Origin of the sequence: Stutzerimonas nosocomialis (assembly GCF_005876855.1) — a bacterium.
Lineage (GTDB): Bacteria > Pseudomonadota > Gammaproteobacteria > Pseudomonadales > Pseudomonadaceae > Stutzerimonas > Stutzerimonas nosocomialis.
Genome location: NZ_QLAE01000022.1, coordinates 1 through 56,769 on the forward strand (window position 1 = coordinate 1; position 56,769 = coordinate 56,769).

Sequence of the window (56,769 nt, forward strand, 5' to 3'; positions counted from 1 at the left end):
GGGCTGCGCCAGTTGCGTAGGGTGGATGACGCTCTTTTCATCCACCTGGCCGTCGAAACGGTGGATCGGTGAAGCGTGATCCACCCTACAGAGCTTTGTGGCGCCCCGTTCGCAGTCGAGACCGCTCCTACGGGTTGCGCCAGTTGCGTAGGGTGGATGACGCTCTTTTCATCCACCTGGCCGTCGGAACGGTGGATCGGTGGATCGTGATCCACCCTACGGAGCTGCGCCTTTTCGTGGTCGAGTCCGCTCCCACGGGACTCTCGCCCACGTTATCGCAAGGCCTCGGTGAGCCGGGCATCGGCCTGGCGCAGCAGGTGTTGCAGGGCGAGCAGTCGCGTCCGGTCCGGGTCGGTTTGCAGCCGCGCCAGCAGCGTCTCGAGCTGGGTCAGCGGCTCTGGCAGGTTGAAGTGCTCCGGCAGCAGCGTCTCGCCGCGGCTGACCAGCAAGGCGAAATGGATGACGTTTTCCAGCTCCCGGGTATTGCCCGGCCAGCTGTGGCGCTCCAGCACGCGTTGCGCGGCGTCGCCGATCAGCGGCAGCGCGAGGCCCAGGCGCTGGGCGTGGATGCCAAGGAAGTATTCGGCCAGCGGCAGGATATCGCCGGGACGCTCGCGCAGTGGCGGCAGGTCGACCTGGGCTGCGCGCAGGTAGCGGTAGAGGCTTTCGTCGAACTTGCCGGCCTCGACCGCCAGCGCCAGGTCGATGCTGGTCGCGGCGATCAGCCGTACGTCGACGGGCATCGCGCGGCTGGCGCCGACCCGCCGCGTCTCGCCGGATTCCAGCGCGGCGAGCAGCGATGCCTGCAGGCCGAGCGGCAGGTCGCCGATCTCGTCCAGGTACAGGGTGCCGCCATTGGCCGAGCCGAACCAGCCGGCGCGGCTGGCGGCACTGGCGCGATGGGTCCCCATCGAATAGCCGAACAGCTCGGCTTCGCCCCGGGTCGCGCTGATCGCGCCGCAACTGACCGGCACGAATAACCCGCCGCGCTCGCTGCGGCCGTGAAGGTGGCGGGCGAGCAGTTCCTTGCCGGTTCCGGTCTCGCCGACGATCAGCACCGGCAACGGCGTGGCCGCCAGTTGCTCGACGCGCTCGCGCAGGCGCCGCGAGCGCGGGTCGATGAATACCAGCGCCTTGGCGCGGATGCTCAGCGGGCTGCGTTCGGCATCGGGAAAGGTCAGCAGACGCGGATCGGGAAAACGGCTTTCGGTCATCCGGGCCTCCTTGGCACTGTCGCCGCCGCGCCCTCAGGCCCGCTTGCGGGACTGCTGCTCGATGAGCGTCTGCAGGCGATAGAGAAAGGCGAACCCCTGGTCCCAGCGGTGATGCCCGGACTTGACGTTGATGTGCCCGGCGCCGGAGAGAATCGTCACCTCGCTGCCCCAGTCCTGGCCGATCGCATCGGCACGTGCGGGGCTCGCGGCGGAGTCGTTGTCCGAGCCCACCAGCACGCTGGGAAACGGCAGGGCCGCGCGGGGCAAGGGGGCGAAGTTGCGCAGCGCATCGGGGCAGTTGGTCCGCTCGACGTCGGCCGGAGCGACCAGCAGCGCACCCCGCACCCGGCGCAGCACCTCGGGCGAGGCGCTGGCCGCCCAGTGCGCCACGGTCACGCAGCCCAGGCTGTGGGCGATCAGCACGACCGGCCCCGGCGCGGTCGCGATACTGCGACCCAGCTCGTTAACCCAGTCTTCGCGCCCGGGCAGCAGCCAGTCCTGCTGCTCCACGCGGCGGCTGTTGGGCAGGGTGCGCTGCCAATGGCTCTGCCAGTGATCGTCCGACGATCCCTGCCAACCGGGCACGATGAGGTAATGAATGACGTCGCTGGCCATGGCACGGCTCCCTGAAGCGTTCAGTGACCTCGCAGGCTACCTACCGTAAATCGATCCACAAAAGAATAAGAATTCATTTGCTTATGCATTAACAGACATAAGCCTGGGCATTAGCGCTTGCACGATGCTTATCTCCAAATCGCATATAAATGTTCTCAAACATTATTTTAAAGAATATTTCAGATGCTCTTATGATTCGCCAACCCCGGTTCTCGCCGGCGCGCCAAGCCGTGGCCGGTGCCTTGAGGATGCAAGGAGACAACAATGACAACCCCGCTTCGTACGCCCGAAGCCCAGGACGATGCAGGTGTCCTGCAGGAGATCCGCAGCGCTCTGCATGACCTGAAGTTCGGCTCGGTGGAGATCACCCTGCACAACGGCCAGGTGGTGCAGATCGAGCGAAAGGAAAAATTCCGTCTGCAGCCGAACGGCAAGCAGGCCTGACCCAACCCCCACCCCGACCGGACCACCGGAGGGCGTGACATGAACCTACCCCAGGAACGAGCAAGCATGTACACGCCAACCCAGACCGCCCCTGTGCCGCACCGCTGTCGCTGCCGAATGCGCAGCTGACGCCCCCGCCCCGCACACCCGCTACCCCAATACGCAACGCGTCCGCACGGATGCGCCCAAGGAGCTGTCATGTCCATCGGAAAGTCCCTCCTGGCCGTTCTGGCCAGCACCCTCATCGCCGGCCAGGCGCTTGCCGCCAGCGAACTGCTCAACGTGTCCTACGACCCGACCCGTGAGCTCTACGTCGAGTACAACGCCGCCTTCAACAAGCACTGGCAGGCCCAGGGCAACAAGCCGCTGCGCATCCAGCAGTCCCACGGCGGCTCGGGCAAGCAGGCCCGCTCGGTGATCGACGGGCTGCGCGCCGACGTGGTGACGCTGGCGCTGTCCGGCGACATCGATGCGCTGAACCTGAACCAACAGCTGATCGACCCCAACTGGCAGGCCCGCCTGCCGGACAACAGCACGCCCTACACCTCGACCATCGTGCTCCTGGTGCGCAAGGGCAACCCGAAGAACATCCGCGACTGGGACGACCTGATCAAGGATGGCGTCGAGGTCGTCACCCCCAACCCCAAGACCTCCGGCGGCGCCCGCTGGAACTTCCTCGCCGCCTGGGCCTATGCGCGTGAGAAGTTCGGCGGCGAAGACAAGGCGCTGGAGTTCGTGACCGAGCTGTATCGCCATGCCCCGGTGCTCGATACCGGCGCGCGCGGCTCGACCATCAGCTTCGTCCAGCGCCAGCTCGGCGACGTGCTCCTGGCCTGGGAAAACGAGGCCTACCTGTCGCTGGCCGAAGAAGGCGGCGACCAGCTGGAGATCGTGACGCCCTCGCTGTCGATCCTCGCCGAGCCGCCGGTCGCCGTGGTCGATGCCAACGTCGACCGCAAGGGCACCCGCGCGGTGGCCGAGGCCTACCTGCAGTACCTGTACAGCGAAGAAGGCCAGCGCATCGCCGCGAAGAACTTCTACCGGCCACGCAATGCCACCGTAGCCGCCGAATTCAAGGATCAGTTCCAGGACCTGAAGCTGGTCACCATCGATCAGGACTTCGGCGGCTGGAAGGAAGCCCAGCCGAAGTTCTTCGACGATGGCGGCGTGTTCGACGGCATCTTCAAGACGATCAACCGGTAACGGGCCGACGCACGCCTGAGCGGCGAAGGCTGACACCGGCGACGGTGGCCGGGCGCGGACCTCGACGAGAGGCGCGCCGCCACCCCGAAGTCGCCGGCCAGCCGAAGCCGCGAAGCGTGCCTCGAGACGAACGATGCAGGCGCCGCCGAACCGGTGGCTCCTTTTTGCGCGGCACGGCCGACGCTGACCCGATACACATGGAAGACTCATGTCACGACGCACATCCCCGGTCATACCCGGCTTCGGGCTGACCCTGGGCTACACCCTGACGTACCTGGCGCTGGTCGTACTGATTCCGCTGGGTGCCATGTTCATCTACTCCCTGCAGCTGAGCGCGGAGCAATGGTGGGGCCTGCTCACCAGCCGCCAGGTGCTCTTCTCCCTCAAGCTGTCCTTCGGCACCGCGCTGCTGGCCGCGCTGATCAACGGCATCCTCGGCATCGTCATCGCCTGGGTCCTGGTGCGCTACACCTTCCCCGGCCGGCGCATCATCGACGCCATGGTCGACATGCCCTTCGCCCTGCCCACGGCGGTGGCGGGCATCGCGCTCACCGCGCTGTACGCGCCCAACGGCCTGATCGGCTCGCTGTTCCCGTTCCGGATCGCCTACACCCCGCTGGGCATCACCCTGGCGCTAGTGTTCGTCACCCTGCCCTTCGTGGTGCGCACCCTGCAACCGGTGCTGGCCGACATTCCCAAGGAGGTCGAGGAAGCCGCCGCCTGCCTGGGCGCCCGCCCGCTGCAGGTGTTCCGCTACGTGCTGCTGCCGAGCCTGCTGCCCGCCTGGCTGACCGGCTTCGCCCTGGCGTTCGCCCGCGGCGTCGGCGAATACGGCTCGGTGGTGTTCATCGCCGGCAACATCCCGCTGAAGACCGAGATCCTGCCGCTGTTGATCGTCTCCAAGCTGGATCAGTACGACTATCCCGGCGCGACCGGGATCGGCGTCCTGATGCTGGTGGTGTCCTTCATCTTGCTGCTGCTGATCAACCTGCTGCAGCGCCGCATCCAACCGCGCCTCTGAGGAGCCCGTCATGAGCCTTGCAACCCTCGGCGCCGCCAGCGCGCGCGCCTCGGCCCGCCGCTCCCCCGGCGCGATCGTCCTGATCGCGATCGCCTGGGCGGTGTTCGCCGTCATCCTGCTGCTGCCGCTGTACATGGTGCTCAGCCAGGGGCTGAGCCGCGGCCTGGAGTACTTCTGGGACGCCATCCGCGAGCCGGACGCGATCTCGGCACTGAAGCTGACCCTGCTGGCCACGGCGATCTCGGTCCCGCTCAACATGGTCTTCGGCCTGGCCGCCGCCTGGTCGGTGACCAAGTTCGAGTTCCGCGGCAAGAGCCTGCTGGTGACCCTGATCGACATGCCGTTCTCGGTCTCGCCGGTGGTCGCCGGCCTGATCTACGTGCTGCTGTTCGGCAGCCAGAGCTTCCTCGCGCCCTTCCTCGACCGCCACGACCTGCAGATCGTCTACGCGGTGCCCGGGATCGTCCTGGCCACCATGTTCGTCACCGTGCCCTTCGTCGCCCGCGAGCTGATTCCGCTGATGGAAGAACAGGGCAGCACCGAAGAAGAGGCCGCGCGCCTGCTCGGCGCCAGCGGCTGGCAGATGTTCTGGCACGTGACGCTGCCCAACGTGAAGTGGGCGCTGGTCTATGGCGTGGTGCTGTGCACGGCGCGGGCGATGGGCGAGTTCGGCGCGGTCTCGGTGGTCTCCGGGCATATCCGCGGATACACCAACACCCTGCCGCTGCACATCGAGATTCTCTACAACGAATACAACATCGTCGCCGCCTTCAGCGTGGCCATCCTGCTGCTGGTGATGGCCCTGGTGGTGCTGCTGCTTCGCCAGTGGAGCGAGGCGCGCCTGAGCCGCCAGCTGCAAGCCGACCGGGAAGACTGACCGCCGCGGCCCGCCTGCGCGCGGCCCGGCCAACCGAATCAGAAGGGGCATCCGCCATGAGTATCGAAGTCAAAGGCGTCAACAAGCAATTCGGCCCGTTCAAGGCCCTCGACGACATCAGCCTGCACATCCAGAGCGGCGAACTGGTCGCCCTGCTCGGCCCGTCCGGCTGCGGCAAGACCACCCTGTTGCGCATCATCGCCGGCCTCGAGACGCCGGACAGCGGCAGCATCGGCTTCCATGGGGAGGACGTCTCCAACCATGACGTGCGCGACCGCAACGTCGGGTTCGTGTTCCAGCACTACGCGCTGTTCCGCCACATGACCGTGTTCGACAACGTCGCCTTCGGCCTGCGGATGAAGCACAAGTCGGTGCGCCCGAACGAGGCGACGATCAAGCAGAAGGTCCACGACCTGCTCAACCTGGTGCAGCTCGACTGGCTGGGCAACCGCTACCCCGAGCAGCTCTCCGGCGGCCAGCGCCAGCGCATCGCCCTGGCCCGCGCCCTGGCCGTGGAGCCCAAGGTGCTGCTGCTCGACGAACCCTTCGGCGCACTGGATGCCAAGGTGCGCAAGGAGCTGCGCCGCTGGCTGGCACGCCTGCATGAGGAGGTCCACCTGACGTCGGTGTTCGTGACCCACGATCAGGAAGAAGCGATGGAAGTGGCCGACCGCATCGTGGTCATGAACAAGGGCGTGATCGAGCAGATCGGCTCGCCGGCCGAGGTGTACAGCAAGCCGGCCAGCGATTTCGTCTATCACTTCCTGGGCGATGCCAACCAGCTGCAGATCGGCGACCGCCAGGTCCTGTTCCGCCCCCACGAGATCGCCCTCTCGCGCCAGGCCGAAGCCGATTACCGCGCGGCCCAGGTCCATGCGATCCGCCCGCTGGGCGCGGTCACCCGCATCACCCTGAAGGTCGATGACCAGGACATCGAAGCCCAGGTCGCCCAGGACCACGCCAGCCTCATCGGCCTGACCCGCGGCGAAACCCTCTACTTCCGCCCTCAGCCGGGCCTGTGACCGGACGAGCCGCCTGCGCCCGGCCTGGAGGCGTGTAACGCCCTTTCGAGGTCAAGACTGCGAAGGGTGGTGCCGGATGCTTCATGGCCGAGCATTGATCGGTAGCCTGTGGGGGTGACTTCCAGGGGGGTTCTTCTAGCCAAAGCAGCAGGTCTGGCTGTTGAGGCGTAGTAAGAGCTCGCGGTCAAGACCAGGCGTCCCCGACCTCTCCCACGAGCGCTCTGGGGAGCGGTCTTGACCGCGAGCTTTTTTGCGCCAGAAGCCAGCCCACTCCCTGAAGAGCCCCTTCGCGGAAGACACCATCGCAAGCCATCACTAGGCCTTCAAACAGCCGCTGCCCCCAATTGACGCCCTGTCACGCCCGCTGCGCGGCTCTTGCGCGCGATGCGGCGTGGAGCAGTGCGTCGAGCGCCAGGAACAGCAGCAGGCTCGCCCCCAGCACCGGCAACGCCAGGCCCAGCACCAGCGCGCCGGCAGCGACGCCCATCTGAGCCGGCAGCGACAGCCGGCGCAGGGTTCGCCAGGGGCCGGCGGTCGCCGCGGAGCGGACCGGGCGGCGCTGCCACCACATCAGGTAACCCCAGATCACCATCGCCACCAGCCCGCCGGCGAAGAGCACCAGCAGTAGCTGGTTGGGCAGGCCGAACAGCGCGCCCATGTGGGCGTCGATGCCCCAGCGGGTGAGCTTGGCGGCCAGCGGATAGTCGGCAAAACGCGCCTGGTCGATCACCGCGAGCGTCCGGGGGTCGATGGCCACGGCGTCCACCCGGGTCGGCCAGCTGCGGTCGATCTCGGTAACGGTCCAGGCCTTGCCCGGGTCGGCGCTCGGCACGATCTCCACCTTGCCCGCCTCGATCCCGGCGGCACGGGCGGCGGCGAGCACCGCATCGAAATGGGCCGGATCGAGCGACGTCGCTGGTGGTGTATCCGCAGCACCGGGGTGATGGTGCGCATGTTCGTCGTGGGGTACCGGTGTCACCTCGGTGGCCGGGGCCAGCGCGGTGTTCACCGACGGGGTCGACCAGCCATAGTGCGCACGCAGCACGCCGATATTGCCGCCGGCCCACTTCGACCAGGTCAGCCCCGTGGCCGAGAAGAACAGCAGGCCGATCAGCAGGCTCAGGCCGATGCGCCCATGCCAGCGACGCATCGGACTGTTCAGCCGACCGCGCCGGACCAGCCAGACCGCCAGGCCACCCAGGGCCGCCACCCACAGCCAGGACGCCGCCAGCTCGCTGTAGAGGCGTCCCGCCTCGCCCAGGTGAAGTTCCCGGTGCAGCAGGTCGAGCCAGGTGCGCAGCGGCAGCACGCCGCTGGTGCCGTACACCGGCAGGTCGCCGCGTACCTCGGCGGTCGCCGGATCGATGAAGATCGCCCGGTGTCCGACGCCTTCGAACCTGAACATCACCCGGGTGGTGGTGCCGGGCATGGGTGCCGGGCGCACGGCGCCGAGCCGGGCGTCGGGGCCGACCACTTCACGCGCCGCGTCGATCTGGCGCGCCAGCGGCAAGGCCGGACCGCTGCTGTCGACATAGAGCTCCGTCGCGTACAGGCGGTCTTCCAGTTGGGGCGTCAGCGCGTAGAGGATGCCGCTGAGCGCGGCCACCAACAGGAAGGGCCCGACGAACAGGCCGATGTAGAAATGCAGGCGCAGCAGCAACGCCCCCAGGGGCGATGTGGCTTGCGCAGCCCGGCCGGCGGAGGTCGCCGATGCGCCCCGGGCGGCCGGCGTGGAGGTCATGCGTGGTTCGGTCATGGTCAGAACTCCATCGTCACGCCGGCATAGAGCGAGCGACGCTCGCCCGGCGCGTGCAACGACTGCGCGCCGTCATGCCAGACGTATTCGTAATAGCGGTCGGCGAGGTTCTTGAGCTGCAGATCGAGCTCGACCCGTTCGCTCACCCGATAGGTCGCGCCCAGGTTGACCAGGGTGAAGCCGCCATAGCGACCCTGGTCGTTCTCGCGCTCGAGGTAGTAGTCGCTCTGCCCGTTCAGCCAGCCACTGAGCTGCAGGCGCGGCGTGGCGTCCCAGCTCGCCCCGGCCGAGTAGAGATGCGCCGGGACGTGGTCGATCTGTTTGCCGCGGCTCGTCGGCAGGCTGGGATCGGGTTTCTCGATCCGCGAGTACTGGCGCGAATAGGCGAGCCAGAGGCTGGTATCGCCGCGCGGGTGCAGGTTGAGCTGGGCGTCGTAGCCCCAGCGACGGGTCTTGCCGAGGTTTTCCGAATCGCCGCTGGGGTCGTTCAGCCGACGCCGGATTTCATCGGAGGCGACCTGCTCCCAGTACGCGATGCGCCCGTCCAGCCAGTCGCTGGGCTGGAACTTGATGCCGGTCTCCCAGCCGTCGTTGATCGACGGCGACAGGTCGGCGGTGCGCGGCGGAACCTTGTAGGCCGAGGCGCCGGTGCCGACCTGGAACGTGCGCCCCCAGTTGGCGTAGAGGCTGGCCTCACGCCAGGGCGCATAGACCAGGCTGATCTTCGGCTGGCGGATCAGCCCGTAGTCGTTGACGTCGTAATCGTTGCCCGTGAGGCCGTCGCGCAGCTCGCCCTCGATGTGATCGACCCGGTAGGCCGGGATGATCTTCAGCGCCGGCAGCGGCTCGATCACCGCCTGGGCATAGGCGCCGTAGATGTCGAAGTCGAACCGCTGGTCGCGGGTCTGGCTCTGCTTGACCTGGGAGACGGTGAGGTAGCGCTTGCTGCTGTTGTGCTGGCGCTCGACGTCCAGCCCGCCTTCGAGCGTCAGCCAGTCCAGGCCCGGGCGGTAGGTCAGCGAGGTCAACGCGCCGAGGCCGGTCTCGTCGGTGGTGCGCTGCTGCTGCGACTGCGCCAGGGAGAAGCGCACCCAGCGGTCGTCGTCATAGCGGTTGAGGTAGGCCTTGGCCGACAGGTCCAGCGCGTCCGACAGCGCCGCGTCCAGGTGCAGGGAGACCTGGCTCATGCTGCGCTCGCCTTCGTCGCTGGCCGACAGCCCGTAGGAGCGACGCGGATGCCGGCGGGCATCCTCGCGCGAAAGGTAGCCGGGCTCCTCGGCCTGGGCCTCGTAGTGACGGGCGATCAGGCCGATACGGTAGTCGCCCTGGTCGGGCGTGAAGAACCACTTGCCCGAGAGCACGTAGCGGTCGCTGTCGGCATGGTCGCGGTAGCCGTCGCTCTGCTGGTAGCCGACGAAGTAGTTCTGCGACCAGTTGCTGCCCTCGATGCCCTTGGCCACTTGGCCTTCGCGCAGGCCGTAGCTGCCGTAGCGCACACGGGCGCGGCCGTAGTCGCCGCCGCTGCGGGTCACCAGATTGGCGTTGCCGGCGATGTTGTGCAGGCCGTAGCGCGCGTCGTTGGTCCCGCGCACCACCTCGATGCGTTCGAGCTCCAGCGGGAAGACCATGTCCAGGTAGGGCATGTTGCCGTCGTTGCTGTTGCTCGGAATGCCGTCGATCAGCAGCTTGACGGCGTTGATCTCGCCCTCGCCGTTGAAGCCGCGCATCGACAGCTTGCCCGACGTGGTGCCCTGGCCGAAGGGGGTGAGCATCACGCCGGGCGCGCGGTTGAACAGCTCCCAGCTGTAGGTGACCGGTTGCTTTTCGAGGATGTCGGCGCCCAGCACGTCCACCGAGCTGAGCACGCGGGTGCTGGGCAGCGGCCCGGAGGCGGTCGCGCTGACGGTGACGGTCCCGAGGGTCAGGGTCGAGTCGGCGGCTTCGCGCGTCTCGGCGCGGGCCTGCCAGCAGAGCAGGGTCATGGACGCCAGCACGTAGGGCATGGCGCAGAGGGGCGCGCGTGCGGCGCGCCCGGGAAGGGTCGTATCGGGCATGGCTATCCCTTGAGGTCGGCATCGAGGTGCGCCCCGATGCCTGGCGCATGCCGGCGCAGCCCCGGCAAGGGCGGCGGGCGAAACGGCATCGGGACGACGTGAAGACGCCGGCTCGCAAGGAGCCGGCGCGGTGCGGACTACACGGCAGGGGACGCGCGGGGATTGAGGCTCGGCCACAGGTAGCGTGGCGAAAGCGCCGCCGGCGGCGGCTGGGGCAAGCTGGCCAGGCGGGCGACGATGCGTTGCTGGAAGTGCAGCGGCGCGGCGGGCAGCGCGGCGAGCGATGCCGACATCGCGCCACAGCAGCACTGCTGCATCATCAGGTGGTGGCTGGAGCCCGGATCATGGGACGCCGGGCCGGCGTCGTGGTGCCCCGCGTGATCCTCGTGGGCATGATCGCCGTGGGCAGGGTGCGCGTCGTGATGCGCCAGGGCCTGCTGCGCCATCAGGCAGTGCCCGCCCCAGCCCATCATCTGCCTGGCATGCGCGGACATGCCGCCGGAGGCCGCCATGGTCAGCATATGGGAGAGCACTGCGAAGCAGGCTATCCAGGCATAGGCGCGACGTCGTTGGCGCATGGGCGGGTATCCGGTGGAGGAGCCCGAAGTATACGAAGGCGCGGCGGCCTCAGGCCACCCTCCCGTCAGGCCGCGCTCGGGTCCCCTTCCTGCACCGCGCGCAGCCGCGCCACGTCGCGCGCCGGCGGCACGCCGAACATCCGACCGTATTCCCGGGTGAACTGGGACGGGCTTTCGTAGCCCACCTCGTAGGCCGCGCTGGCCGCATCCATGGCCCGGCCGATCATCAGCCGCCGCGCTTCCTGCAGGCGCAACTGCTTCTGGTACTGCAGCGGACTCATGGCGGTGATCGACTTGAAGTGGTGGTGCAGCGTCGAGGCGCTCATGCGCGCTTCGGCCGCCACCGCGTCGATGCTGAACGGCTTGTTGTAGTGCCGCTTGATCCAGCCGATGGCGCGGTTGATCTGCTCCAGGCGGGCCTCGCAGCGCGCCATGCTCCTGACCGCCCCGCCCTGCTCGCCCGTCAGTAGCCGGTAGTAGATCTCGCGCTGGGCCAGGGGCGCGAGGTACGGGATGTCGGCGGGCTTGTCGAGCAGCTGCATCAGGCGCAGCGAGGCCGAGACCAGTTCCTCGCTGGTGGCGCTGACCGAGAGCCCGCGCACCGGCTCACTCATCAAGGCATCGCGGCTTTCCAGCTCCAGCACCATCTCGGTGAGCAGCGTGGTGTCCAGATTCAGCCGCATGCTCAGGTAGGGCCGCTCGGGCGTCGCGTCGATCACCTGCCCGCTGATGGGCAGGTCGACCGAGGCGGCGAGAAAACTGGCCGAGTCGTTTTCGTAGATCAGCTCGCCGAGCATCACCCGCTTGCGGCCCTGTGCGATCAGGCAAACCGCGGGCTCCTGCATGCCGAACATGGTTTCGGACGGCTGCGAGCAGCGGGCCAGCCAGAGGCCGGGGATGGCGGTGGGGTGGGAACCGTCTTCGGGTGCGTGACGGGCGATCAGTTCGGCCAGCTTGCAGTTGTCGGTCACGGTGGAGTCCTCCTTCGCACGCCGCCAAGTATGGCGTCGGATCGGTGAACGTACAGCGTCACGCGCACGCTGTCGGAGGATCAGGCAAGCATCGCGGAGATTTGTACAGGCCGGCGGACACTCAGTCGGTGGCCAGCACCTTGGCCAGCGCGGCGGACAGCGTCTCGGGTGTGAAGGGCTTGCTGATCACCGGCCAGTCGACCCACTCGCGCGGAATGCCGTGGACACCGTAGCCGGTGGAGAAGATGAACGGAATGCCGCGCTCGGCCAGGCGCTCGGCCACCGGGAAGACGGTCGCGCCGCCGAGATTGACGTCGAGGATCGCCACGTCGGCCTCCACGCTGCCGGCCAGTCCTACCCCTTCGAGCACCGAGGAGGCATGGGCGACGACACGGTAGCCGAGGTCGTCGAGCACTTCCTCGAGGAGCATGGCGATCAGCGCTTCGTCCTCCACCACCAGGACCTTATTGGTATCAGACATGCTGCACTCCTCCGGTAAGCGGCAGCTCCAGCGTACAGGCGAATCCCTGCGCGTCGTAGCTGGCCGCAAAACTGCCACCTAGTTCTTTGACCACACTGGCCTGGATCAGCCGGGTGCCGAAGCCGGGCTTGCCAGGCACGGCGACCGCCGGCCCGTTGTATTCGCGCCACTGCAGGCTGAGCCTGGGCAACGGCGCCTGCTTCGCCGGCAACACCTGCCAGTGGAGCCGAACCTGCCCGTTCTCGCCACTGAGCGAGCCATAGGTGGCCGCATTCACCGTCAGTTCATGGAAGGCCATGGCCAGCGACAGCGCCTCGCGAGGCGCCAGCTCGACGGCGGGGCCGTCCAGTTCGATGCGTTCGCACTGGTCGTGCAGGTAGGCCTGCAGCACCTTGTCCAGCAGCGAGCGCAGCCCCGCGCCCTGCCAGCGTGACTGGGTCAGCAGGTCATGCCCCTGGCTGAGGGCGATCAGCCGGCGTTCGAACGACTCGTGGAACGTCGCCAGGCTGCCCGACCGGCGCAACGTCAGGGCGGCGATCGACTGCACCGAGACCAGGGTGTTCTTGACCCGATGGTTGAGCTCGTCGATCAGCAGCGCCTGGCGCTGCTGGGCCTGCCGATGGGACGAGATGTCCACCAGCGTGCTGATCGCGCCGGTCACCCTTCCCTGCTCGTCGAGCAGCGGCATCGGGTGCGCGGCAAAGGGCACCCGGCTCCCGTCCGGGCGCTCGAGCACCGCTTCCTCGCCGAGTTGTAGCGCTCCGGTCCTGAGCGTGACGGCCATGGGGCAGTCTTCCAGCCGCAGCGGCGCGCCGTCCATGGAAAACAGCTTCGCCGAACCGCACCAGCGGGTCTGTCCGAGCACCGGCTCGGCGCCCCAGAGGCGCACCGCCGCCGCGTTGTAGAAGGTGATCAGGCCTTCGGGGTCGGTGGTGTAGACCGCCATGGGCAAGGCTTCGAGCAGCGCATGCCAATGGCGCTCGCTGGCCAGGAGGCGTTCGCGGTCGCGGGTCTGCTCGCTGATGTCGCGGGTGACCGCCAGGTGCCCGGTGCTGCCATCGGGCAGGCGCAGCGGCACGGCATGGGTTTCCATGTGCCGGCGTATGCCGTCCAGGGCAATCAGGTCGAATTCCCAGACGCAGCGCTCGCCGGCGCAGACCTGCAGGTGATTGGCCTGCCACTGGGAGCGATCTTCCTCGGCGATCAGCTTCAGCACCGGTACGCCGGTGACCGAAGCCGCATCGCCCACCCCGATCATCCCGAGTCCCGCCGGGTTCATCTGCAGCAGGCTGCCGTCGGCGGCCACCACCTTCACGCATTCGGGCGTCGCATCGACGATGGCCTGCAGGTACTGCTGGCTGAGCGCATGCTCGATCTCGGCGCGCTTCTGCCGGCTGATGTCCTGGAAGCTGCAGGTCGCGCCGACCACCTCGTCGTCCACCACCACCGGCTCGGCGTTCATCAGCAGCCAGCGCCGCGGCGCGTCCGGCAGGGCCTGGCAGAGTTCGAGATCACGGATGGGCCGGGCGCGCTGCAGGACATCGACCAGCGAGTCGGCGAGCGGCGGCGTTTGCGCCTCGTCGCCCGCCCCCAGACCGAGCTTATCGAACGCCCGGAAGATGCTCTGACCGACGACCGACGACCGGCGCCCCGGCGAAGGCCTCCCGTGCACGCAGGTTGGCGTGCAGCAGGCTACCGTCGCGATCGCACAGCCACAGCGGGACCGGTAGCAGGTCGAGCTGTTCGGGTGCGAGACCGCCCAGCGACGCGCGCTGCGAGCCTGCTGCCAGTTCGGTCACGCGATCGTCCGTTACAGGTTTCATCGGAATGCCGTCACGAGGGATGGCATCAGTGTAATGAAAAACCGGAACGGCTTGTGCGTTTACGACGCTCCGGTCGTCTGCGCGCGCCCTTTACCGACGGCGCGCGCAAGGTCTGGCACAGGGCCATCACGGCGACGCTGCGACATTCAGTCCCAGCGCGGCGCGAAGCCCGGATTGGCGAGCCGCTCGCCACGGTCCAGGGTGGCGATCCTGGCCATCTCCTCGTCGCTCAGGCGCAGGTTCTGCGCCTCGAGGTTCGCCTGCAGGTTGGCGCGTTTGGTCGAGGACGGAATGACCGCGAAGCCCTGCTGCAGCAGCCAGGCCAGGGCCACCTGCGCAGGGCTCGCCCGGTGCGCCTCGCCGATCGCCCGCAACACCTCGTCCTGCATCACCTTGCCCACCGCCAGCGGCATGTAGGCGGTCAGGTGCAGGCCCTGCTCGCGGGCGAAATCCACCACCTTGCGGTTCTGCAGGAAGGGATGGATCTCCACCTGATTGGTGGCGATGTTCCCGACACCCACCGCCTCGATCGCCTGGCGCATGTGCGCGACGGTGAAGTTGGAAATGCCGATCTGGCGGGTCAGGCCCTGTCCGCGCGCCTCGAGCAGCGCACCGAGGTACTCGGCCACCGGCAGCTCGTCGCCAGGCGAGGGCCAGTGGATCAGCGTCAGGTCGACCTGCTCCAGGCGCAGCCGGGCAAGGCTGTCCTTCAGGCTGGGGACGAGCTTGTCGCCGGCCAGGTTGCTGGTCCAGATCTTGGTGGTGACGAACAGCTCGTCGCGGGTGACGCCGCTTTCGGCGATCGCCTGGCCGACCTCGCGTTCGTTCTCGTAGGCCTGGGCGGTGTCGATGTGGCGATAGCCGAGCTCGAGGCCCGTCTTCACCGAATCGATGACTTGCTGCCCTTTGAGGCGAAAGGTGCCGAGGCCGAAGGCTGGAATGCGCATGCAATGCTCCTTGATCGTGAGGGGGCGGCGCGTGGCGCCGCTGGAACGACAGGCAACAGTCTGGCCCAGGGGTTCGGCTGGAAAAACCGGCCTCGGCACCCAAGACTTTTGCGTAAGATTCAACAATGAAGACCACACTCGACGAATTGCTGGCCTTCTCCACCGTGGTGGAGACCGGCTCGATCACCGCCGCCGCCGAACAGCTGGGGCAGACCACCTCGGGTGTCAGCCGCGCCCTGAGCCGGCTGGAAGCCAAGCTCGAGGTCACGCTGTTGCTGCGCACCACCCGCCGCCTGGAACTGACCGAGGAAGGCGAGGCCTTTCTCGCCCAGGCCCGGCGCATCCTCGACGCGGTCGAGCAGGCCGAAGAGCAGATGGCCCTGCGCCGTCAGCGCCCGGCCGGGCGCCTGCGGGTCAATGCCGCCTCGCCGTTCATGCTCCACGTGGTGGTACCGCTGGTGGCCGGCTTTCGCGAGCGTTATCCACAGATCGAACTGGAGCTGCACAGCAGCGACCAGATCATCGACCTGATCGAACAGCGCACCGACCTGGCCATTCGCATCGGCCCGCTGCGCGACTCCACGCTGCATGCCCGCCCGCTGGGCAGCAGCCGCCTGCGCGTGCTGGCGAGCCCGGCCTACCTGGCGCGGCGCGGCACGCCCGGCAGCCCCGAGGCGCTGGCCGAACACAGCCTGCTCGGCTTCACCCAGCCGGAAAGCCTCAACCAGTGGCCGCTGCGCCATGCGCTGGGCGACGGCCTGACCATCGCCCCGACGCACAAGGCCTCCAGCGGCGAAACGCTGCGCCAGCTGGCCCTGGCCGGCGAGGGGCTGGTGTGCCTGTCGGACTTCATGACCCAGGGCGACCGCGACCGCGGCGACCTGGTCCAGGTGCTCGGCGAGGACACCTTCGAATCGCGCCAGCCGATCCACGCGGTGTACTACCGCAACACCGCGCTGACCTCGCGGATCACCTGCTTTCTCGACTACCTCTCGGCGGAGCTGGCCGGCCAGCGTTGGGCGCAACGCAGCGTTTAGAAGCCCTCGAGCACGATCTTGCCCTTGGCCTTGCCGCTTTCGAGCAGGGCGTGGGCGCGCCGCAGGTTCGCGGCGTTGATGGTGCCGAAATGCTCGCCCAGGGTGGTCTTGAGCACACCCCGGTCGACCAGCTCGCTGACGCGGTTGAGCAACTGGTGCTGCTCGATCATGTCCGGCGTCTCGAACAGCGAGCGGGTGAACATCAGTTCCCAGTGCAGCGACAGGCTCTTGCGCTTGAGCTTCATCACGTCCAGCGGCTGCTCCGGATCGTCGATCAGCGCCAGGCGTCCCTGGGGCATCAGGGCCTCGACCAGCTGATCGAAGTGCCGGTCGGTCTGGGTCAGGCTGGCGACATGGCTGACCGACTCGATACCGGCGGCCTGCAGCGCCTGGTGCAGCGGCTGGCGGTGGTCGACCACCTCATGGGCGCCCAGCTCGCGGGCCCAGGCCTGGGTTTCGGGGCGCGAGGCGCTGCCGATCACCCTGACCTGGGTGAGCTGGCGCGCCAGCTGGGTGAGGATCGAACCGACGCCACCGGCCGCGCCGACGATCAGCAGGCGCTGGTCCTGGCCCTCGCCTTCGCGGACCTGCAGCCGCTCGAACAGCAGCTCCCAGGCGGTGATGGAGGTCAGGGGCAGCGCCGCCGCCTCGGCGAATCCGAGGCTCGTGGGCTTGCGTCCGACGATGCGCTCGTCGACCAGATGCAGCTCGCTGTTGGCGCCGGCACGGGCGATGGAGCCGGCATAGAACACCTCGTCGCCCGCCTTGAACAGGCTCACCTGCTCGCCCACCGAGCGAACCACGCCGGCCACGTCCCAGCCCAGCACCTTGGCCTCGCCGTTCTGCGGCGCGGCGTTGCGGCGCACCTTGGTGTCGACCGGGTTGACCGAGATCGCCCGGACCTCGACCAGCAGGTCGCGGGGGCCTGGCGTCGGCGCCGGCAGTTCGACGTCCTGCAGGGCGTCGGGGTTGTCGATGGGCAGGCTGTTGAAGTAGGCGACGGCTTTCATCGGGCATCTCTCCGGTTGGCAAGGGATGCGACCATCCTGGTGCATTTGACTTGATGGAAAAACCGCGCAATAAGCGACGCTCTTTCAATGGAATATTGAAAATCCTCCATGCTGCATTTCGACGACCTGAACCTGTTCGTACGCACCGCCGATGCCGGCAGCCTGTCGGCGGCGGCGCGTGAGCTGGACGTCTCGCCGGCGGTGGCCAGCGCCGCGCTCAAGCGGATCGAAGCCGCGCTCGAGGCTCGCCTGTTCGCCCGCTCGACCCGCAGCCTGCGCCTGACGCCCGAAGGCGAGGCGTTCCTCGCCCATGCCCGCGCGGCCACCACCAGCCTGCTCGAAGGCCACCGGCTGCTCGCCGGCGGCAAGGCGACCATCGGCGGCATGCTGCAACTGTCCGCGCCCTCGGATTTCGGCCGGAACGTGCTGATGCCCTGGCTGGACGAATTCCAGGCCCAGCACCCGCAACTGCAGGTGCGCCTGCTGCTGGGCGACCGGGTCAGCGACCTGTTCCGCCAGCCGGTGGACATCGCCCTGCGCTACGGCACGCCCGAGGACTCCAGCCTGGTCGCCCTGCCCCTGGCCGAATGGAACCGCCGCGTGCTTTGCGCGGCGCCGGCCTACCTGGCCCGCTTCGGCGCGCCGCAGCGCGTCGAGCAGCTCGGCGAACACAACTGCCTGCTGTACATGCTCGGCGGCCGCCCCCATGACCAGTGGCGCTTTTACGAAGGCCGCCGGGAAGTGCGGGTGAAGGTCGGCGGCGACCGCACCAGCGACGACGCCGATGCGGTGCGGCGCTGGGCGGTGGACGCCAAGGGGCTCGCCTACAAATCCTGGCTGGACGTGGCCGGCGACGTGCGCGCCGGCCGCCTGAAGGTGCTGTTCGCCGACCGGCTGGGCGAGCCGACGCCGCTCAACCTGATCTGCGCGCACCGCGCCCAGTTGAGCAAGCCGGTGCACCTGCTGCGTGAATTCGTCCAGGCGCGCTGTGCCGAACTCCGGCGGGACGCGCCCTGGATGACTCAGGCCGGTGCGGCGCAGCGATAGCGGTCGGCGGCCTGGCGGTGGGACAGGTTCGGCCCCAGCGCCGCGCGCGCCGCGAGAAAGGCGTCCCAGTCGGCGGCATCGGGCAATGACGGCAAGGTAACCGGCTCGCCCTGGTCGAGGCCGGCCAGCGCCGCGTCCACCATCTCGTCCGCCTCCATGATCATCGACTCGGGCAGGCTGCCCGGCGCCACCCCGCTGCGCGCCCAGATTTCGGTGCGGGTCATGCCCGGCAGCACCGCCTGGACCCGCACGCCACGCTTGCCCAGCTCGGCCTGCATGGATTGGCTGAGGCTGAGCACGTAGGCCTTGGTGGCGGCGTAGACGGCGCTGAAACGCTCGGGCAGGAGCGAGACCACCGACCCGAGGTTGATCACCGTGCCCCGCCCGCGCGCACCGAAGTTGGCCGCGGCGGCAGCGGCCAGGTGGGTCACCGCGACGAGGTTGAGCGCGATCATCCGATCGGCGAGGGCCAGGTCGGCCTCGGCGAGCGCGCCGGTCATCGACATGCCGGCGTTGTTGACCAGCACCTCGATCGAGCCGTCGCCGCGCAGGCGTTCTTCGAGGCGCCGCAGCGCAGCGGGATCGGTCAGGTCGGCCGGCAAGACCTCGACCTCCACGCCATGGCGCGCGGTCAACCGCTCGGCCAGCGCCTGCAGCCGCGCCACGTCGCGCGCGACCAGCAGCAGGGGATGCCCGCGCCCAGCCAGCCGATCGGCATAGACCGCGCCGATGCCCGTCGACGCGCCGGTGATCAGCGCAGTGCCCTTGATCGATGCATTCATTTCCCGTCTCTCCTCCAGGCAGCCCTGGCTCGTGTGTGAGGGTGACTCAGGCCTGCATGGCCCGTTCGTGGATATCCTGAGCTCGCCCCTGGAGCGGTTCGGGAACGGCCCAGAGAGGATCGCGTCATTGCGAAGCTCCTCTGCCGCTATCGGCCGGCTGGGGCGCCGGCAGGCCGCCGGCGCGCAGGAAGTGGAACAGCCCCAGGCCGGCCAGGGCGAACCCCAGGCTGACCCGCAGCATCGGCTCGGCGCCGCCATCGGCCAGGGCGCTGAGCAGCAGCCCGCTGCAGGTGGCGCCGAGCATCTGGGCGAAGCCCATGAAGCCCGCGGCAAGTCCTGCGCGGTGCGCGTTGGGTATCACCGCGCCGGCGATGGAGGCTGGCAGCACCATGCCGCCCCCCAGGGTCACCAGCAGCTGCGGCAGCGACAGGCCCGCCACGGAAAGCCCGAACAGCTGGTGGACGAGCAGACTGAGCAGCGCGCCGCTGGCGACCAGCAGGAGGCCGCGCGCCACCAGCCGCCGAGGCCCGAGCCGGGCGATGGTGCGCTGGGTGTAGTAGGCGCCGGCCACCAGCCCCACGACGATGCTGCCGAAGGTCAGCCCATACTGGGCCGGGCTCAGCTGCAGGCGTCCGACATAGACGGCCGAGGAACCGGCGATGACCGCGAACATCGCCCCGTAGGTCCCGGCGATGGCGAACACCAGCGACGGGAAGCCCGGGCTGCGCAGCAGGTCGGCGTAATCCCGCGCGAGGCTACCCAGATGCCCGGCGCGCGGATCGGGCTGCAGGTTGCTCTCGCGCATCAGCCACACCACGGCCGCCAGCGCGCCGAGCCCCAGCAGCAGCGAGGCCACGATCGGCGCCCGCCAGCCGCCGTAGGCGTGCAGCAGGCCGCCGAGCATCAGCGCGAACATCACCGCGCTGAGCATGCCGATCACCGATTTGGCCAGCGCCGGGCCGGCCTCGGCTTTCCAGACGTCGCGCACCGTGGTCCGCGCCAGCACCATGCAGGCGCAGGCCCCCAGCCCCTGCAGAACCCGGGCACCGATGAACTCGCCCAGGCTGCCCGCCAGCAGCATCGCGCCAGTGCCGAGCAGGTAGGTCAGCAACCCGCCGATCAGCACCGGGCGACGACCGATGCGATCCGACAGCGGCCCGAGCAGCAGCTGCCCGAGACCGAAGGCCGCGACGAACGCCGAAAGCGCGTGGACGCCGGCGCCGGGGCGGGCTCCCAACGCCGCCTCCACCGCGCCGAGGCTGGGCACGATCAGTTGCGTGGAGGCTTCGCCAAGGGCGGTCAACAGCATCACCAGCGCCAGCAGCTGGCGGGATGGAAGGGGAATGGCGGGCATGACGTCGGTCTCGTGCAGGCGGGCTTGCCTTTTGTATGACGACCATAATATCGTCTTTACATGTTGTCCATCATTTAAAAACAACACACCTGGAGAAACCCCGATGACCACCCTCACCCGCGCTGAAAAACTCGCCGCCTGGCAGCAGGAAGAACAGGACGTTCGCGCCCGCCTCGCCCCCGTCGGCACGCTGCCGCTCGCCGAGGTGGCGGGCATGGACCCGAAGGACTTCTTCGGCGGCATCGGCCGTGGCGAATTGCCCCGCCCGCCTATCGGCGAGCTGCTCGGTTTCGTGCCGATCCACTGGGACGATGGCCTGTTCGTCTTCCAGGGCTGGCCCAACGCGACCCACTACAACCCGCTGGGCAGCGTGCACGGCGGTTACGCGGCGACCCTGCTCGACTCCTGCATGGGCTGCGCGATCCACACCCGCCTCAAGCCCGGCCAGGGTTACACCACCACGGACCTGCGCATCAGCTACATCCGCGCCCTGCGCGACGAAGTCGGCCCGGTGCGCGCCGAGGGCCGCATCGTCCACGTGGGCCGCTCGACGGCGTTGGCCGAGGGACGGCTGTACGACATCGACGACAAGCTGTATGCGACCGGCTCGACCACCTGCCTGATCCTGCAGCTGGATCGCTAAAGACGACGGCGCGTGGGAGGCCCGGCAAAACGCGTTAGGATGACGACCAGCATATGAGACGCGAGGTACCCATGCGCTATTCCGAAGATCACAAGGCCCAGACCCGTCAGCGCATCATCGAAGAGGCCGCGCGGCGGTTTCGTCGCGACGGCGTCGAGGCCACCGGCCTGCAACCGCTGATGAAGGCCCTCGGCCTGACCCACGGCGGTTTCTACGCGCATTTCAAATCCAAGGACGAACTGGTCGAGACCGCGCTGCAGTACTCGGCCGAGCAGATACGCGAGCGCGCCGAACGGGCACTCTCAGGCGAGAAGCCGCTGCGGACCTTCATCGATCGTTACCTGTCGCCCGCCCACCGCGACAACGCCGCCGAAGGCTGCCCGCTGCCGACCCTCTGCGCCGAGCTCGGCCAGCGCGGCCAGCCGAGCCCGCTCACCGACGCCTCGCTGCGCGACCGGCTGGGCGGGATCGAAGCCTGCCTGCCGGGCGAGGACGCCGCGGACAGGAGCGTGACGCTGCTCTGCACGCTGGTCGGCGCCCTGCTGCTCTCGCGCAGCGTCAGCGACCCCGAGCTTTCGGCGCAGCTGCTTGGCAGCGCTCGCGCGCAGTTGAAGAAGCAGTACGTCGAGCAGGACGCCTCCTGACCCTTCGCCAGGGGTCTGTCCACTTCGGCAATCCAATCGGCTAGCATCGAGCGCCATTGTCACCCGATGGATGATCCCGATGCAGCTCGAAGACCTGCGCCTGTTCGTCACCACCCTCGACCAGCAGAGCTTCACCGCGGCGGCGGAGCGCCTGGGCCTGTCCAAGCAGTACGTCAGCCGCCGCATCCAGGCACTGGAGGCCGAGCTCGGCGTGCGCCTGCTCAACCGCACCACCCGCCGGCTGCGCCCGACCGAACTGGGCACCACGCTCTACGAGCGCGCCACGCGCATCCTCGACGAAGTCAGCGAAACCCGCGAACTGCTCGCCAGCCAGAGCGCGACGGCGCGCGGCACCCTGCGCATCAGCGCGCCGATGACCTTCGGCACCCTGCACCTGAGTCCGATCCTGCCGTTGTTCCTTGAGGAACACCCCCTGCTCAAGGTCGAGCTGGAGCTCAACGACCGGCCGGTGGACCTGATTCGCGAGGGCTTCGACATGGCCATCCGCGGCGGCATGCTGGAAGACTCGACGCTGATCGCCAGGCGTCTGGTCGAGATCCGCATGGTCGCCTGCGCCAGCCCCGTCTACCTGGAACGACATCCCGCCCCGCGAGCACCCGAAGACCTTCATCAGCATCGCTGCCTGCTGTACGGCCATGGCCGGGGCGTCGAGTGGCGCTTCCAGCGCGACGGCAAGCCGTTCGGCGTGCCGGTCGACGGCCAGCTGCTGACCAACAACGGCGAGGTGGTACGGGACGCCGCCATCGCCGGGCTCGGCATCACCCTGCTGCCCACCTTCATCGTTGGCCAGGCACTGGCGCAAGGCGCGCTGGTTCCGGTGCTCGAAGCCTTCCAGTGCCAGCCGGCCGCGTTCCATGCGGTCTATCCCCAACATCGCCAGGGTTCGCGGGCGGTCCAGTTGTTCATCGAATTCCTGCGCCAGCAGCTACGGGCCTGATTATTGTCACCCTGAAGCCGACAGTCTTACCAATCCCAGCTACTTAATCACCCGCCCGGTTTACCCTAATCTGCGCCTCACAACGTCGCCATCCGGCACGACCGATACACCATCCACCTGTGAGGACATGACATGAACGCTTCGATCCAGACCTACTCCGCTACCTCCGGCCGCCTGCTGCTGGGCCTGCTGTTCCTCTTCAGCGGCATCGGCAAGCTGGCCGCCCCGGCAGCGACCAAGGGCTACATCGCGGCCATGGGCATGCCCTTCGTCGACCTGGCCTACCTCGGCGCGCTCGTCGTCGAGCTGGGCTTCGCCGCGGCGCTGGTGCTGGGCTATCGGGTGCGTCTGGTGGCGGCGGTCATGGCCCTGTTCACCCTGGTCACGGCCCTGATCTTCCACAACCAGCTGGGCGACCAGAACCAGCTGATCCACTTCCTGAAGAACATCGCCATCGTCGGCGGCCTGTTGCAGGTGGTGGCCTTCGGTGCCGGCGCGCTCAGCCTCGACGCCCGACGCGCACGCCGCACTGCCCTGGCCTGATTCGTACCCCATTGCCATCGCCGGCCATGCCTGGCCGGCCCATCAGGAGAAACGCCATGCTGACCCTTCGCAAAAGCCACGAACGCGGCGCTGCAGACCACGGCTGGCTGCAATCGCGCCATACCTTTTCCTTCGCCTCCTACTACAACCCGCGGGAGAACGGTTTCTCCGACCTGCTGGTGATCAACGACGACCGCGTCGCACCGGCCAAGGGCTTCGGCAGGCACCCGCACCGCGACATGGAGATCTTCAGCTACGTGCTCGAAGGTGCGCTGGAGCACAAGGACTCGCTCGGCACCGGCTCGGTGATCCAGCCCGGCGACGTGCAACTGATGAGCGCCGGCACCGGCGTGTCCCACAGCGAGTACAACCACTCGCCCAGCGAGCCGGTGCACTTCCTGCAGATCTGGATCCTGCCATCCGAGAAAGGCGCCACGCCGCGCTACCAGCAGCGGCACTTCGGGACGGCGGACAAGCGGGGGCGGCTGGCGCTGATCATCTCGCCGGACGGTGCCGGGCAGTCCTTGAGCATCCGCCAGGATGCCCGCGTCTATGCCGGTCTGTTCGACGGCGACGAGACGGCCAGCCTGGACCTGGCCGACGGCCGCGCCGCCTACGTGCACGTGGCCCGCGGCGAGATCGAGCTGAACGGCCAGCGCCTGGGCACCGGTGACGGGGTCAAGGTACGCCAGGAACGCCAGCTGGTGCTGGCCAACGGCAACGACGCCGAGGTGCTGGTGTTCGACCTGCGCGACGCGTGACCAACGGGCGCGGCACCCTCAGTGCCGCGCCTTTTCCTTCAGATCACCCACCAGCCAGCGCGCGGCGAAGTCCGCCGCGTCGGTGAAGGGGTTCAGGACCAGCTCGACCCCGGCGGCCTCCAGCGCCTGCCCATGCGGGTCATCGCGCACCACGCCGGCGATCCGGCCGGTGAAGCCCGCCATGCGCAAGGCATGCAGCAGCGCGCGGTTCGATTCCCACTGCGCCAGGGTGGTCACGACCCAGTCCACGTGCTGCAGCGGCAGGCTTTCCAGCAGGCTCGGGTCCTCGCCATCGCCGAAGCGCACGTTGCGCCCTTCCCGCGCCAGCGACCGCACCACTTCGGGATCGAAGTCCATCCCCATCACCGCGACCCCGGCATCGTCCAGCTGCTGCAGCAAACGCGCGCCGTAACGGCCGAGCCCGAACACCAGCACCCGCGGCTGACCTTCGGGGCGCACCGGCTGCTCCACTTCCAGCTCGCGAAACGGGTGCTTGCGCTCGAACACACCCAGCCAGGGCGCCAGGCGCTCATAGAGCGATTGCGAGAAGAGGATCATGTAGGTCGACAGCATGATGGTCACCAGGCCGACCAGGGTGGTGAGCCCCAGCGCCTCGCCGCCGACGTGCCCGAGGGTGATGCCCATCGCCACGAAGACGATGGAAAACTCGCTGATCTGCGCCACGGTCAGGCCGGCCAGGAAACCGGTGCGCTTGCGATAGCCCATGAAGCCCATGATCGCCATGACGATCAGCGGGTTGCCGATCAGCACGAACAGCGAAAGCACCACCGCCGGCAGCAGTTCGCCACCCAGGGTGGAAAAGTCGAGCCGCGAGCCCAGGTCGATGAAGAAGAACAGCAGCATGAAGTCGCGGATGCCGGTCAGGCGCGCATTCATCGCCTCGCGGTACGCCGTCGAGGCCAGGGAGAAGCCGGCCATGAACGCGCCCGCCTCCTTGCTGAAACCGGCCCACTCGCCCAGCGCCGCCAGCCCGCAGCCCCAGGCGATGGCGAAGATCAGCAGCAGCTCCTGGGAGCGCGCCATGGCCGCCACCACCTTCGGCAGTATGTAGCGCATCAGGACGAACATCAGCAGCGCCGCGAGCCCCAGCCGCAACACCAGCGAGCCCGCCACCTCCAGCTCGCCGGATTCGCCGGCACCGCGCAACGCGCTCATGGTCATCATCGCCAGCACCACGGCCAGGTCCTGGACGATCAGGAAGCCCACCGCGATGCGCCCGTGCAGCGAGTCCAGCTCGCGTTTGTCGGAGAGCAGCTTGACGATGATGATGGTGCTGGAAAAGGTCAGCGCGACGGCGATGTAGAGCGCTTCCACCGCGCTCTTGCCCATCGCCAGCGTCAGGATGAAGCCGAAGATGATGGTGAAGGTCAGCTGGCCGAGGCCGGTGGCCAGCGCCACCGGGCCTATGTTGCGGATGTGCTGCAGGTCGAGCTTGAGGCCGACCACGAACAGCAGCACCGTGACGCCGATCTCCGCCAGCAGGTTGATCTGCTCGTGCGCCCGCACGAGGCCGAACGCCGCAGGCCCCACCAGGATGCCGATCACGATGTAGGCGATCAGTACCGGCTGGCGCAGCCGCACGGCCACCGCACCGGCGACCGCCGAGACCATCAGCAGCACCGCGAATTCGACATAAGGCCCGTGGGCCAGCAACGCATCCATCTCCGATCCCCTTTAGCGACGCGCCGTGGGCCCGCGCCCGTCTCGCCTGCAGGAGTCTAGTTAAAGCGGCAACGTCGCGAGCTGACCGGGCGCAATCAATCGTCGCCGGCGGGCCTGACCTCGGGGTTGGCGAGCACGCAGGGTTCGCCGGCGAAGAAGCGCGCCACGTTGGCGAAGGCATCGCCGAAATACAGCTCGTAGCCATGACGTTCGACGTAGCCCAGGTGCGGCGTGCAGAGCACGTCGGGGTGCTGCAGCAGCGGGTGTTCGGCGTCGGTGATCGGCTCCTGCTCGAACACGTCGAGCGCGGCGTAGCCGGGGCGTCCCTGGTTCAGCGCCTCGAGCAGCGCGCCGGGGGCGATCAGCTCGGCGCGGCTGATGTTGACCAGGAGCGCCGTCGGCTTCATCCGGGCCAGGTCCTGGGCGGTGACGATGTGCCGGGTCGCCTCGACCAGGCGCAGGTTCAGGCTCAGCACATCGGCCTCGGCGAAGAACGCCTCGCGGCTTTCGGCGGCGCGATGACCGTCGCGCTCGGCGGCTTCGCGCGAGCCTTCGCTGCCCCACACCAGCACCGGCATCTCGAAGGCCTGGGCGTAGCGGGCCAGGCGCTGGCCGATCTTGCCGTAGCCCCAGATGCCCAGGGTCTGCCCGTACAGGCGCTCGCCCAGGTTGACCTGCCATTGCCCGGCATAGAGCGCCTGCATCGCCGGCAGCAAGCGGCGCCGCGCCATCAGGATCAGCCCCCAGGCAAGTTCCGCCGGCGCGATCGGCGAGCCTCGCCCTTCCATCACCGCGACGCCGTGCCGCGTGCAGGCGTCGAGGTCCAGGTGGGCGGCCACCTTGCCGGTCTGGCTGATCAGCTTGAGGTTGGGCAATTGCGCCAGCAGCGCCTCGTCGACCAGGGTCCGTTCGCGGGTCAGCACCAGCGCGTCGGCGTCGGCGAAGCGCTCGGCCAGCACCTGCCGGTCGCTGACCGCGTCGTGGTAGACCGTGACCCTGTGACCGTCGAGCTGCGCGAAGCAGTCCAGCGAGCGGATCACGTCCTGGTAATCATCGGGAATGACGATGTGCATGCCGCAGTCTCCTCGAGGCGCGGCATGGGCCGGCCGGTGGTCGTTGTGGTCGCCGCCGGCCGCGCCGCTCAGCGGCCGCCCGTGGCCGGCTCCGAGCGTTCGCTGCCCAGCTGCAGCCGGTCCGGCTGGCGTTTCTCGATGGCATGCTTGAGCAGCGCCGCGCTGCGAAAGATGCCGTGGGCGAATTTACCGTACGGCATGGTCAGAAAGAACGCCATCACCACGCCCAGGTGCACCGCGAGCAGGATCGCCATCGCCGCGGTGTCGCGCAGCGCCAGCAGCGCAAGGCCGGTGACGCTGATCAGCAGCAGCAGCGCGATGAAGGCGCGGTCCATCGGCCGCTGGGCCACATCGCCCTGGGCCGGGTCGCGGCGATAGCTCATCACCAACAGCCCCAGCGGCCCGATGATCAGCCCGATGCCGCCGGCCGTGCCGAGCATGACCGGCAGGCTGAAGAACGGATACGGCGCTTCGGCCCCCAGCAGGTAGTGATACAGCGTGGCGACGCTGGTCGAGGCCAGGCAGAGCATGAAGCCGTAGAAGGTGAAGTGGTGGAAGCGCCGCCGCCACAGGGTGTAGCGGTCGCTCTCGTTGTTGCAGCCCTGCCCGTGACCGCCGTCGAGGTATTTGAGCTTGAGCACCGCGCCCGAGGCCTCCAGCGCCGCGGCCGTGCTGGCGCTTTCCCGCGCCTCGGCGGGGGTGATGCGCTTCCAGAAGCGCCGCACGCCGATGCCCAGCGCCAGCACGGCGAAGCCGAACGCAGCGCCGAACATCAGCGCCAGGGTGTTGTGGGGGAACACCGCATAGAAGTCCCCGGCCAGACGCCCCGGCAACAGCGTGCCGTTGATCAGCATCGCCAGCAGCAGGAACAGCACCAGGCCCGCCGAGGTCGCCAGCGACAGGGTCAGCCCGTTGCGCCGGTAGAGGCCGCCGAGCGCCGCCGGCCAGGCGAAATCGGTGTAGGTGTCCAGCCGCACCTTGGCCAGCGATTGCGGCACGTTGACCGCGAACTCGTGGGGCGCGGCGTACTGGCAGGCATGCAGGCAGGCGCCGCAGTTGTGGCAGAGGTTGGCCAGGTAATGGATGTCGGCCTTGCCGAACTCCAGCCGCCGGGTCATCGCCGGGAACACCGCGCAGAAACCTTCGCAGTAACGGCAGGCGTTGCAGATGTGCATCTGCCGGTCGACTTCGGCCTCGTCGAGGTTGAGCAGGGAAATCAGCGGGTAGGGCTCGGCGGCGGCGCAGGTCTGCGCATCCAGGGGTTCATGCAGTTGCATGGCGTTGTCCTTCGCTCGAAAGAGTGGGATGGCGCGCGGCCTCGGCGGCGCGGCTGCCGGCGATGCGGCCGAACGCGGTGCCGATGCTCATGCCGACGCCGGCGGTATAGCCCTTGCCGAGCACGTTGCCGGCCATCATCTCGCCGGCGACGAAGAGGTTCGGGCTGGGCTGGCCGTCGAAGTGCACCGCCGCGTGTTCGTTGGTCTTGAGGCCCAGGTAGGTGAAGGTCACCCCCGGTTTCAGGGCATAGCCGTAGAACGGCGGCGTATCGAGCGGCCGGGCCCAGTGGGTCTTGGCCGGCGCCAGCCCCTCGGTGTGGCAGTCGTCGAGCTGGGTGTGATCGAAGGTGCCGACCCGGCAGGCGCGGTTGTAGGCCTCCACGGTCCGGACGAAGGTTTCCTCGGGCAGCCCCAGCTGGCGCGCCAGTTCGTCGAGCGTGTGGGCGACGGTGCCGGGAAAGACCGGCGGCATGAAGCGGCCGATGGCCTTCTGGTCGATGATCGAGTAGGCGATCTGCCCCGGCTGGCCGGCGACCAGGCGCCCCCAGATGGCGTAGCGCTTGGGCCAGAAGTCCTCGCCCTCGTCATAGAAACGCTCGCCCTCGCGGTTGACCACCACCCCCAGCGACACGCAGTCGATCCGCGTGCAGATGCCGCCGTCGTACAGCGGCGCACGGGCGTCGATGGCGACCATGTGCGCCTGGGTCGGGTCGCCGATGGCATCGGCGCCGGCCTCGAGCATGCTGCGCAGCAACACCCCGGTGTTGAAGCGGGTGCCACGGATCAGGAAGTTGTCCGACGGCCACTCGCCGCGCTCGTTCTGGCCCCAGGCCTCGCGCAGCCACTCGCGGTTGGACTCGAACCCGCCGGCGGCCAGCACGCAGCTGCGGGCCTCGATGCGCTCGGCCGGCAGCCGGACCCCGTTCACCTCGCGGGCCGGGACCCGGGCGGCGACGAAGCGTCCGCCGTCGAGCTCGACCGATTCGACCGGCGTGTCGTAGCGGATTTCGACCCCGAGCCGCTGCGCACTGCGGTAATAGGCGTTGACCAGCGCCTTGCCGCCGCCCATGAAGAAGGCGTTGGTGCGCGCCACGTGCAGGGCGCCGGAGAGCGGTGGCTGGAAGTGCACGCCATGCCGGCGCATCCAGTCGCGGCAGGAGGAGGACGCGCGGATAGCGATGCGCGCGAGCTTCTCGTCGGTGATGCCGCCGGTCACGCGCAGCAGGTCCTGCCAGAATTCTTCTTCGGGGTAAGCCTCGACCAGCACGTCCTGCGGGGCGTCGTGCATGCAACGCAGGTTGCGGGTGTGCTGGGAATTGCCGCCACGCCATTCGCGCGGCGAGGCTTCGAGCAGCAGCACGCTGGCCCCGGCCTCGCGCGCCATCAGGGCCGCGCAGAGGGCGGCGTTGCCGCCGCCAATGACAAGCACATCGATCATCGAGACTCCTCGTCAGCGGAGGCTTCGAGCGCCTCCTCGTCTGGGCGAGGACTTTAGGCAGCCGTCGGGAGGGCCGAAAGCGCCCGGCCTGGCTGGGGTGTTTAGTTTCGCTAAAGGCTTTCCGCCTCGCCGCTTTCGTCCGCCTCGTGCAGGCGCGCGCCCGGCCAGCGTCCCTGGCGCACCAGGCTGCGCGCCACGTCGAGGATCACCACCCGCGCGGCCAGCGCCGCCGGCGAGAGTTCGTCGTCGCTGAGCGTCACCAGCAGGTTGCGCCGTGCGACATCGCTGTCCTCGATCTGCGCCACCACCAGCCCCGTCTCGCCGGAACGCGCCGCAGCGGCGCCCGGCTGGATGGTGGCGGCGTAACCGGCCCGCACCGTCTCCATCAGCAGCGCCAGCCCGTCCACTTCCATGACGATGTTCGGCTCGATGCCGAAGCGCTCGAAGGTCGCCATCAGGGTACTGCGCAGGCCGTGCTGCGGGTTGGGCAGCACCAGGGGCAGCCGCCCGAGTTCGGCCAGCCGCACGCTCTTGCCGAGCGGCGCGCCGGCCAGCGACGGCGGCGCGATGACGAAGAGCTTTTCATCGAGCAGGGGCTGCACGTTCCAGCGCTTGCCGGTGTCGGCCTGGAACAGGATCGCCAGGTCGAGCTGGCGCGCATTGAGCTGGTTGGCGAGGTAGCCCGACAGCATTTCCACCAGATGCAGTTGAATGTCGGGGTAGCGCTGGCGCATCGCCTCGATCAGCGGCAGCGCCAGCACCGAAGCGGTGGTCGGCGGCAGCCCGACGCTGACGTAACCACTCATGCGCCCCCGCTGCGCCGCCTGGATGGCGTTCTCCGCCTGGCGCAGGGTGAGCTGGGCATGGTGCTGGAAGGCGATGCCCGCGCTGGTCAGCACCACGCCGGTGCTGGTGCGGCTGAGCAGCCGGGTGCTGAGTTCGCTTTCGAGCTTGCTGATCTGCTGGCTCAGGGCCGAGGTGCCGATCCCCAGCTCCAGCGCGGCACGGCCGAGACTCTTGTGTTCGACCGCGGAGAGAAAATAGCGTAACTGCCTCAGTTCCATCGGGACCCGATCCTTCTACTGGCCTGTGACCGAGCCGGCGCGGCGCGGATGAACAAGCCTAAGCGACCGTCGGGCTCTTGTGGAAACCACTGCAGGCCTGGGTGATCACGGCCTGATCGGGGACAGACGGAACCGGGGGACAGGGCTGTGACCGGCGCAAGCTCTCTCCCAGAGCCGGCCGCCCCTCTCCCTGCCAGCCCGCACACCCGTGGGAGTTGCGTAGGGTGGATGGCGCTCTTTCCATCCACCGTCCCGTCGAAAAATGGTGGATCGGTGAAGCGTGATCCACCCTACGAAACTGCCAACGGCACACCCGTGGCAGCCCGATCGGCCCCGCTATTGCTGCTGCACCAGCCCGAACTCGCTGGCCAGCGACTTGTATTGCTCGACCTGCTTGTACACGTACGCCTGCAGGTCCTCGCCGGTGAGCGCGAGGGGCAGCAGGTCGCGCTGCTCGCGCATCTTTGCGAATGTGTCGTCGGCCAGCAGGGCATCGAACTGCTGCTTCCACCAGGCATAGTCCTCGTCGCTGACGTCAGGCCCCAAGTAGAAGCCCCGCGCGATCGGCCAGGTGACATCGAACCCCTGCTCCCTGGCGGTCGGCAGTTCGCCGAGCTTGCCCGGCAGGCGCTCGTCGGAGAGCACCGCCAGCACCCGCACCTTGCCGGCTTCGAGCTGCGCGGTCGCTTCGCCGATGCCGCTGGTGATGACCTGGACATGCCCGCCGAGCAGCGCGGTCATCGGTTCGCCACCGCCTTCGAAGGCCACGTAGCGAAGCGTCTTGGGATCGACGCCCGCCGCGCGGGCGACCAGCGCGGCCTGCATCCAGTCCTGGCTGCCGACGGTGCCGCCGGCGCCGATCACCGTACCGGTCGGGTCCTTGCGCAGGGCATCGATGAGGTCGTCGAAATCCTTGAGCGGCGAGTCCTCGCGCACCGTGATCGCACCGTAGTCCGTGCCGATCGCGGCCAGCCAGCGCACCGCTTTCTCGTCATAGCGGCCGAACTTGCCCTGGGCGAGGTTGAGCAGCGAGCCGCTGGACCAGGCGGTGAGCGTGCCGGGCTCGCCGGGGCGCTGCGCGACGATGGCGTTGTAAGCCACCGCGCCGATGCCGCCGGGCATGTAGGTCACGCGCATCGGCGCCTTGAGCAGGCCGGTGTCGTGCAGGCCCCCCTGGGCCAGCTTGCAGGTGATGTCGAAGCCGCCGCCGGGTTTGGCCGGCGCCAGGCACTCGGGGCGCTTGGGTTCGGCCATCAGCTGGGTACAGAGCAACAGGCCTGAAGCGGCCAGGGCAATCCGGGTGATGCGAGTGCTCATGCAGTTCTCCTGTGGAGTCTTGTTGTGATCAGGCATCGCCTGCCGGCAGCGGTCATTGGCCGGGCCGATGGAAGGCAGCAGGCGCCACCCGCAGCGAAGCGGGTCTGGAGAACATACGGACCGAGGGGCGTGGCTCGATAGACCCCATCGGGCATGGGGTCTTCAGTTTTGCTAAAGGCGCGCGATCATTTTTCGGCGCGGATGCCGTACTCGCGCAGTTTGTTGGCGATGGTGGTATGGGAAACCCCCAGGCGCTTGCCCAGCTGGCGGCTGCTGGGGAAACGGGCGAACAGCTCTTCGAGCACGGCCTTCTCGAAACGTCCGAGGATGGCGTCCAGGTCGCCCTCCAGCGAGAAGTCGCCCAGCGGCTGGGGCGCGCCATAGTCGGGCAGACGGATATGCTCGGGCCGCACCTCGCCTTCGCACAGCGACACGGCCTGGAACAGGGTGTTCTCCAGTTGGCGCACGTTGCCCGGCCAGTGATAGCCGGCCAGCCGCGCCAGCGCCTGCGGCGCCAGCCGCGGCAGCGGGCAGCCGATCTGCCGGCTGGCCTGGTCGAGAAAGTGGGCCACCAGAGGCTCCAGACCATCCATGCATTCGCGCAGCGGCGGGATGTGCAGCGAAAGCACGTTGAGCCGGTGGTAGAGGTCCTGGCGGAATTCGCCGCGCGCGCAGAGTTCGGACAGATCGACCTGGGTCGCGCAGATCACTCGCACGTCGAGGTAGACCTCCTCGTCGCTGCCGACCCGGCGGAAACAGCCGTTCTGCAGGAAGCGCACCAGCTTGGCCTGCAGCCGGGTGCTCATCTCCCCTACCCCGTCGAGAAACAGGGTGCCGCCGGCGGTCAGCTCCAGCAGCCCGAGCTTGCCCTCCGGACGCGCGCCCTCGAAGGCGCCCGGGCCGTAGCCGAACAGTTCGGTCTCGGCCATCGACTCGGGCAAGCCGGCACAGTTGAGCGCCATGAACGGCGACTGCCCGCGCGGGCTGGACAGGTGGCAGGCGCGCGCCAGCAGCTCCTTGCCGGTGCCGGTTTCGCCCTCGATCAGCAGCGGCGCGTCGAGCGGCGCCATGCGCCGGGCCTCGCGCACCACGGCGGCCATCACCTTCGAACTCTGGAAGATGCTGTCGAAGCCACGCAGCTCCTGCTTGCGTACGTTGTAGATGCGCTCGCCAACGCGGTCGGCGCGGTGCAGGGTGAGCACCGCGCCGGCCAGGGCCTCGCTGTCGTCGTGTTCCGATTGCAGCGGCGCGATGTCGGCGAGGAACACGTCGCCCTTGATGGTCACCCGCAGGCCGTTGATCCGCGCGCGGTTGGCCCGCACCAGCTCGGGCAGGTCGAAATCCTCGGCGTAGCGCGACAGGCTCATGCCGGGCACCTCGTCGACCCGGACGCCCAGCAGCTGCGCCGCGGCCCGGTTGGCCGCGACGATGCCGCCGGCCATGTCGATCGACAGCACCGGGAACTCCAGCGCGCCGAGCAGCGCGTTGAGTTCCAGGTGATGGCGCTCGCTGGGCATCAGCGACACCCGCTTGACCTCGAACACGCCAGGCAGCGCCTCCATCTTCGGCCGCAGCGCCTGCAGCTGGAGGTTCATCAGGTTCGGGCACAGAAGGTAGACGGCATTGCCATGTTCGCCGCCGACTTCGCCACGGGCGACGTTGATGCCGTAGTCGACGAGCAGGTTGAGCATGTCGCGCAGGATGCCGACACGGTTCTGGCAGAGGATCTTGATGCGCATGGAAGGCACGGCCCTGATTGTTGTTATGGGGCAGGTGCGGCGTGGGCGCCGCATTTGTTCGTCAAGATTATTTGACGCCTTCGAGCTTGAACAGGCCGCAGCGGTGGGGCAACGGCCCATTCGTCAGCAATTGTTTACGCCCACGGCGAATCCGGCGCGCCGACAGCGATTTCGCGACGCTCCACGCGCGCGCGAGGTCGGGGTATTGATGGCACACAACAACGACAAGACGCCTCAGCCAGGAGGACCGATGAAAACCACGAAATACGTCGCCCGCGAACCGGACGCCGAGGGCCACATCGCCTATGGCGCCGAGGAAGATGCCGTCTGGCAGACGCTGATCGAGCGCCAGCTCAAGCTGCTCGACGGCCGCGCCTGCGATGAGTACCTGGACGGCCTCGCCCGCCTCGATTTGCCGCGCACGCGCATCCCGCAGCTCAGCGAGATCAACCAGGTGCTCGGGCAGGCCACCGGCTGGCAGGTCGAGCGCGTCCCGGCGCTGATTCCGTTCCAGACCTTCTTCGAGCTGCTGGCGAGCAAGCGCTTTCCGGTCGCCACCTTCATCCGCACGCCCGAGGAGCTGGACTACCTGCAGGAGCCGGACATCTTCCACGAGATCTTCGGTCACTGCCCGCTGCTGACCAACCCCTGGTTCGCCGAGTTCACCCACACCTACGGCCGGCTCGGCCTGGCGGCGAGCAAGGAGCAGCGCGTCTACCTGGCACGGCTGTACTGGATGACCATCGAATTCGGCCTGGTCGACACCCCGGCCGGTCGGCGCATCTACGGCGGCGGTATTCTCTCCTCGCCCAAGGAGACGCTCTACTGCCTGTCCGACACCCCCGAGCACCAGCCCTTCGACGCGCTCGAGGCGATGCGCACGCCCTATCGCATCGACATCCTGCAGCCCCTGTACTTCGTGCTGCCGGACCTGCATGCACTGTTCGATCTGGCGCAGCAGGACATCATGGCCCTGGTCGAACGCGCCCGGGCGCTGGGCCTGCATGCGCCGAAGTTTCCGCCCAGGGCGGCGTAGGGTGGATAACGCCGAAGGCTTGTCCACGCGTTACTCAGGCCGCCGAAACCGATACGTGGAAAACGCTGCGCGGTTTTCCACCCTACCCTTACCCAACCGCATTCTCGACAAGGACCGACCATGACCGCTCTGAACCAAGCCCACTGCGAAGCCTGCCGCGCCGACGCCCCCCAGGTGTCCGACGAGGAACTGGCGCAGCTGATCAAGGAAATCCCGGACTGGAACATCGAGACCCGCGACGGTCATCTGGAGCTGGAGAAGACCTTCCTGTTCAAGAACTTCCGCCATGCGCTGGCCTTCACCAACGCCGTCGGCGAGATCGCCGAGGCCGAGGGCCATCACCCCGGCCTGCTCACCGAATGGGGCAAGGTCACGGTGACCTGGTGGAGCCACTCGATCAAGGGCCTGCACCGCAACGACTTCATCATGGCGGCACGCACCGACCAGGTCGCGGCCCGCGCGGAGGGACGCAAGTGAAGCACTTCGGCCAGGTCACGCGGGTCCCGGGCGACCCGATTCTCGGCTTGCTGGAGCAGTTTCGCGCCGACCCGAACCCGACCAGGCTCGACCTCGGGGTCGGCGTCTACAAGGATGCCGCCGGGCGCACCCCCGTCCCCCGGGCGGTGAAGCTTGCCGAGCAGCGCCTCGGTGACAGCGAGCAGACCAAGACCTACGTCGGCGGCCATGGCGATCCGCTGTTCGCCGAGGGTCTGCTGCGCCTGGTGCTGGGTCAGGAATCGACCGTGCTCGGCGCCGGCCGTGCCGGCTGCACCCAGGCGCCGGGCGGCACCGGCGCGCTGCGTCTGGCCGGCGAGTTCATCGCCCGCTGTCTGCCGGGACGAGCCATCTGGCTGAGCCAGCCGACCTGGCCGATCCACGAAACCCTGTTCGCCGCCGCCGGCCTTGAGGTTCGCCACTACCCCTACGTCGGCACCGACAACCGCCTCGACGTCGAGGGCATGCTCGCCCAGCTCGCACGCATCCCGGCGGGCGACGTGGTGCTGCTGCACGCCTGCTGCCACAACCCGACCGGCTTCGACCTGAGCCCCGACGACTGGCGCCAGGTGCTGGAGGTGGTGCGCGCCCGCGAACTGCTGCCGCTGTTCGACTTCGCCTATCAGGGCTTCGGTGATGGCCTGGAGCAGGACGCCTGGGCGGTGCGGCTGTTCAGCGAGGCCTTGCCCGAGGTGCTGGTCACCAGCTCGTGCTCGAAGAATTTCGGCCTCTACCGCGAACGCACCGGTGCCCTGATCGCCATCGCGGCCGACGCCGGGAGCCTGCTGGACGTGCGCAGCCAGCTGGCCGCCCATGCCCGCAACCTGTGGTCGACGCCGCCGTCCCACGGCGCCGCGGTGGTCGGCCTGATCCTCGCCGACGACACCCTGCGCGGCTGCTGGCACAACGAGCTGGACGGCATGCGCAGGCGCATCGCCGGGCTGCGCACCGGCCTGGTCGAGGCCCTCGGCGCCCATGGCCTGGCCCAGCGCTTCGCGCACATCGCCGAGCAGCGCGGGATGTTTTCCTACACCGGACTCGGCGCCGCCCAGGTGCTGCGCCTGCGCGCCGAGGATGGGGTCTACCTGCTGGAAACCGGGCGGGCCAACGTCGCCGGGCTCGATGCCGAACGCCTCGACCAGCTGGCCGCGGCGATTGCCCGGGTGGTCGCCGACTGATCCCGGCCAGCGCGGCCCCGCTGCGCTGGCTGCACGTTCATCGGGCGGGCAGAACTTGTGCCGCGCCGCGCTCTTCTACTGCACGAGATTCCTCGCGCGGTGCGAGGGCGCGATGACGACCGACTCCATGACCCCAGACACCCACGATCCCCGTGCGCCGCTGCCCAAGGGCGACGATGCCGAGCAGGCCGACGTCGACTGCCTGATCGTCGGCGGCGGCCCGGCGGGCCTGACGGCGGCGATCTACCTGGCACGCTTCAAGCGCTCGTGCCTGGTCATCGACTCGCGCGACAGCCGCGCCGCGCTGATTCCCACCAGCCACAATTACCCCGGCTTTCCGCCGGGGATCGCCGGCCCTTCGCTGCTGGAAAAGCTCCGCCAGCAGGCCGATTGCTATGGCGCGCGCGTCGAGTACGGCACGGTCGACGACATCCAGCCGCACATCCTCGGTTTTCTGGTGCGCTACGGCGACCGCCAGTGCATCGCGCGCCGGGTGATCATCGCCAGCGGCATCAAGGATGCCCTGCCCGAACTGCCCAATGCCCGTGAAGCGATCGCCGCCGGCGCCCTGCGCCTGTGCGCGATCTGCGACGGCTACGAGGTCGACGGCGACAACGTCGCGGTCTATGGCGAGGCGGAAAACGCCATCCGCCACGCGGTGTTCCTGCGCACCTTCACCGACCGGGTCACGGTGGTGGTCCACGGCGAGCCCGCCGCTTGCGACGAAGCCATGGCCCTGGCCGAGCACTACGACATCCGCTTCATCGGCGAATGCGTGCGCGCGCTGCGTTACCACGAGGGCGAAGGCATCGAACTGGTCACCGAAAGCGGCGCGGTGCACCACTTCGACATCATCTACCCCAGCCTCGGCGCCCGCGCCCGTTCCGACGTCGCGCTGCGCCTGGGCGCCGAATGCGACGACTGCGGCGCGCTGGTGGTCGACGAGCACCAGCAGACCAGCGTGCGCGGGCTCTACGCGGCAGGCGACGTGGTCACCGGCCTCAAGCAGATGAGCGTCGCCATCGGCCATGCCGCGCAGGCCGCGACAGCCGTGCACAACAGCCTGGAGTCCAACCCCTGGAAGCGCAGCGAACCGCCACCCCAGCCCGAAACGCAACCGGCGCAGGCCGCGCACTGACAGGCGAATACGAAAAAAGGCGCCCGAGGGCGCCTTTCTTTTTCAGAGGGAGCGGGATCAGATCCGGAAGCTGCCCACCAGCTGCGACAGCCGTGCGGCCTGCTGCTGCAGGTCGGCGCAGGCATTCAGGGTCGATTGCAGGTTGTGCACCCCTTCCTGGTTCAGCGTGTTGATTTCGGTGATGTCCATGTTCAGCGTCTCGATCACCGCGGTCTGCTCCTCGGTGGCCGCGGCGACCGACTGGTTCATCGCGTCGATCTCGCCGATGCTCTGGGTCACGCTGCCCAGACGCTCGCCGGCACGGTCGGCGATGGCGACGCTCGATTCGCTCTGGCGCTGGCTCTCGGTCATGGTGCCGACCGACGCCTGGGCGCCAGCCTGCAGCTCCTCGATCATCAGGTTCACTTCCTGCGCCGAGGACTGGGTGCGATGCGCCAGGTTGCGCACCTCGTCGGCCACCACCGCGAACCCGCGTCCGGCTTCCCCGGCGCGCGCCGCTTCGATGGCGGCGTTGAGCGCCAGCAGGTTGGTCTGCTCGGAGATGCCCTTGATCACCTCGAGGATGTGCCCGATGTTCACCGTCTTGCTGTTGAGCGCCTCGATCTGGGTGCACGACTCGCTGATCTTGCCCGACAGCTGCTTCATCGCCTGAATGTTCTGCTCCACCACGTGACGGCCGTCCTCGGCCTGCAGCCGCGCGCCGGAGGCCTGCTGCGAGGCGTCGGCGGCGTTGCGCGCGATCTCCTGCGCGGCGGCGCCGAGCTGGTTGATCGCCGCGGCCACGCTGTTGGTGCGGCTGGCCTGCTCGTCGGAGTTGAGCATCGACGAGTTGGACGCGGCGAGCACGCGCTGGGCGACTTCGTTGACCAGGGACGTGGTCGAGGCCACCTCGCGGATCGAGCCGTGAATACGCTCGACGAACTGGTTGAAGGCCGTGGCCAGCTCGCCGAACTCGTCGCGCGACTGCACCTCTAGGCGCCGCGTCAGGTCACCTTCGCCCTGGGCGATGTTCTGCATGGCGCGGCCCATGTCGTGGACCGGGCGCATCAGCACGCGAATCAGCATGCCCAGCAACAGCAGGATGAACGCCACCGCGACCAGGGTGGCCACCACCGCCGAGGCGCGGAAGCTCGACAGCATCGAATAGGCCTTGGCCTTGTCCACCGAGACGCCGAGGTACCAGTCCACCGAGGGCAGGCCCGGGACCTTGGTGAAGGTCAGGATTCGCGTCTGTCCGTCCAGCTGCGCTTCGCTGAAGGCGTTGCCGAGCGCCGGCGTGTTCTGCGGGTAGATGTCCCTGAGCGTCTTCATCACGAAGCGCTTGTCCGGGTGGACCAGCACCTTGCCGTCGCCGCTGACCAGGAAGGCATAGCCCATGCCGTCGAAATCCAGCGCGTTGATGATGCCGACCAGGGACTGCAGGCTCAGGTCGCCGCCCACCACGCCGAGCAGCTGGCTGCCCTGGCGTGCCGGCGTCGCGGCGGTGATGATCAGCTCGTTGGTGGCCGCATCCAGATAGGGCTCGGTGAGCGTGGTGCTGCCGGCGCGCACCGCGTCCTGGTACCAGGGTCGCTGGCGCGGGTCGTAACCGGCGGGCAGTTCGAAGCGCGGGTGCACGACGAACTCGCCGTCGTTGCGCCCCAGGTAGCTGAAGGCGAAGGTCGAGCTCAGCGCCGGCTGCTTCATCAGCGCCTCGACGGCCGGGGTCGAGCTGTTGCCGGCCAGCGTCTGGGCGGTGCTTTCGAGCAGCAGCAGGCGCCCGGACAGCCAGTTCTCGATGTTGTGGGCGGTCACGTCGCCCATTTCCCGCAGGTAGTTTTCGAGGTCGTCGCGGATCGCGTTGCGCTGCAGGTAATCGTTGTAGAGGGTGAACAGCGAAAAGGCGGCGATCACCACCGCAGACGCGGCGAGGAGAATCTTGTGGCTGAACGTGAGGTTCTTCGACATGGCGATACCCGGACGGTCTGAAGGTGCCATCCCTGGCCGAAGCAGCCGTCTTGGCCTGTAATGCGTATCGGCTGTGACGCAGTTCACTTTAACCGAGCCAAGCGCTCGGTCTTCGCCCGTGCCGGCGGCGTAGAACCCGCGTGGCAGCAGGGCCGCAGCGGTTTTCAGCGGCGTCGACCTGAAAGACCGGCGCGCGCATCCGACGGACGGTTCGCCGCTGGGGCGAGGCGCTACCCGGGGGGTGGGGAGGAAGTGGGCAGGCCCGCTGCTCCTCTCCCGAAGACGAGAGGAGCAGCGAGGGGACGGCGTCTAGCGCCCTGCCAGGGCCGGCATCACGCGGGGGCGCAGGCCTTCGCCAAGGACGGTCAGCAGGCCGATGGCGCCCGCGATCCAGTACCAGCGTTGCAGCGGATCGAAGCCCAGCCAGCCGAGGGCGTGGAGGAATACCATCAGGATCAGCACCGGGCAGACGTAACGCACCATGAACAGCCAGAGCGCATACCCCAGCGGCGGCAGGTCCAACTCGTCACGCATGATTTCGCAGCGCAGCGCGTAACCGGCGAAGACCACGATGAAGATCCCGCCCAGCGGCATCATCCAGCGCGAGGTGAGGTAATCGAGCCAGTCGAAGAAATTCTTGCCCAGCGGCGTCCAGCCAGCCATCAGGTTGAACGAGAGCATCGCCAGCATGCTGATGATCAGCAGTACCGTGCCCGCGCCGATGGCCGCCTTGAAACGGCTGATGCCGTGCTTCTCGTTCAGGTAGGCCACGGTCGCCTCGATCATCGAGATGGCCGAGGTCAGCGCGGCGATGGACACCATCGCGAAGAACAGCACGCCGAAGGCGGTACCGAACGGCATCTGCTGGAAGGCCAACGGCAAGCTCATGAAGATGAGACCCGGCCCGGCGGTCGGGTCCATGCCATTGGCGAAGATGATCGGGAAAATGGCGAGCCCCGCCAGCAGTGCCACGCAGGTATCGGCGATCGCGACCATGAAGGTGGTGCGGGCGATCGACTGGCCATCGGGGATGTAGGAGCCGTACGTGAGGATCGCCCCGGAGGCCAGGCTGAGGGTGAAGAAGGCATGGCCGAGCGCCGCCAGCAGGGCCTCGCCGGTGAGCTTGGAGGTGTCGAAGCTGAACAGGAAGGCGAAGCCCTCATCGAAACCACCGCTGGTGAACGCGTAGCCGACGAGGACCACCAGCATGACCGCCAGGCCCGGCATCATCCAGCGCACCGCCCGCTCGATGCCCGCCTGAACGCCCTTGGCCACGATCCACAGCGTCAGCAAGGCGACCAGGACACTCCAGCTCCCGAGCTGCCAGGGGTTGGCGTTGTGCGCCTCGAACACCTGCGCCAGGCCCTCGACCGACGTGGCGGCAAGCGAGCCGTCGAGCATCTTCACCGTGTAGGCGAAGGCCCAGCCCGCAACCACGACATAAAAGCAGAGGATCAGGAAGCCCGCCATCATGGCCATGCCGCCCACGCCCTTCCACAGCGGGTTGCCGCCGTTCTCGCGAACGGCACGGCCGATGGCGTCGATGGGGCTGCCGCGACCACGCCGGCCGATGGCGATCTCGGTCATCATCACCGGAATGCCGATGGCCAGGATGCACGCCAGGTACATCAGCACGAAGGCGCCGCCGCCGTACTCGCCGGTGATGTAGGGGAATTTCCAGATATTGCCCAGGCCAACGGCCGAGCCGGTTGCCGCGAGGATGAAACCCCAGCGGGAGAGCCAGAGGTTCTTGGGTTTTTCACGAGTCATGCGTCACCTGTTTTTGTTGTTTTGGACGAAGCGTCAGAGCCCGCTGCGTATGCAGCGCAAGGAACAACAAAGTGGAGGCGCGGGATTCTACCGATCCGGTGGCAGATGCCCAGCCTCGATTATGTTGCGTCGGGTTGCACCTCCGGAGCGGCCTGGGCGAAGGCATCGAGCGATTCGCAGCGCGCCGCCATCTCCAGCACCCGCGGGTAGCCCGACAGGTCGCAGTCGAAACGGCGGGCGTTGTAGACCTGCGGAACCAGGCAGGCTTCCAGATAACCGGGGCGATGGCCGAGCGACAGGCGCCCGTCGAAGTGCGCCAGCCCCTGTTCCACCGCGGCCAGCCCGACGCTCACCCAGTGCCGGTACCAGGCGTTCTTGGCCGAGTCATCGACACCGAGCGTAGCGCTCAGGTATTGCAGCACCCGCAGGTTGTTCAGCGGATGGAGGTCGCAGGCGATATGCAGCGCCAGCGCCCTCACCTGGGCGCGGTCGGCCGGCTCGACCGGCAGCAGCGCCGGCACCGGAAACACCTCGTCGAGGTATTCCAGGATCGCCAGCGACTGGGCGATGCGCACCTCGCCGGCACCGCTGTCGGTGTCGACCAGCAGCGGCACCAGGCCCTGGGGGTTGAGCGCGCAGTAGTCGGCGCTGCGCTGCTGGCCGCCGTCCTTGACCAGATGCACCGGCACCTGCCGGTACGCCAGCCCCTTCAGGTTGAGCGCGATCCGCACGCGGTAGGCCGCGCTGGAGCGCCAATAGGAATAGAGCGTCAGCATCGAGTCAGAACTCCATTGGCAGGTCGCGGCCGTGCCCCGGGGAACCCGTGACGGCCCCGCAGGGATCGTCTCGCGTGGATACGGGGCCGGCCGTTCGGTGTCGGCACGTGGATGTGAAGAGCGACATCCACCCTACGCCTCGTACTTTTCCACCACCTGGTCGATCGCGCCGAAGATGCTCTGCCCGCCGGCCTCGAACATCTCGATGCGCACCCGGTCGCCGAACCGGAGAAAGGGCGTCCTGGCCTCGCCATGCTCCAGCACCTCGAGCATGCGCTGCTCGGCGAGGCAGGCGGAGCCCGCGCTGCGGTCGTAGTTCGAGACCGTGCCCGAGCCGATGATGGTGCCGGCGCCCAGCGCGCGCGTCTTGGCCGCGTGGGCGATCAGCGTCGGGAAATCGAAGGTCATGTCGACGCCGGCGTTGGGCTGGCCGAACAGCGCGCCGTTGATGTGGGAAACCAGCGGCCGGTGGACCTTGCCGTCCTTCCAGCTGTCGCCGAGTTCGTCCGGCGTGACCGCGACGGGGGAGAAGCTCGACGACGGCTTGCTCTGGTAGAAGCCGAAGCCCTTGCCCAGTTCGCCCGGGATCAGGTTGCGCAGCGACACGTCGTTGACCAGCATCAGCAGCCGGATGTGCCCGGCGGCCTGGGCCGGCGTCGCGCCCATCGGCACGTCGTCGGTGATGACCGCGATCTCGCCTTCCAGGTCGATGCCCCAGGCTTCGTCGGCCAGGCGGATCGGCGCCTGGGGCGGCAGGAAGGTATCGGCGCCGCCCTGGTACATCAGCGGGTCGTGCCAGAAGCTTTCCGGCATCTCGGCACCGCGCGCCTTGCGCACCAGCTCGACGTGGTTGACGTAGGCGCTGCCGTCGGCCCAGTGATAGGCGCGCGGCAGCGGGCTGTGGCACGCCGCCTGGTCGAAGGGGAAGGCGGCGCTTTCCAGACCGTCGTTCAGGTGCTGGTAGACCGCCTCCAGCCGCGGCCGCGCATGGGCCCAGTCATCCAGCGCCGCCTGCAGGGTCGCGGCGATCGCCGGAACCTTCACCGCACAGGTGAGATCCCGCGAAACCACCACCAGCACACCGTCACGGCCTTGATTCAGAGATGCGAGTTTCATCGTAGATCCTTGTGAATTTTCATAGAGCTAAAGCCAGCCCCTGCGACGACCCGGCGGGGCATCGCAAAGGCGCACATCCATACGTGGTCGAGACCAAACGCACCGTGGGAACGGTCTCGACCGCGAAAGGCTCCCCGCCACCCGCCAGACATCCAAACGAGCCGACCACCCTCACCCCTTGCCCGGCGACTGCCAGGACTTCACATAGCCGGGCACGTCCACCGCCGCGACGGCCTCGCCAATCTCCAGCGCGCGGCGGGTGTCGATCATCACCGCCACCTCGTCGGCGAAGGTCGCCGGGTCTTCCTGGCTCTTCTTCAGCGCCTTCGGGTGCGGGCCGTGGGGGAAACCGCAGGGGTGAAAGGTGACCATGCCCTTCTCGATGTTGTCCCGGCTGAAGAAGTTGCCCCGGTGATAGAACAGCACCTCGTCGTAGTCGTCGTTGTTGTGGAAGAACGGAACCTTCAGCGCGCCGGGGTCGGACTCCACCGGGCGCGGCGTGAAGGTGCAGACCACGAACCCATTGGCGACGAAGGTGGTGTGGGCCGACGGCGGCAGGTGGTAGCGATGGCTCACCAGCGGCCGGATGTCGCGCCAGTTGAGCTGCACCACGGTGTTGTCGCCGTGCCAGCCGACCACGTCCAGCGGGTTGTACGGGTAGGTCACGGTAGTGATCCGGTTGCGCCGCTTGATGCGGATCTGCCAGGTGTTCTCGTCCTGCTGCGCGCGGAAGGCGTCGTCGAGCTTAGGATGATCGAGCACCGCCGCGTCGAAGATCGCGTGGGGGCCGAGCAGCCCCTTGTCGGGCAGCTGGTAGGCGCCGTCGCTGTTCTCGATCAAGAGCATGAACACCGGCTCGCTCGCCTCGATACGCCAGGCGGTGCCGCGCGGCACCACCAGGTAGTCACCGTCGCGAAAGCTCAGGTGGCCGAAGTCGCAATAGAACTCGCCGGCGCCCTCGTGGATGAACAGCAGGTCGTCGCCGTCGGAGTTGCGCACCAGATGGCGCATGGCGCCGTTGGTCTTCCACAGGCGCAGCTTCAGGTCGGCGTTGTGCAGCGCCAGCGGCGCCTCGAACGGACAATCGTGCTCGCTGGGTATGCGGTTGAAGTCGAAGGCGTGCGGCCGCAGCGGGCCGTCCCAGTCGATCCAGCCGGTCGGCGGATGCTTGTGATGCAGGTGGGCCGCGGGCCCGAAGAAGCCCTCGCGGCCCATTTCACGCTCGTAGGTGCCCTGCGGAAAGTCGCAGTGCGCCTGGCGCGAACACTCACCCTCGCGGAGGGGGAAACTGATCCATTTGCGGCTCATGTGGCTCTCCTCGTGATACCGCGTCATCTCGGGGCCGGTCACGCGTGGATGTGCTGCGCGACATCCACCCTACGTACCTCCAACCCCCGAACCTGCGTAGGGTGGAAGACGGCGAAGCCTCTTCCACGCGTGTGTCCCCACGCGCCGTGTTGGCCGCCAAGCGCGTGGATGTGCTTCGCGACATCCACCCTACGTGACATCCACCCTACGTGACCTCGACCCTTACGGCTTACTCGTCCGCCTTGATCACGCCGCGGCGCACCTGGTCTTCCTCGATGGATTCGAACAGGGCCTTGAAGTTGCCCTCGCCGAAGCCCTGGTTGCCCTTGCGCTGGATGATTTCGAAGAAGATCGGGCCGATGACCGTGTTGGTGAAGATCTGCAGCAGGATGCCGTCATCGCCCGGCGCGCCATCGATCAGGAGGTTCAGCTCGCGCAGCACCTCGGTGGGCTCGCCATGGCCGGCCACGCGGGTGTCGACCTTCTCGTAGTAGGTGTCCGGGGTGCTCATGAACTCGACGCCGTTGGCGCGCAGCTGGCGCACGGTGGCGTAGATGTCGTCGGTGGCGAGGGCGATGTGCTGGATGCCCTCGCCGTGGTATTCGCGGATGAATTCCTCGATCTGCGACTTGTCGTCCGCCGACTCGTTGATAGGGATGCGGATCTTGCCGCAGGGCGCGGTCATGGCGCGGGAGAACAGGCCGGTGAGCTTGCCCTCGATGTCGAAGTAGCGAATCTCGCGGAAGTTGGCGATGCGCTCGTAGAAGCCGGACCAGACGTCCATCTGCCCGCGGCGCACGTTGTGGGTCAGGTGGTCGATGCACAGCAGGCCCACCGCGTTGTCGTTGGGCGAGCGGCCTTCGATGTATTCGAAGTCGACGTCGTAGATGCTCTTGTCGCCGTAGCGGTCGACGAGGTACAGCAGCGAGCCGCCGATCCCTTCCACGCAAGGGATGTTCAGCTCGCCGAAGTTGGCGTGGCTGCCGACCAGTTTGGCGCCCTGGGATTCGACATAGGCGGCGGCCTGGGCGGCGTTCTTCACCCGGAAGGCCATGGCGCAGGCGCTGGGGCCGTGCTTTTCGGCGAACTCATGGACATGGCCGGTGGGGCTGCCGTTGAGCACGATGTTGATGTCGTGCTGCTGGAACAGCCAGACCTCCTTGGAGCGGTGCTTGGCCGTCTCGGTGAAGCCCATCTGCTTGAACAGCGTGCGCAGCTGCTCGATGCCCTCGGCATTGGGCGCGGTGAATTCGACGAATTCGAAGCCGTCGGTTCCGATGGGGTTGTGCTGCTCGATCTTGTTCACGGCGTTCATCGCGCGCTCCTCTTGTCATTGTTCTGGGCCGCCGGCGCGGCGGGGATACGTTCATCTGAGCCCAGCGGCACACGCGCCACAAGCGGGCCGGGGGCGCCATTGGCAGCCCTGCCGCGCCCTGGCCTGTACAGTTTTCATGACAGCCTTGCGAGGTACCGATGACGGCACCATCCTGCCCGGCCGCGTGTAACGAAAAACTGACAGCGGGGTGCGGCATCCCGCCACGCCTGATCGCCAGGCGCACCGCCCAACGTAGGGTGGATGTCGCGCAGCACATCCACCGATACCCCATCCGAATCCACCCCGATACCGCCCGCCAGCCCCCTACCCGAGCCGCTCGCGCGCCAGCCGGTCGGCCACCGCCGTGGTGGTGCAACCCTCGGCGTCGGCCCGCTGGAAGATCTCGCGCAGGGTCGGGCCGATGCGCTCGACATGGCTGCGCACCTGCGCCGCGCTGCCGCCGATGCGCTCGTAGCAGACGTCGATGATGCCGCCGGCATTGATCGCGTAATCCGGCGCATAGAGGCAGCCGCGCGCGCGCAGCGCTTCGGCGATGTCGGCGGTGTCGAGCTGATTGTTCGCCGCCCCGGCGATCACCGGCGCCCGCAGCGCCTCCAGGCTGTCGCGGTTGAGAATCGCGCCCATGGCGCAGGGCGCGAACACGTCGACGTCCAGCCCGTAGATGTCCTGCGGGCGCACCGCGTTGGCGTCCAGCTCGGCCACCGCACGCTGGACGCTGGCGTCGTGCACGTCGCTGACCCACAGCTGCGCACCGGCCTCGCGCAACTGCTGCGCCAGGCTGTAGCCGACATGCCCCACGCCCTGGATCGCCACCCGCACGCCCGTGAGGTCGCCACGCCCGAGGCGATGGCGGACCGCCTCGCGCAGGCCGATGAACACGCCGTAGGCGGTCGAGGGCGACGGATCGCCGCTGCGGGTACCGCCGTCGAGCGCCTCGCGCGGCAGGGCGCCGGCCACGTGACGGGTGCGCTGGGCGATGGCCTGCATCTCGGCGACGCCGGTGCCCGAATCCGGCGCGGTGATGTAGCGCCCGCCGAGGCTGTCGACGAAATCGCCCATCGCATGCATCAGCGCATCGCTGCGTTCGGCGTGGGGGTCGCCGATGATCACCGCCTTGCCACCGCCCAGGGGCAGTTCGGCCAGCGCCGACTTGTAGGTCATGCCACGCGACAGCCTGAGCACGTCGCGCAGTGCATCGTCGTCATTGGCGTAGGGATACATCCGCAGGCCGCCGAGCGCCGGGCCCAGCCGGCTGCTGTGGATGGCGATGATGGCCTTGAGACCGCAGGCGCGGTCGTGGCAGAAGGCGACCTGCTCGTGGTCGTCGAATTCCGGGTGGGTGAAGACGGACATGATGGTTCCTCTTGTTCTTGTTCGTGTGCTCTTGTTCGTGAGCCATGCCCTGGGGCCAAGGCGCGACGGGCGCGCGGGCACGCCGCGACAGGGTCGCAGCGCACCCGTTCGGACTCAGGCCGCCGGCTGGAACAACCGGACCGGCTGGACCTCGTCGCCCCGCTCGAGCTGCTCCATGAGCACCTCTCGCTGCTGACGCACCTTGGCCACCGCGCGCTCCTTGACCGGGCCGTAACCGCGGATCTGCTCGGGCAGCGCGGCGATGGCCACGGCGGTGCGGTAGTTGTCCGGGCGCAGCTGGCCCAGCAGGTGCTCGACGGTGTTCCGGTAGTCGGCGATGAGCTCGCGTTCGAGCCTGCGGTCGTGCCCGTAGCCGAACGGATCGAGCGGCGTGCCCCGCAGGAAGCGCAAACCGGCGAGCACGCCGAAGGCCTTGAGCATCCAGGGACCGAAGGTGCGCTTGCGCGGCTCGCCGGTGACCGGGTCGGGCTTGCTCAGCCAGGACGGGGCGAGGTGGAATTGCAGCCGGTAGTCGCCGTCGAACTGCGCCTGGAGCTGACGCACGAAGTTGCCGTCGCTGTACAGACGGGCCACTTCGTATTCGTCCTTGTAGGCGAGCAGCTTGAAGTAGCTGTGGGCGACCGCGTGGGTCAGGGCCTTGTGCGGATCGCTGTCAACTGCCCGCACACGCTCGACCAGATCGCGATAGCCCCGGGCATAGCGAGCGTTCTGGTAACGGGTGAGGAACTCGGCGCGGTAGTCGATGACCTGGGCGAGGGTTTCGCAGCGCGGCTCGGCCAGCACGTTCGGCGCGGCGACCTTCTCCACCGCCTGCTGGTCATGGGCGGCGCGGCGGCCCCAGAGAAAGGCCTGCTTGTTCAACTCCACGGCCACGCCGTTGAGTTCGATGGCCTTTTCCAGCGCCTGGGCGGTGACGGGCACCAGCCCTTTCTGGTAGGCGAAGCCGAGCATGAACAGGTTGGTGGCGATGCTATCGCCGAGCAGCCGGGTGGCCAGGCGGGTGCCGTCGATGAAATGGATCTTCTGCTGGCCGACCGCCCGGATCAGCGCCTCGCGCATGGCCGCGCCCGGGACATGGGCATCGGGATTGCGGGTGAACTCGGCGGTCGCCGATTCGTGGCTGTTGACCACCGCGTGACTGATCTGCTCGTTGAGCTTGGCCAGCGCCTCCTCCCCGGCCGCCACCACCAGGTCGCAGCCGAGCAGCAGGTCGGCCTCGCCGGCGGCGATACGCACGGCATAGATGTCGTCCTGCCGGGTGGCGATACGGATGTGGGTGTTCACCGGGCCGAATTTCTGCGCCAGGCCCGCCTGGTCCAGCACCGTGCAGCCCTTGCCTTCGATATGCGCCGCCATGCCCAGGAGCGCGCCGACGGTGGTCACGCCGCTGCCGCCGACACCGGGCAGCAGGATGTTCCAGGGCCGCTCGAGGCTCGGCAGGCGGGGTTCGGGCAAGGCCACGAACAGCGCCTTGGCGCCCACCGCCTCGGGCTTGCGCAGGCCGCCGCCGTGCACGGTGACGAAACTCGGACAGAAGCCCTCGACGCAGGAGAAATCCTTGTTGCAGGCGTTCTGGTCGATCTCGCGCTTGCGGCCGAACTCGGTTTCCAGCGGCAGCACCGACAGGCAGTTGGATTTGACGCTGCAGTCCCCGCAGCCCTCGCACACGGCCGGGTTGATGAAGGCGCGCTTGGCCGGATCGGCCAGCTTGCCGCGCTTGCGCCGGCGACGCTTCTCGGTGGCGCAGGTCTGGTCGTAGATGATCACCGAGACGCCCTTGAACTCGCGCAGCTCACGCTGCACCGCATCGAGTTCGCGGCGGTGGTGGAAGGTCACGATCGGCGCGAAGGTCTCGCGGGTCGGGTACTTGTCCGGGTCGTCGCTGACCAGCGCGATGCGCTTCACGCCCTCGGAGAAGACCTGCTGGCTGAGCTGGTCGACGCGCAGCTCGCCGTCGATCGGCTGGCCGCCGGTCATGGCCACCGCGTCGTTGTAGAGAATCTTGTAGGTGATGTTGACGCCCGCCGCGACCGCGGCACGCAGCGCCAGCTGGCCGGAGTGGAAGTAGGTGCCGTCGCCCAGGTTCTGGAACACGTGGGGCGTTTCGGTGAAAGGCGCCTGGCCGATCCAGGTCGCGCCCTCGCCGCCCATCTGGGTGAAGGTCTCGGTGCTGCGGTCCATCCACTGGGTCATGTAGTGGCAGCCGATGCCGCCCATCGCGCGGCTGCCCTCGGGCACCTTGGTCGAGCTGTTGTGCGGGCAGCCGGAACAGAAGTGCGGGGTGCGCACGGTGTCGTAGCCGCGCTCGGCCAGCGCCTTTTCCTTGGCCGCGAGGAAGGCCAGGCGGGCCTGGATGCTCTCGCTGGTGTAGATCGGCGCGAGGCGTTTGGCGATCACCCGGGCGATCATCGCCGGGGTCAGCTCCGAGAGGTTCGGCAGCAGCGAGGCGCCCGCCTCGTCGAACTCACCGACCACCCGTGGACGCTTGCCCACCGGCCAGTTGTAGAGCTGCCCGGTGACCTGATCCTCGATGATGCTGCGCTTTTCCTCGACCACCAGGATCTCGTCCAGTCCCTCGGCGAACTCATGCACCGAGACCGGTTCGAGCGGCCAGCTCATGCCCACCTTGAGCACCCGCAGGCCGATCCGGGCGCAGAGTTCGTCGTCCAGCCCGAGGTCATCCAGCGCCTGGCGCACATCCAGGTAGGACTTGCCGGTGGTGATGATGCCCAGGCGCGGGTTGGGCGAGTCGAGCATCACGCGGTTGAGGTTGTTGGCGCGGGCGAAGGCCCGCGCGGCGTAGATCTTGTAGACGTTGAGGCGTTTTTCCTGCTGCAGCGGCGGGTCGGGCCAGCGGATGTGCACGCCGTCTTCGGGCAGCTCGAAATCGGTGGGCAGGGTGATCCGGACCCGCAGCGGATCGACGTCCACCACGGCCGAGGAGTCGACGTTCTCGGCGATGGTCTTGAGCGCCACCCAGCAGCCGCTGTAGCGCGACAGCTCCCAGCCGATGATGCCGTAGTCGATGATCTCCTGGACGTTGGCCGGGTTGAGCACCGGGATCGAGGCGGCGATGAAGGCGTGCTCGCTCTGGTGGGCGATGGTCGAGGACTTGCAGCCGTGGTCGTCGCCGGCCAGCAGCAGCACGCCGCCGTGGCGCGAGACGCCGGCCGAGTTGCCGTGCTTGAACACGTCGCCGCAGCGATCGACCCCCGGCCCCTTGCCGTACCACATGGCGAACACGCCGTCGTACTTGGCGCCTGGAAACAGGTTGGTCTGCTGGCTGCCCCATACCGCCGTGGCCCCGAGTTCTTCGTTGACGCCCGGCTGGAAGTGGATGTGGTGTTCCTTGAGGAAGTCCCGCGCTTCCCACAGGCTCTTGTCGAGCCCACCCAAGGGCGAGCCGCGATAACCGGAAATGAAACAGGCGGTGTTCAGGCCATGGGCCGTGTCGCGCTGTTTCTGCAGCATCGGCAGGCGGGTCAGCGCCTGGGTGCCGGTGAGGTAGAGATGACCGGTCGCGAGCCGGTACTTGTCGTCCAGGCTGATCTCGGCAAGGGTCATGGGGCGCTCCTGTTTGTTGTTATCGGAGTCGGGGCGGCCCGGTCGGCCACCCGCCTTTGCGCCGGCGGAGGATCACCTCGCGCGACGTGCACTGATCTCAAGCATGGCCGTGACGGCGAGCGATTTTCTTTCTACTTTTGCTGTAGAAACGTAAAGACGCGCATGAACAATTCACCAACAACAATAAAACGGAATCAAACATGCAAACGCCGCTGAGCAGCCTCGATCGCAAGATCCTCATGCTGCTGCAACACAACGCCGACCTTTCCGCCGCCGAGATCGCCGAAAAGGTCGAGCTGTCCCAGTCGCCCTGCTGGCGCCGCATCCACCGCATGCAGGAGGACGGGCTGATCGAACGCAAGGTCGCCCTGCTCAACCCCAAGCGCCTGGGCCTGACGATGACCGTGTTCGTCGACATCAAGCTCTCGGCCCATGGCCGCAACAACCTGGCCGAGTTCGAGGCGGCCATCGTCGGCTACCCCGAAGTGCTCGAATGCCACACCATGGCCGGCGCCTCGGACTATCTGCTCAAGGTGGTGGCCCGCGACATCGACAGCTACGAGCGCTTCCTGCGCGATCACCTGCTGCAGCGCCCCCATGTCCAGGAAGCCCACTCCCACATCGCCATGAGCGAGGTCAAGCGCACCACCGAATTGCCGCTGGACTGACGACCGCTCCGGCGGTTGACAGCCTTCCGGCGGCAGGCTTACGTTAACGTAAAGGTAAAGCACGACGGAGCCGACATGGCGCTGAGCTACAGCATTTCCGACCTCGCCCGCGAGCTCGACATCACCCCGCGCACCATCCGTTTCTACGAGGAACAGGGGATGCTGAGCCCCGAACGGCGCGGCCAGGAACGCATCTACTCGGCGCGGGACCGGGTCACGCTCAAGCTGATCCTGCGCGGCAAGCGCATCGGCTTCTCGCTCGCCGAATGCAAGGAGCTGATCGAGCTGTACGACCCGGAGAGCGGCAACCGCCGCCAGCTCGAAACCTTCCTGCAGAAGATCGGCGAACGCCGGGCACAGCTCGAACAGCAGCTGCTCGACATCCGCCAGATGCAGCTGGAACTGGATACCGCCGAGGAGCGCTGTCGCGCCGCCATGGCACGGACCGAGACCTGTTGACGCGAGATCCGAGCCGCCAAGCCATCACCTGAACAAGAACAATCAAAGGTGCCCCATGAGCTATCCCAGCCTCAACTTCGCCCTCGGCGAAACCCTGGACATGCTGCGCGAACAGACCCGTGCCTTCGTCGCCAGCGAGATCGCGCCCCGCGCCGCCGCCCTGGACCGCGACAACGCGTTCCCCATGGACCTGTGGCGCAAGTTCGGCGACATGGGCCTGCTCGGCATCACCGTCGATGAATCCTACGGCGGCGCCGGCCTCGGGTATCTCGCCCATGTGATCGCCATGGAGGAAATCAGCCGCGGCTCGGCCTCGGTGGCCCTCTCCTACGGCGCCCACTCGAACCTCTGCGTCAACCAGATCCACCGCAACGGCACCGCCGAGCAGAAGGCGCGCTACCTGCCCAGACTGGTCTCCGGCGAGCACGTCGGCGCGCTGGCGATGAGCGAGCCGAACGCGGGCTCCGACGTGGTCTCGATGAAACTGCGCGCCGACAAGCGCGGCGACCGCTACGTGCTCAACGGCAGCAAGACCTGGATCACCAACGGGCCGGACGCCAACACCTACGTGATCTACGCCAAGACCGACCTGGACAGGGGCGCGCATGGCATCACCGCCTTCATCGTCGAGCGCGACTGGGCCGGGTTCAGCCGCGGCAACAAGTTCGACAAGCTCGGCATGCGCGGCTCCAACACCTGCGAGCTGTTCTTCGACGACGTCGAGGTGCCCGAGGAAAACGTGCTCGGCGCGGTCAACGGCGGCGTCAGGGTGCTGATGAGTGGCCTGGATTACGAACGCGTGGTGCTCGCCGGCGGCCCGGTGGGAATCATGCAGGCGTGCCTGGACGTGGTGGTGCCCTACATCCACGACCGCAAGCAGTTCGGCCAGAGCATCGGCGAGTTCCAGCTGATCCAGGGCAAGGTCGCCGACATGTACACCCAGCTCGCCGCCAGCCGCGCGTACCTCTACGCCGTCGCCCAGGCCTGCGACCGCGGCGAGACCACCCGCAAGGACGCCGCCGGGGTGATCCTCTACAGCGCCGAACGCGCGACGCAGATGGCGCTGGAGGCCATCCAGATCCTGGGCGGCAACGGCTACATCAACGAATTCCCCACCGGCCGCCTGCTGCGCGACGCCAAGCTCTACGAGATCGGCGCGGGCACCAGCGAGATCAGGCGGATGCTGATCGGGCGCGAGTTGTTCAACGAGACCAAATGACTCACCGGTGGAAAACCGCTTCGCGGGTTTTCCACCCTACGGGAGCCCACATGGCGATCCTCAATACCCAGATCAACCCACGCTCGGCCGAGTTCGCCGCCAACCGCGAAGCGATGCTCCGGCAGGTGGAAGCCTTGCGCGAAGTGCTGCGCCAGGTGCACCAGGGCGGCGGCGAGAAGGCGCAGGCGCGCCACACCGCACGGGGCAAGCTGCTGCCGCGCCAGCGCATCGACGCGCTGCTCGACCCCGGCTCGCCCTTTCTCGAAATCGGCCAGCTGGCCGCCCATGAGGTCTATGGCGAGGATGTCCCGGCGGCCGGGCTGGTCGCCGGCATCGGCCGTATCGAGGGCGTCGAATGCATGGTCATCGCCAACGACGCCACGGTCAAAGGCGGCACCTACTACCCGCTGACGGTCAAAAAGCACCTGCGCGCCCAGGCCATCGCCCTGGAGAACCGCCTGCCCTGCCTGTACCTGGTGGACTCCGGCGGCGCCAACCTGCCGCGCCAGGACGAGGTGTTCCCCGACCGCGAGCACTTCGGCCGGATCTTCTACAACCAGGCCAACATGAGCGCCCTGGGCATCCCGCAGATCGCGGTGGTGATGGGCTCCTGCACGGCCGGAGGCGCCTACGTCCCGGCGATGGCCGACGAAACCATCATGGTGCGCGAGCAGGCGACCATCTTTCTCGCCGGCCCGCCGCTGGTCAAAGCGGCGACGGGCGAAGTGGTCACCGCCGAGGAACTGGGCGGCGCGGACGTGCACTGCAAGACCAGTGGCGTGGCCGATCATTACGCCGAGAACGACGAGCACGCCCTGGCCCTCGCCCGCCGCTGCGTGGCCAACCTCAACTGGCGCAAGCAGGGCCAGCTGCAGACCCGTCCGCCCAGGCCGCCGCGCCATGCCGCCGAGGAGCTGTACGGCGTGATTCCGGCCGACGCCAAGCAGCCGTTCGACGTGCGCGAGGTGATCGCACGGATCGTCGACGACTCCGGGTTCGATGAATTCAAGGCGCTGTTCGGCACTACCCTGGTCTGCGGCTTCGCCCACCTGCACGGCTACCCGGTGGCGATCCTGGCCAACAACGGCATCCTCTTCGCCGAGGCGGCGCAGAAAGGCGCGCATTTCATCGAGCTGGCCTGCCAGCGCGGCATCCCGCTGCTGTTCCTGCAGAACATCACCGGCTTCATGGTCGGGCAGAAGTACGAGGCCGGCGGCATCGCCAAGCACGGCGCCAAGCTGGTCACCGCGGTAGCCTGCGCCCGCGTGCCCAAGTTCACCGTGATCATCGGCGGCAGCTTCGGCGCCGGTAATTACGGCATGTGCGGGCGCGCCTACGATCCGCGCTTGCTGTGGATGTGGCCCAACGCGCGGATTGGCGTGATGGGCGCGCAGCAGGCCGCCGGGGTGCTGGTGCAGGTCAAGCGCGAACAGGCCGAACGGGCGGGCCAGGCCTTTTCCGAGGACGACGAGGCCAGGCTCCGGCAGCCCATCGTCGAGCAGTACGAGCGCCAGGCCCACGCCTTCTACTCCAGCGCGCGGCTGTGGGACGACGGCGTGATCGACCCGGCGCAGACCCGCGACGTCCTGGCGCTGGCGATCTCGGCAAGCCTCAACGCTCCGATCGAACCGACCCGGTTCGGTGTCTTCCGCATGTGACGCCCGCCGCCCGAAGGAATCCCCCATGACCGACTTCCACAGCCTGCAACTGGAACGAGACCCGCGCGGCTTCGCCACGCTCTGGCTCGACCGCCCGGACAAGCACAACGCCTTCGACGCCGAGATGATCCGCGAGCTGATCTTGGCGCTGGACGAGATCCAGGCCGACAGCGCCCTGCGCTTCCTGCTCCTGCGCGGGCGCGGCAAGCACTTCTGCGCGGGGGCCGACATCGGCTGGATGCAGCAGTCGGCGCGCCTGGACTACCAGGCCAACCTCACCGACGCCCGCGAGCTGGCCGAGGTGATGCACAACCTCCACGGACTCAGGCTGCCCACCCTGGCGGTGGTGCATGGCGCGGCCTTTGGCGGCGCGCTGGGGCTGATCGCCTGCTGCGACATGGCCATCGGCGCCGGTGACGCGCAGCTGAGCCTGTCCGAAGTGCGCATCGGCCTCGCGCCCGCGGTGATCAGTCCCTTCGTGGTCCAGGCCATCGGCGAACGCGCGGCGCGCCGCTATGCGCTGAGCGGCGAGCGCTTCAGCGGCGAACGCGCCCACCAGCTGGGGTTGTTCGCCGAGTGCTATCCGGCCGACCAGCTCGACGACGAAGTCGCCGGCTGGATCGACACCCTGCTGCTCAACAGCCCGCAGGCGATGCGCGCCACCAAGGACCTGCTGCGCGAAGTGGGCAGCGGGGTCCTGACGCCTGCGCTACGGCGCTACACCGAGAACGCCATCGCCCGCCTGCGGGTGAGTCCGGAGGGCCAGGAAGGGCTCAACGCCTTTCTGGAAAAGCGCACGCCGCGCTGGCGCGAGCGATCGCGGGAATAGCCGATGCCGGGCGCCCTGCCCTCTCGGAAGGACCGGCCTTCTCCGAGGAGCAGGTGAAACATTGAAGAACACCCTCAACGACCACCCAGGAGCGACGCCATGATCACCACCCTGCTGATCGCCAACCGCGGCGAGATCGCCTGCCGGATCATGCGTACCGCCCGCGCGCTGGGCATTCGCACCGTCGCCGTGCACAGCGCCGTTGACCGCGACGCCCGCCACGTGCGCGAGGCCGACCTGGCCCATGACCTGGGCGGCGCCAAGCCGGCCGACAGTTATCTGCGCATCGACCGCCTGATCGAAGCGGCCAGGGCCTGCGGCGCCCAGGCGGTCCATCCCGGCTATGGCTTTCTCTCCGAGAACGCAGCCTTCGCCCGTGCCTGCGAAGAGGCCGGGCTGGTGTTCATCGGCCCGCCGGCGTCGGCCATCGAGGCGATGGGCAGCAAGTCCGCCGCCAAGGCGCTGATGGAGGCCGCCGGCGTGCCGCTGGTGCCGGGCTACCACGGCGAAGCCCAGGACCTGGACACCTTTCGCGAGGCCGCCGCCCGCATCGGCTATCCGGTGCTGCTCAAGGCGGCGGCCGGCGGTGGCGGCAAGGGCATGAAGGTGGCCGAGCGCGAAGCCGACCTCGCCGAAGCCCTGGCCTCGGCCCGGCGCGAGGCGCAATCCGCGTTCGGCGACGCGCGCATGCTGGTCGAGAAGTACGTGCTCAAGCCGCGCCACGTCGAGATCCAGGTGTTCGCCGACCGCCATGGCCGCTGCCTCTACCTGAACGAGCGCGACTGCTCGATCCAGCGCCGGCACCAGAAGGTCGTCGAGGAAGCGCCGGCGCCGGGACTTTCGCCCGCGCAGCGCAAGGCCATGGGCGAGGCCGCGGTCAAGGCGGCCCAGGCGATCGGCTATGTCGGTGCCGGCACCGTGGAGTTCCTGCTGGACGAGCGCGGCGAGTTCTTCTTCATGGAGATGAACACCCGCCTGCAGGTCGAGCATCCGGTCACCGAGGCGATCACAGGCCTCGACCTGGTGGCCTGGCAGATCCGCGTGGCGCGGGGCGAGCCGCTGCCCCTCGAGCAGTCGCAGGTTCGCCTCGACGGCCACGCCATCGAGGTGCGCCTGTACGCCGAGGACCCGGCCAACGATTTCCTGCCGGCCACCGGCACCCTGCATCTGTACCGCGAGCCCGCGACGGGCCCGGGGCGTCGCGTCGACAGCGGCGTGCGCGAGGGCGACAGCGTGTCGCCGTTCTACGACCCCATGCTCGGCAAGCTGATCGCCTGGGGCGGGAACCGCGAAGAGGCGCGCCTCGCCCTGCTGGCGATGCTCGACGAGATGCGCGTGGGCGGCGTGCGCACCAACCTCGCCTTCCTGCGTCGGGTGCTGGCGCATCCGGCCTTCGCCGCCGCCGAACTGGATACCGGCTTCATCGCCCGCCACGAAGCCGAACTGCTGCCGCCGGCGAGCGAGCTGGCGCAGAGCTTCTGGCAGCGGGCCGCCGACGCCTGGGTGCAAAGCGAACCGCTCC

At 68.1% G+C, this 56,769-nt stretch carries 50 protein-coding genes (1 of these 50 only partly in view); 22 read left to right on the forward strand and 28 right to left on the reverse strand.

Annotated elements, in window-relative coordinates; genetic code table 11:
* Positions 1-272 precede the first annotated feature (272 nt).
* Complete coding sequence (locus DN824_RS14185; RefSeq protein WP_138409056.1) at positions 273-1,214, reverse strand: sigma 54-interacting transcriptional regulator; 942 nt, start codon at positions 1,212-1,214, stop codon at positions 273-275.
* Between the two features lie 33 nt (positions 1,215-1,247).
* Entirely contained in the window at positions 1,248-1,829 is a 582-nt protein-coding gene (locus DN824_RS14190) for an alpha/beta hydrolase (protein ID WP_138409057.1), read from the reverse strand.
* Between the two features lie 264 nt (positions 1,830-2,093).
* Between DN824_RS14190 and oscA the strand changes: the two genes are divergently transcribed.
* The 5 genes from oscA to DN824_RS14215 all read left to right on the forward strand — a co-directional run bounded on the left by oscA (position 2,094) and on the right by DN824_RS14215 (position 6,396).
* The gene (gene oscA / locus DN824_RS14195) at positions 2,094-2,273 is read left to right on the forward strand and encodes a sulfur starvation response protein OscA (protein WP_138409058.1); all 180 of its coding nucleotides are present in this window, start codon (positions 2,094-2,096) and stop codon (positions 2,271-2,273) included.
* 198 nt (positions 2,274-2,471) lie between these two features.
* On the forward strand, positions 2,472-3,476 hold the full coding sequence (locus DN824_RS14200; protein ID WP_138409059.1) for a sulfate ABC transporter substrate-binding protein: 1,005 nt from the start codon (positions 2,472-2,474) through the stop codon (positions 3,474-3,476).
* A gap of 208 nt (positions 3,477-3,684) precedes the next feature.
* Positions 3,685-4,497: a sulfate ABC transporter permease subunit CysT gene (cysT, locus tag DN824_RS14205; protein ID WP_138409060.1), complete on the forward strand. Its 813-nt coding sequence runs from the start codon at positions 3,685-3,687 to the stop codon at positions 4,495-4,497.
* Positions 4,498-4,507: 10 nt separating this feature from the next.
* Positions 4,508-5,374: a sulfate ABC transporter permease subunit CysW gene (gene cysW / locus DN824_RS14210; RefSeq protein WP_138409061.1), complete on the forward strand. Its 867-nt coding sequence runs from the start codon at positions 4,508-4,510 to the stop codon at positions 5,372-5,374.
* 56 nt (positions 5,375-5,430) lie between these two features.
* Positions 5,431-6,396: a sulfate/molybdate ABC transporter ATP-binding protein gene (locus DN824_RS14215; RefSeq protein WP_138409062.1), complete on the forward strand. Its 966-nt coding sequence runs from the start codon at positions 5,431-5,433 to the stop codon at positions 6,394-6,396.
* Between the two features lie 355 nt (positions 6,397-6,751).
* Here DN824_RS14215 and DN824_RS14220 read toward each other — a convergent pair whose 3' ends face one another.
* The 8 genes from DN824_RS14220 to dkgB form a co-directional block, all read right to left on the reverse strand.
* Positions 6,752-8,152: a PepSY-associated TM helix domain-containing protein gene (locus DN824_RS14220; RefSeq protein WP_138409063.1), complete on the reverse strand. Its 1,401-nt coding sequence runs from the start codon at positions 8,150-8,152 to the stop codon at positions 6,752-6,754.
* A gap of 2 nt (positions 8,153-8,154) precedes the next feature.
* On the reverse strand, positions 8,155-10,134 hold the full coding sequence (locus DN824_RS14225) for a TonB-dependent receptor (protein WP_241666710.1): 1,980 nt from the start codon (positions 10,132-10,134) through the stop codon (positions 8,155-8,157).
* A 209-nt stretch (positions 10,135-10,343) separates the two neighbouring features.
* On the reverse strand, positions 10,344-10,784 hold the full coding sequence (locus DN824_RS14230; protein WP_241666708.1) for a DUF2946 family protein: 441 nt from the start codon (positions 10,782-10,784) through the stop codon (positions 10,344-10,346).
* Positions 10,785-10,849: 65 nt separating this feature from the next.
* Complete coding sequence (locus DN824_RS14235; RefSeq protein ID WP_138409065.1) at positions 10,850-11,755, reverse strand: AraC family transcriptional regulator; 906 nt, start codon at positions 11,753-11,755, stop codon at positions 10,850-10,852.
* A gap of 121 nt (positions 11,756-11,876) precedes the next feature.
* Positions 11,877-12,236, reverse strand: a complete 360-nt coding sequence (locus DN824_RS14240; protein ID WP_138409066.1) for a response regulator — start codon at positions 12,234-12,236, stop codon at positions 11,877-11,879.
* On the reverse strand, positions 12,229-13,908 hold the full coding sequence (locus tag DN824_RS14245) for a PAS domain-containing sensor histidine kinase (RefSeq protein WP_138409067.1): 1,680 nt from the start codon (positions 13,906-13,908) through the stop codon (positions 12,229-12,231). Before DN824_RS14245 ends, DN824_RS14240 begins: the two co-directional genes overlap by 8 nt.
* Entirely contained in the window at positions 13,838-14,059 is a 222-nt protein-coding gene (locus DN824_RS22485; protein ID WP_158295389.1) for a hypothetical protein, read from the reverse strand. Before DN824_RS22485 ends, DN824_RS14245 begins: the two co-directional genes overlap by 71 nt.
* Positions 14,060-14,205: 146 nt before the next feature.
* Entirely contained in the window at positions 14,206-15,006 is an 801-nt protein-coding gene (dkgB, locus tag DN824_RS14250; RefSeq protein WP_138409068.1) for a 2,5-didehydrogluconate reductase DkgB, read from the reverse strand.
* A 125-nt stretch (positions 15,007-15,131) separates the two neighbouring features.
* Here dkgB and DN824_RS14255 point away from each other — a divergent pair, with 125 nt between their 5' ends.
* Positions 15,132-16,043: a LysR family transcriptional regulator gene (locus DN824_RS14255; RefSeq protein WP_138409069.1), complete on the forward strand. Its 912-nt coding sequence runs from the start codon at positions 15,132-15,134 to the stop codon at positions 16,041-16,043.
* On the opposite strand, the gene DN824_RS14260 is transcribed toward DN824_RS14255, so the two are convergent.
* Positions 16,040-17,053, reverse strand: coding sequence for a zinc-binding alcohol dehydrogenase family protein (locus DN824_RS14260; protein WP_138409070.1), 1,014 nt, complete (start codon positions 17,051-17,053; stop codon positions 16,040-16,042). The two genes, DN824_RS14255 and DN824_RS14260, sit on opposite strands and share 4 nt — an antisense overlap.
* Before the next feature lie 108 nt (positions 17,054-17,161).
* On the opposite strand from DN824_RS14260, the gene DN824_RS14265 reads away from it, so the two are divergent.
* Positions 17,162-18,100 carry a LysR family transcriptional regulator gene (locus DN824_RS14265; RefSeq protein WP_138409071.1) on the forward strand — a complete coding sequence of 313 codons (939 nt, stop codon included), beginning with the start codon at positions 17,162-17,164 and terminating at the stop codon, positions 18,098-18,100.
* On the opposite strand, the gene DN824_RS14270 is transcribed toward DN824_RS14265, so the two are convergent.
* Both DN824_RS14270 and DN824_RS14275 read right to left on the reverse strand, forming a co-directional pair.
* Positions 18,076-18,882 (reverse strand): SDR family NAD(P)-dependent oxidoreductase, encoded by an 807-nt coding sequence (locus tag DN824_RS14270; RefSeq protein WP_138409072.1) that lies wholly within the window; start codon positions 18,880-18,882, stop codon positions 18,076-18,078. The two genes, DN824_RS14265 and DN824_RS14270, sit on opposite strands and share 25 nt — an antisense overlap.
* A gap of 124 nt (positions 18,883-19,006) precedes the next feature.
* A complete protein-coding gene (locus DN824_RS14275) occupies positions 19,007-20,236 on the reverse strand; it encodes an MFS transporter (RefSeq protein ID WP_138409073.1) in 1,230 nt (409 codons plus the stop codon).
* Positions 20,237-20,339: 103 nt separating this feature from the next.
* Between DN824_RS14275 and DN824_RS14280 the strand changes: the two genes are divergently transcribed.
* The 5 genes from DN824_RS14280 to DN824_RS14300 all read left to right on the forward strand — a co-directional run bounded on the left by DN824_RS14280 (position 20,340) and on the right by DN824_RS14300 (position 23,785).
* A complete protein-coding gene (locus DN824_RS14280) occupies positions 20,340-20,879 on the forward strand; it encodes a PaaI family thioesterase (RefSeq protein ID WP_138409074.1) in 540 nt (179 codons plus the stop codon).
* Positions 20,880-20,950: 71 nt separating this feature from the next.
* Entirely contained in the window at positions 20,951-21,523 is a 573-nt protein-coding gene (locus DN824_RS14285; protein WP_138409075.1) for a TetR/AcrR family transcriptional regulator, read from the forward strand.
* 79 nt (positions 21,524-21,602) lie between these two features.
* The gene (locus DN824_RS14290; RefSeq protein WP_138409076.1) at positions 21,603-22,481 is read left to right on the forward strand and encodes a LysR family transcriptional regulator; all 879 of its coding nucleotides are present in this window, start codon (positions 21,603-21,605) and stop codon (positions 22,479-22,481) included.
* A 132-nt stretch (positions 22,482-22,613) separates the two neighbouring features.
* Entirely contained in the window at positions 22,614-23,024 is a 411-nt protein-coding gene (locus DN824_RS14295) for a DoxX family protein (RefSeq protein WP_138409077.1), read from the forward strand.
* A 56-nt stretch (positions 23,025-23,080) separates the two neighbouring features.
* A complete protein-coding gene (locus DN824_RS14300) occupies positions 23,081-23,785 on the forward strand; it encodes a pirin family protein (RefSeq protein ID WP_138409078.1) in 705 nt (234 codons plus the stop codon).
* 18 nt (positions 23,786-23,803) lie between these two features.
* Here the strand turns inward: DN824_RS14300 and DN824_RS14305 are convergent, their stop codons facing one another.
* The 7 genes from DN824_RS14305 to DN824_RS14335 all read right to left on the reverse strand — a co-directional run bounded on the left by DN824_RS14305 (position 23,804) and on the right by DN824_RS14335 (position 33,376).
* The gene (locus tag DN824_RS14305) at positions 23,804-25,468 is read right to left on the reverse strand and encodes a cation:proton antiporter (protein ID WP_138409079.1); all 1,665 of its coding nucleotides are present in this window, start codon (positions 25,466-25,468) and stop codon (positions 23,804-23,806) included.
* A 95-nt stretch (positions 25,469-25,563) separates the two neighbouring features.
* Positions 25,564-26,541, reverse strand: a complete 978-nt coding sequence (locus DN824_RS14310; RefSeq protein ID WP_138409080.1) for a D-2-hydroxyacid dehydrogenase family protein — start codon at positions 26,539-26,541, stop codon at positions 25,564-25,566.
* A gap of 68 nt (positions 26,542-26,609) precedes the next feature.
* Positions 26,610-27,818 (reverse strand): tricarballylate utilization 4Fe-4S protein TcuB, encoded by a 1,209-nt coding sequence (gene tcuB / locus DN824_RS14315; RefSeq protein WP_138409081.1) that lies wholly within the window; start codon positions 27,816-27,818, stop codon positions 26,610-26,612.
* A complete protein-coding gene (gene tcuA, locus DN824_RS14320; RefSeq protein ID WP_138409082.1) occupies positions 27,805-29,256 on the reverse strand; it encodes an FAD-dependent tricarballylate dehydrogenase TcuA in 1,452 nt (483 codons plus the stop codon). The genes tcuB and tcuA overlap by 14 nt, the downstream gene beginning before the upstream one ends.
* A 110-nt stretch (positions 29,257-29,366) precedes the next feature.
* Positions 29,367-30,320 carry a LysR substrate-binding domain-containing protein gene (locus DN824_RS14325; protein WP_138409083.1) on the reverse strand — a complete coding sequence of 318 codons (954 nt, stop codon included), beginning with the start codon at positions 30,318-30,320 and terminating at the stop codon, positions 29,367-29,369.
* A 336-nt stretch (positions 30,321-30,656) separates the two neighbouring features.
* A complete protein-coding gene (locus DN824_RS14330) occupies positions 30,657-31,637 on the reverse strand; it encodes a Bug family tripartite tricarboxylate transporter substrate binding protein (protein ID WP_138409084.1) in 981 nt (326 codons plus the stop codon).
* A 185-nt stretch (positions 31,638-31,822) separates the two neighbouring features.
* Complete coding sequence (locus DN824_RS14335; RefSeq protein ID WP_138409085.1) at positions 31,823-33,376, reverse strand: sigma-54-dependent transcriptional regulator; 1,554 nt, start codon at positions 33,374-33,376, stop codon at positions 31,823-31,825.
* 250 nt (positions 33,377-33,626) lie between these two features.
* Here DN824_RS14335 and phhA point away from each other — a divergent pair, with 250 nt between their 5' ends.
* The 4 genes from phhA (at position 33,627) to DN824_RS14355 (ending at position 37,223) form a co-directional block, all read left to right on the forward strand.
* Entirely contained in the window at positions 33,627-34,412 is a 786-nt protein-coding gene (gene phhA / locus DN824_RS14340) for a phenylalanine 4-monooxygenase (protein WP_138409086.1), read from the forward strand.
* A gap of 120 nt (positions 34,413-34,532) precedes the next feature.
* Entirely contained in the window at positions 34,533-34,889 is a 357-nt protein-coding gene (locus tag DN824_RS14345) for a 4a-hydroxytetrahydrobiopterin dehydratase (RefSeq protein WP_138409087.1), read from the forward strand.
* Positions 34,886-36,085 carry an amino acid aminotransferase gene (locus DN824_RS14350; RefSeq protein WP_241666709.1) on the forward strand — a complete coding sequence of 400 codons (1,200 nt, stop codon included), beginning with the start codon at positions 34,886-34,888 and terminating at the stop codon, positions 36,083-36,085. The genes DN824_RS14345 and DN824_RS14350 overlap by 4 nt, the downstream gene beginning before the upstream one ends.
* A gap of 127 nt (positions 36,086-36,212) precedes the next feature.
* Positions 36,213-37,223 (forward strand): NAD(P)/FAD-dependent oxidoreductase, encoded by a 1,011-nt coding sequence (locus DN824_RS14355; protein ID WP_138409089.1) that lies wholly within the window; start codon positions 36,213-36,215, stop codon positions 37,221-37,223.
* A gap of 57 nt (positions 37,224-37,280) precedes the next feature.
* Here the strand turns inward: DN824_RS14355 and DN824_RS14360 are convergent, their stop codons facing one another.
* From DN824_RS14360 to DN824_RS14395, 8 genes are all read right to left on the reverse strand, one after another.
* Entirely contained in the window at positions 37,281-39,170 is a 1,890-nt protein-coding gene (locus DN824_RS14360) for a methyl-accepting chemotaxis protein (RefSeq protein WP_138409090.1), read from the reverse strand.
* A gap of 309 nt (positions 39,171-39,479) precedes the next feature.
* On the reverse strand, positions 39,480-40,940 hold the full coding sequence (locus tag DN824_RS14365) for a sodium-dependent transporter (protein ID WP_138409091.1): 1,461 nt from the start codon (positions 40,938-40,940) through the stop codon (positions 39,480-39,482).
* A gap of 119 nt (positions 40,941-41,059) precedes the next feature.
* Positions 41,060-41,716, reverse strand: coding sequence for a maleylacetoacetate isomerase (gene maiA, locus DN824_RS14370; RefSeq protein WP_138409092.1), 657 nt, complete (start codon positions 41,714-41,716; stop codon positions 41,060-41,062).
* Positions 41,717-41,848: 132 nt separating this feature from the next.
* Positions 41,849-42,832: a fumarylacetoacetate hydrolase family protein gene (locus DN824_RS14375; RefSeq protein WP_138409093.1), complete on the reverse strand. Its 984-nt coding sequence runs from the start codon at positions 42,830-42,832 to the stop codon at positions 41,849-41,851.
* Between the two features lie 171 nt (positions 42,833-43,003).
* The gene (locus DN824_RS14380; protein ID WP_138409094.1) at positions 43,004-44,140 is read right to left on the reverse strand and encodes a homogentisate 1,2-dioxygenase; all 1,137 of its coding nucleotides are present in this window, start codon (positions 44,138-44,140) and stop codon (positions 43,004-43,006) included.
* Positions 44,141-44,369: 229 nt separating this feature from the next.
* The gene (gene hppD, locus DN824_RS14385) at positions 44,370-45,455 is read right to left on the reverse strand and encodes a 4-hydroxyphenylpyruvate dioxygenase (protein ID WP_138409095.1); all 1,086 of its coding nucleotides are present in this window, start codon (positions 45,453-45,455) and stop codon (positions 44,370-44,372) included.
* A gap of 324 nt (positions 45,456-45,779) precedes the next feature.
* On the reverse strand, positions 45,780-46,829 hold the full coding sequence (locus DN824_RS14390; RefSeq protein ID WP_138409096.1) for a Glu/Leu/Phe/Val dehydrogenase dimerization domain-containing protein: 1,050 nt from the start codon (positions 46,827-46,829) through the stop codon (positions 45,780-45,782).
* Positions 46,830-46,943: 114 nt separating this feature from the next.
* A complete protein-coding gene (locus tag DN824_RS14395; protein WP_138409097.1) occupies positions 46,944-50,414 on the reverse strand; it encodes an indolepyruvate ferredoxin oxidoreductase family protein in 3,471 nt (1,156 codons plus the stop codon).
* A gap of 200 nt (positions 50,415-50,614) precedes the next feature.
* Between DN824_RS14395 and DN824_RS14400 the strand changes: the two genes are divergently transcribed.
* From DN824_RS14400 to DN824_RS14425, 6 genes are all read left to right on the forward strand, one after another.
* The gene (locus DN824_RS14400) at positions 50,615-51,082 is read left to right on the forward strand and encodes an Lrp/AsnC family transcriptional regulator (protein WP_138409098.1); all 468 of its coding nucleotides are present in this window, start codon (positions 50,615-50,617) and stop codon (positions 51,080-51,082) included.
* Positions 51,083-51,157: 75 nt separating this feature from the next.
* Positions 51,158-51,541: a MerR family transcriptional regulator gene (locus tag DN824_RS14405; RefSeq protein WP_138409099.1), complete on the forward strand. Its 384-nt coding sequence runs from the start codon at positions 51,158-51,160 to the stop codon at positions 51,539-51,541.
* 55 nt (positions 51,542-51,596) lie between these two features.
* The gene (locus DN824_RS14410) at positions 51,597-52,760 is read left to right on the forward strand and encodes an isovaleryl-CoA dehydrogenase (RefSeq protein ID WP_138409100.1); all 1,164 of its coding nucleotides are present in this window, start codon (positions 51,597-51,599) and stop codon (positions 52,758-52,760) included.
* Positions 52,761-52,810: 50 nt separating this feature from the next.
* The gene (locus tag DN824_RS14415; RefSeq protein WP_138409101.1) at positions 52,811-54,418 is read left to right on the forward strand and encodes a carboxyl transferase domain-containing protein; all 1,608 of its coding nucleotides are present in this window, start codon (positions 52,811-52,813) and stop codon (positions 54,416-54,418) included.
* A gap of 25 nt (positions 54,419-54,443) precedes the next feature.
* Positions 54,444-55,247, forward strand: coding sequence for a gamma-carboxygeranoyl-CoA hydratase (locus DN824_RS14420; protein WP_138409102.1), 804 nt, complete (start codon positions 54,444-54,446; stop codon positions 55,245-55,247).
* A gap of 99 nt (positions 55,248-55,346) precedes the next feature.
* Positions 55,347-56,769, forward strand: the 5' portion of a protein-coding gene (locus DN824_RS14425) for an acetyl/propionyl/methylcrotonyl-CoA carboxylase subunit alpha (protein ID WP_138409103.1). 482 nt of this gene lie beyond the right edge of the window; the window shows 1,423 of its 1,905 coding nt (coding positions 1-1,423); its start codon is at positions 55,347-55,349; the stop codon falls past the right edge of the window.

Bases quoted from the DNA above. Each gene is read 5' to 3' on its own strand.
- DN824_RS14185 (WP_138409056.1), bottom strand. From the start codon at position 1,214: ATGACCGAAAGCCGTTTTCCCGATCCGCGTCTGCTGACCTTTCCCGAT.
- DN824_RS14190 (WP_138409057.1), bottom strand. From the start codon at position 1,829: ATGGCCAGCGACGTCATTCATTACCTCATCGTGCCCGGTTGGCAGGGA.
- oscA (WP_138409058.1), top strand. From the start codon at position 2,094: ATGACAACCCCGCTTCGTACGCCCGAAGCCCAGGACGATGCAGGTGTC.
- DN824_RS14200 (WP_138409059.1), top strand. From the start codon at position 2,472: ATGTCCATCGGAAAGTCCCTCCTGGCCGTTCTGGCCAGCACCCTCATC.
- cysT (WP_138409060.1), top strand. From the start codon at position 3,685: ATGTCACGACGCACATCCCCGGTCATACCCGGCTTCGGGCTGACCCTG.
- cysW (WP_138409061.1), top strand. From the start codon at position 4,508: ATGAGCCTTGCAACCCTCGGCGCCGCCAGCGCGCGCGCCTCGGCCCGC.
- DN824_RS14215 (WP_138409062.1), top strand. From the start codon at position 5,431: ATGAGTATCGAAGTCAAAGGCGTCAACAAGCAATTCGGCCCGTTCAAG.
- DN824_RS14220 (WP_138409063.1), bottom strand. From the start codon at position 8,152: ATGACCGAACCACGCATGACCTCCACGCCGGCCGCCCGGGGCGCATCG.
- DN824_RS14225 (WP_241666710.1), bottom strand. From the start codon at position 10,134: ATGACCCTGCTCTGCTGGCAGGCCCGCGCCGAGACGCGCGAAGCCGCC.
- DN824_RS14230 (WP_241666708.1), bottom strand. From the start codon at position 10,784: ATGCGCCAACGACGTCGCGCCTATGCCTGGATAGCCTGCTTCGCAGTG.
- DN824_RS14240 (WP_138409066.1), bottom strand. From the start codon at position 12,236: ATGTCTGATACCAATAAGGTCCTGGTGGTGGAGGACGAAGCGCTGATC.
- DN824_RS22485 (WP_158295389.1), bottom strand. From the start codon at position 14,059: ATGAAACCTGTAACGGACGATCGCGTGACCGAACTGGCAGCAGGCTCG.
- dkgB (WP_138409068.1), bottom strand. From the start codon at position 15,006: ATGCGCATTCCAGCCTTCGGCCTCGGCACCTTTCGCCTCAAAGGGCAG.
- DN824_RS14255 (WP_138409069.1), top strand. From the start codon at position 15,132: ATGAAGACCACACTCGACGAATTGCTGGCCTTCTCCACCGTGGTGGAG.
- DN824_RS14260 (WP_138409070.1), bottom strand. From the start codon at position 17,053: ATGAAAGCCGTCGCCTACTTCAACAGCCTGCCCATCGACAACCCCGAC.
- DN824_RS14265 (WP_138409071.1), top strand. From the start codon at position 17,162: ATGCTGCATTTCGACGACCTGAACCTGTTCGTACGCACCGCCGATGCC.
- DN824_RS14270 (WP_138409072.1), bottom strand. From the start codon at position 18,882: ATGAATGCATCGATCAAGGGCACTGCGCTGATCACCGGCGCGTCGACG.
- DN824_RS14275 (WP_138409073.1), bottom strand. From the start codon at position 20,236: ATGCCCGCCATTCCCCTTCCATCCCGCCAGCTGCTGGCGCTGGTGATG.
- DN824_RS14280 (WP_138409074.1), top strand. From the start codon at position 20,340: ATGACCACCCTCACCCGCGCTGAAAAACTCGCCGCCTGGCAGCAGGAA.
- DN824_RS14285 (WP_138409075.1), top strand. From the start codon at position 20,951: ATGCGCTATTCCGAAGATCACAAGGCCCAGACCCGTCAGCGCATCATC.
- DN824_RS14290 (WP_138409076.1), top strand. From the start codon at position 21,603: ATGCAGCTCGAAGACCTGCGCCTGTTCGTCACCACCCTCGACCAGCAG.
- DN824_RS14295 (WP_138409077.1), top strand. From the start codon at position 22,614: ATGAACGCTTCGATCCAGACCTACTCCGCTACCTCCGGCCGCCTGCTG.
- DN824_RS14300 (WP_138409078.1), top strand. From the start codon at position 23,081: ATGCTGACCCTTCGCAAAAGCCACGAACGCGGCGCTGCAGACCACGGC.
- DN824_RS14305 (WP_138409079.1), bottom strand. From the start codon at position 25,468: ATGGATGCGTTGCTGGCCCACGGGCCTTATGTCGAATTCGCGGTGCTG.
- DN824_RS14310 (WP_138409080.1), bottom strand. From the start codon at position 26,541: ATGCACATCGTCATTCCCGATGATTACCAGGACGTGATCCGCTCGCTG.
- tcuB (WP_138409081.1), bottom strand. From the start codon at position 27,818: ATGCAACTGCATGAACCCCTGGATGCGCAGACCTGCGCCGCCGCCGAG.
- tcuA (WP_138409082.1), bottom strand. From the start codon at position 29,256: ATGATCGATGTGCTTGTCATTGGCGGCGGCAACGCCGCCCTCTGCGCG.
- DN824_RS14325 (WP_138409083.1), bottom strand. From the start codon at position 30,320: ATGGAACTGAGGCAGTTACGCTATTTTCTCTCCGCGGTCGAACACAAG.
- DN824_RS14330 (WP_138409084.1), bottom strand. From the start codon at position 31,637: ATGAGCACTCGCATCACCCGGATTGCCCTGGCCGCTTCAGGCCTGTTG.
- DN824_RS14335 (WP_138409085.1), bottom strand. From the start codon at position 33,376: ATGCGCATCAAGATCCTCTGCCAGAACCGTGTCGGCATCCTGCGCGAC.
- phhA (WP_138409086.1), top strand. From the start codon at position 33,627: ATGAAAACCACGAAATACGTCGCCCGCGAACCGGACGCCGAGGGCCAC.
- DN824_RS14345 (WP_138409087.1), top strand. From the start codon at position 34,533: ATGACCGCTCTGAACCAAGCCCACTGCGAAGCCTGCCGCGCCGACGCC.
- DN824_RS14355 (WP_138409089.1), top strand. From the start codon at position 36,213: ATGACCCCAGACACCCACGATCCCCGTGCGCCGCTGCCCAAGGGCGAC.
- DN824_RS14360 (WP_138409090.1), bottom strand. From the start codon at position 39,170: ATGTCGAAGAACCTCACGTTCAGCCACAAGATTCTCCTCGCCGCGTCT.
- DN824_RS14365 (WP_138409091.1), bottom strand. From the start codon at position 40,940: ATGACTCGTGAAAAACCCAAGAACCTCTGGCTCTCCCGCTGGGGTTTC.
- maiA (WP_138409092.1), bottom strand. From the start codon at position 41,716: ATGCTGACGCTCTATTCCTATTGGCGCTCCAGCGCGGCCTACCGCGTG.
- DN824_RS14375 (WP_138409093.1), bottom strand. From the start codon at position 42,832: ATGAAACTCGCATCTCTGAATCAAGGCCGTGACGGTGTGCTGGTGGTG.
- DN824_RS14380 (WP_138409094.1), bottom strand. From the start codon at position 44,140: ATGAGCCGCAAATGGATCAGTTTCCCCCTCCGCGAGGGTGAGTGTTCG.
- hppD (WP_138409095.1), bottom strand. From the start codon at position 45,455: ATGAACGCCGTGAACAAGATCGAGCAGCACAACCCCATCGGAACCGAC.
- DN824_RS14390 (WP_138409096.1), bottom strand. From the start codon at position 46,829: ATGTCCGTCTTCACCCACCCGGAATTCGACGACCACGAGCAGGTCGCC.
- DN824_RS14395 (WP_138409097.1), bottom strand. From the start codon at position 50,414: ATGACCCTTGCCGAGATCAGCCTGGACGACAAGTACCGGCTCGCGACC.
- DN824_RS14400 (WP_138409098.1), top strand. From the start codon at position 50,615: ATGCAAACGCCGCTGAGCAGCCTCGATCGCAAGATCCTCATGCTGCTG.
- DN824_RS14405 (WP_138409099.1), top strand. From the start codon at position 51,158: ATGGCGCTGAGCTACAGCATTTCCGACCTCGCCCGCGAGCTCGACATC.
- DN824_RS14410 (WP_138409100.1), top strand. From the start codon at position 51,597: ATGAGCTATCCCAGCCTCAACTTCGCCCTCGGCGAAACCCTGGACATG.
- DN824_RS14415 (WP_138409101.1), top strand. From the start codon at position 52,811: ATGGCGATCCTCAATACCCAGATCAACCCACGCTCGGCCGAGTTCGCC.
- DN824_RS14420 (WP_138409102.1), top strand. From the start codon at position 54,444: ATGACCGACTTCCACAGCCTGCAACTGGAACGAGACCCGCGCGGCTTC.